The following is a 57,671-nucleotide window of genomic DNA, read 5'->3' as shown; positions in this document are numbered from 1 at the left end:
TCATTGTATTATAAATAATCAACACCTTTGCTGGAATCAAAAAAAGACCGATTTTTGTGTCTCGAAAAAGTCATTAATAAATAAAGCAGATGAAAGTAGCTGTTGTAGGTGCCACAGGATTAGTAGGTACCGTAATGTTAAAAGTATTAGAAGAACGTAATTTTCCTGTATCGGAGTTAATTCCTGTTGCCTCAGAAAGATCCGTAGGTAAGAAACTATCTTATAAAGATCAAGAATATACCGTTGTGGGTCTAGCCACAGCAGTAGAAATGAAACCTGATGTTGCTTTATTTTCTGCTGGAGGAAGTACCTCCTTAGAATGGGCACCCAAATTTGCTGAAGCAGGAATTACCGTAATTGATAATTCTTCTGCCTGGAGAATGGATCCAACCAAAAAATTGGTAGTACCAGAAATTAATGCAAAAGACTTAACTAAAGAAGACAAGATCATTGCTAACCCTAATTGTTCTACGATACAATTGGTGATGGCGTTAGGGCCTTTGCATTCAAAATATAAAATCAAACGTGCCATTATATCTACCTATCAATCTATTACTGGAACAGGTGTAAAAGCTGTACAGCAATTAGAAAATGAATATGCTGGAGAAAAAGGCGAAATGGCATATCCTTATCCAATACATCGAAATGCAATTCCGCATTGTGATGTTTTCCAAGAAAATGGATATACCAAAGAAGAAATGAAGCTCGTGAATGAGACTCAAAAAATTCTTGATGACAGAACTATTGCTGTAACCGCCACTGCGATTCGTATTCCTGTAGTAGGTGGACATAGTGAGAGTGTTAACTTAGAGTTCGAAAATGAATTTCAAGAAAATGACATTCGAAAAATGCTAAATGATACTTCTGGAGTTACGGTTCAGGATAACCCAGATACCAATACCTATCCAATGCCAATCTATGCAGAAGGAAAAAACGATGTATTCGTTGGTAGAATCAGAAGAGACCATTCTAGAGAAAATGCTCTAAATATGTGGATAGTTGCAGATAACCTACGAAAAGGTGCTGCTACCAATGCAGTTCAAATCGGAGAGTATTTAGTAGAAAATCAGTTAATCGGCTAAATAACCAGCTAATTTTTATAAAAACCCTTGTTATCATCTATATAACAAGGGTTTTCTTTTCATTACAATCTAAACTCCTACTGTCTTATAGCGGGTACATAAATGTGTTTTCCAAAAAACAACGCATTTAGAAAAAGGCGATTTGTTCCATACCATGAACCTCTAAAATTTGGATTGTCTGCAAATAAAATCACTCTGCCACTTCCTATACTACTTACGATCAATGAAGCTGAAGGTTTTAAATAATTTTCATAATTATTGGATGATATATATCCATCGATATGGGCGTCTTCTGTATATTTAGCTACTGTTGCATATGGATTTTTACTAGGAGCAATAAAAACCGTATTATTCTTATAAACAGGTACCGAACTATCTCTATATCCAAAACCTAATGGATGTGTGATATCCACATCAACTTCAAAAATAGCTCCTCCCAAACGTTCTCTTCCAATATTTTCACCTGCATCTACATAAGATAAGCGTTCAGTAATTTTTCCTTTTGTACTGTCCTTTGCTTTAGTAATAAGCTTCTCACTTACCACTTTCTTATCTATAACCCATTTCGAAGCATTAGCAATGGTAACCAGTGTATTTCCATATGAAACCCATTCTTTTATCTTTTTCTGCTGAAGAGAATCCAACTGTTGATATCTTCCTGAGACCATTACCAAAGTATTGTAATCTTTTAATGGCACAGAATTAAACATGCCCATTTTCAATTTTGTAATCGGCATATGTACTCTTGTATCTAATAAATGCCATACCTCTCCAGCTTCGTAAGAATTTACACCATCTCCTATTAACAATAAAGCTTTGGGTATATCTAACTTTCTAAAATTACCACTTCCTAAATCAATACCTGAATTACTAAAACCAGTTGTTGTGCTATAGATAGGTACATTAAATTTTTCTTGCGCTTGTTGTATGATACGAAATACCTCTTCTTTACTTTTTTTCTGTTTACTTACAGGCACAAGGACACTTCCATAACCGAAACTTTTAATACCTTCTGAAGTTTTAATAGAAAACGGCTTAAAAGCAGAAGCTACTAGTAATCCTTCAGATTGCATATAATACAATGCCGCTGTAGCATTATAATCATCCCAATCTAGAAGGTATGCATAATCTGATTTTGAAACTTTTGAAACTTTTACAAGCCCTTTGGTTGTAGTTATTTCGTCTCCTCTTCGCAACGATTTAACACCTTTGTATTTCATATTATAAAAATTGGCAAGACTCCAGGCAGAAGCATCATAGAACACACTATCTTTATATTTATTGTAGGTTTCAAACACCGATTGTACCATTCTTTTTTGAGGTTGTTGTACAGGAACAACATATCTATCGCCACTTTTATATACTTTAATTTTATGAAGTAATAATTTATCTATAAAAGCTTTATTTCTGTTCTTATCATAGGCATCACCAAATTCATATCCAACAAAACCATTTTTTGAAGCATTACTTTCGGCAGACTTAAAAAAGTCTTGCTGATATTTCCGTAATACAGCTTTGTTTTCAACAGATGCTTTGATTGTAGCCATACTGGAAACGTATTGATTTCGAATGGTGAAAGGAAATGAAATCGTACCATAATCCGTATTTTGTAAATGACCTCTGGAACTTGCTTGTTCAAATAATAATGCTAATGCACCTTGTAAATCAGGGTATGAAGATCCATAACCTGGATATGTTCCATCAAAAGCTTCTTTGGTAAAATAAAACGATCCTATACGATCCAAAGCCTTAGAAAAATAAGGCGCAAATAGATTATTCAAATCCTCGTAATTTTCTTTAGGCATTATAGGATCTGAGGAACCTATCGGCTTCATAGGTTCGAAAAAATACGTACTGTTAGTTCCCATCTCGTGAAAATCGGTAACAACATTTGGATACCACTCATGATACCAGTTTAATTTCCCTCGACTTTCAGGGTGAATTCCTAAAAACCAATCTCTATTTAGATCAAACCAATAATGATTTGTTCTTCCACGAGGCCAGGTTTCATTATGTTCAGCATCATAAGGATCGCTTACTAAAGGATCTCCTTTAAATTGATTTACCCATTGTGTGTGTCGATCACGACCATCTGGGTTTATGGTTGGATCAATAAATACAATTGAATTCTCTAAGTAGGTTAATATTTCTGGATTATTGGAAGCGATCAATGTATAAGCAGTAAGCATAGCAGCTTCACCTCCTGAAGGTTCATTACCATGAACATTATATCCCAACTGTACGAAAACTGGTACATCATTGTAATTAGTAGGATTCTTATTTGATTCCGTAAAGGCTAAATGCTGCTCTTTGATAGTGCCCAGGTTATTTAAATTGTCAGGCTTAGAAATGGTTAATATGATCAATTTTCTATTCTCATGACTTTTACCATATAACTGAATAGAGGCTCTGTTTGAGAGCTCAGATAATTTGGTAAAATATGCTACAATCTGATCATGGCGGGTATGTTGATCTCCTATTGGGTATCCTAAAAATTCCTCAGGTGACGGAATCTCAGATGAAAAAGGACCATTATCTTTCAAAAAATATTCCTGTCCAGTGACTGGTAATAATAGTAAAAAATAGAAAAAACAAGTGAGTAATAGAAGTTGTGTGAGCTTCATTATTGCAATATTAAAAATTAAGTTAATTAGTTCGTTTTCAGGAAACGTAAGATATTTTTTTAGCTCCGGTTTCCAACAACATTTGTAAGGTTTTTAACATTTATCCTTCTAATACATCAACTTAATCATAAATAAATACAACAATGAATACTAAAATAATTTTAGCCCTAAGAATCGTATTAGGAGCCCTATTAATCGTTTTTGGAAGCAATAAGTTTATAGGGTTTTTACCAGATTTTGAATTTGCTAATCCTGAAGCAGGAATCCTTTTTGGTGCATTAGCGAGTAGCTATATTCTCAAAACAGTGGGCCTTATCGAAGTCATAGTGGGCCTTCTGTTAGTAAGTAAAAAAGCAGTTCCATTTGCATTAGTTCTAATGGCACCAATTTCTGTAAATATTATATTATTTCATGCTACTTTGGATCCAGCAAATATAGGATCTGGCGCATTTGTTTTTCTTGTGAATGCATTTCTAATTTATAAGAATTGGAACGTCTACAAAAGTCTATTCTAATCAACTACTTATGTAATTTTACTGGTATAAAAGTAAAATTTTTCGTTTCTTAGAGGACGGAATTTTCCGACTGCTCTACTACAATGATCAACAGAGTTGCTAAACCCCAAAGCAACGCTTTAAATGTGTAATAACTATATGATCGCTGTTAGAGCAGTTTTTTTATATTTTATTTAGCATTTTTGAGCTATAAGTTTTAATAGTTTTGTCATTTGCCTACCCTACTATTTTAAACACTATGATTACATAGTAATGAATTTATAAATTTAGCTCATCATGAAAAGAACTCTTTTATTAATTTGTTTGATAGCATCCATAGTTGGATGTAAAAACGAAACAAAAGAAGAAACTACCAAAACCACAATTGCATTGAATTATCCAGAAACTAAAAAAGTAGATACAATTGATACCTACTTTGAAACTGAAGTTAAAGACCCTTACAGATGGTTAGAAGACGACCGAAGTAAAGAAACTGAAAACTGGGTTACTGATCAAAATAAAGTCACTTTCGGATATTTGGATAACATTCCTTTTAGAGATCAATTAAAAAAACGCTTATCTAGTCTGTGGAACTATGAAAAAGTAGGAGCTCCATTTAAAGAAGGAGATTATACGTATTTCTTTAAAAATGATGGGTTACAAAATCAATATGTCATTTATAGATTCAAAAATGAAGGTGATGAACCTGAAGTTTTTCTAGATCCAAATAGTTTTAGTGAAGATGGAACCACATCTTTAGGAAGCACTAGTTTTTCTGAAAATGGAAAACTTCTTGCCTATTCCATTTCTGAAGGAGGAAGTGATTGGCGAAAAGTTATTATTAAAAATGTGGAGACCAAAGAAATTGTTGAAGACACCTTGGTAGATATTAAGTTTTCAGGGATGTCCTGGAAAGGGAATGAAGGTTTTTATTACTCTAGTTATGATAAACCTGAAGGAAGTGAATTATCGGCAAAAACGGATCAACACAAAGTATATTACCACAAATTAGGAACTGCTCAAAAAGACGATCAACTAATTTTTGGAGGAACACCTCAAGAAAAGCATCGATATATTGGAGGAAATGTTACTAAAGATAATCGCTATCTTATTATTTCAGCCAGCACATCAACTTCAGGAAATAAACTTTTTATCAAAGATCTTACAAAACCAAACAGCGAATTAGTCACTATTTTAGATAACACAGACAGTGATACCTACGTATTGGAAAATGTGGGATCAAAACTTTATTTAGTTACTAATTTAAATGCTCCGAATAAAAAAATAGTTACAGTAGATGCCTCTAATCCAACTCCAGAGAATTGGAAAGATTTTATTGCAGAAACAGAAAATGTATTGAGCCCTAGCAAAGGTGGTGGGTACTTTTTTGCAGAATATATGGTAGATGCTGTATCCAAAGTATTACAATATGATTATGACGGTAAACTAGTTCGTGACGTTGAATTACCAGGTGTTGGAAGTGTTGGAGGTTTTGGTGCTAAAAAAGAAGACAAAGAATTATATTATTCTTTTACTAATTACAAAACTCCAGGAAGTATTTATAAATACACTATTGCTGATGGTACCTCTGAGCTATATCGTAAACCTAAAATTGATTTCAATCCAGAAGATTACGAGAGCAAACAGGTATTCTATAATTCTAAAGACGGCACTAAAGTTCCTATGATTATTACCTATAAAAAAGGTACAGAACTTACTGGTAAAAATCCTACAATACTATACGGTTATGGTGGTTTTAATATATCGCTAACTCCTTCTTTTAGCATTGCAAATGCAGTATGGATGGAACAAGGAGGTATTTATGCCGTTGCGAATTTAAGAGGTGGTGGTGAATATGGTAAAAAATGGCACGTAGCTGGTACCAAAATGCAAAAACAAAATGTTTTTGATGATTTTATCGCTGCCGCAGAATATCTAATTGAAAAGAAATATACTTCTAGTGATTATCTAGCTATAAGAGGAGGTTCCAATGGTGGATTGCTTGTTGGTGCAACCATGACACAACGTCCAGATTTAATGAAAGTAGCGTTGCCAGCAGTAGGTGTTTTAGACATGCTACGTTATCATACCTTTACAGCTGGTGCTGGTTGGGCATATGATTATGGAACTGCAGAAGACGACAAACAAATGTTTGAATATTTAAAAGGATATTCACCTGTTCATAATGTGAAAGAAGGTGTTTCCTATCCAGCAACGATGGTAACTACAGGAGATCATGATGATCGTGTAGTACCAGCACATTCCTTTAAGTTTGCTGCAGAACTACAATCCAAGCAAACAGGTTCTAATCCAACCTTAATAAGAATTGAAACCAATGCTGGTCATGGAGCAGGAACACCAGTAAAGAAAACTATTGAGCAATATGCCGATATTTTTAGCTTTACGCTTTTTAATATGGGATATGAAGTTTTACCAGAACAAGTAAATGAAGAAGTAAAAGGATAAAATCAATTTATTATCTATCATAAAATTAAAGAATCCGTTTTCTAAAAAGAGGCGGATTTTTTTATTGAAGTTATTTATATTTGAGTTATGCTTACAATTCAAAACGTATCCTTTGCCTACGATACCACACCGGTTTTAAAAAATATCAATTTTACCATTGAGAAAGGACAGCATATTGCACTCATCGGTGCTAGTGGCTGTGGAAAAAGTACTTTGTTAAAAGTTATTTATGGGCTTCTGGATGTTGATGAAGGTACCCTCTTTTGGAACGAGGAGCAGATTTTAGGTCCTGCTTATAACCTAGTTCCTGGACAAGAAAATATGAAATTTCTTTCTCAAGGTTTCGAATTACAGGCCTATAGAACAGTTTCTGAAAATATTGGTCAATATTTATCCAATTTTGAACCTGAATTAAAACGAGGTCGAGTTAATGAGCTCCTCGAGATAGTAGAGATGACCTCTTTTGCTGATACCAAAATTGAAAACTTAAGTGGTGGTCAAAAACAAAGAGTGGCACTTGCCAAAGCACTTGCAAATAGACCCGAAGTATTATTATTAGATGAACCTTTTGGAAATATTGATAACTTCAGACGTAGTTCACTAAGAAGAAATCTTTTTGCGTATTTAAAAAGAAATAAAATCACAAGTATCACTGCTACTCATGACAAAACGGACATACTCTCATTTGCCGAAGAAACAATTGTAATCCATAATGGTGAAATTATTTCGAAAGGAAATACACTAGACATCTATAACAATCCTAAAAGTTATTATATCGCATCACTTTTTGGAGAGGTTAACGAATTACCCATAACAAGTATCTTAGCTGAAGAAAGTAATGAAGGTACTTTGCTTTTCTATCCTCATGAATTACAAATTGTAGAAAACACTACGCTAAAAGCTAGAGTAAAAAAGTCCTATTTTAACGGAAATCACTTTTTGATTGAAGCTGTTCTTGATAATCGAGTTATTTTTATAGAGCATCCATATTTTTTAGAAAATTCTCTCGAAATAGGTATTCATATTTCATCAGAAATTATAACTAAAAGAATCCAAAATCAATAACCTTTTAAGCTGTATATATTACACCAGCTAATTCATCCATTACGGATTCTATTTTTCCCATCTTAGATTCGTCAGCTTACTTTATCTTTAAAATTGGTAGAAATCCTATTTCTGCCAAATAAATTATTGTTACCTTAATATAACCTAAACTTTTAAAACCAATAACTATGAAACGTAAATTATTGACTTTATTAGTATTTGCATTTTTATGCGTTACTAATACAATTGCACAACAAAATGTTCCCGATACAGGTTGTACTGGTCAGGATACTTATGATCAAGGTGTAAGAATTGTTCCTAATGCAAACTCATGGAAGGATAGTTACCAGGCAAATGGGTTTTGTTTTTGTAAATCCTCCTTCGACCACGGTGTAGGGAATTTCAAAATCACTATCAATGGACAAGGGAGAAATATCAAAGACATCTGTGATGAGCTTAAAAAACATCCTTTTTACAGAGATCTAAAAAACGGAGATCCTAGATATAACACTATACAATGTGGTAATGAACCAGGACACGATGATGCCATTACGATACAAGGTAAGAAAATTAAAGATGAGAAAGTATGCCCTGGTCGTGTAGACCAAGGTAGTCCAGGATGCCAATGTAAAGGTCCTAAATTTGATATGGAATGGTTAAGCTCCAGACCTCGATTTGGAGGCAACGGTGATGGAGGAGATAATACTGGTCCAAACGTTTCCTTTACTACTCCTTCAAGTAATGCTTCTTTTACCGCACCTGCCACTTTACAAGTAATTGTAGTAGCTACAGATAACGATGGTGTGAGTAACGTGCGTTTGTATCTGAACAACTCTTTTATAAGACAAGAAAACGTTAGTCCTTATACTTGGAATAATAACAATCAAGACAATGCACTTAAAAATTTATCTGAAGGAACGTATACGTTAAAAGCGGAAGCAACAGATTCTAGAGGTGCAAAAACTACTAAAACGCTAACCTTTACCGTAGGAGATGACAATGGTGGTGAACCTAGTGATGATGTTGTATCCATCTTAGGGCAAACTATAAATAAATATGTTAGCTCTGAAAACGGTACAGCTTCAATGAATTGTAATAGAAATGCTGTAGGAGTACTTGAACAATTCATTATGGAACCAGCAGCTAACGGAACCGTAAGTTTTAAAGGAAATAACGGAAAATACGTAAGTTCAGAAAATGGAGGTAAACCTATGAATTGCAATAGAAATGCTGTCGGATCATGGGAACGATTTACTTTAGAATCCTTAGGTGGAAATGTATTTGCTATTAAAGGAAATAACGGTAAATATGTAAGCCATGAAAATGGTAATAAAGCTATGAATTGTAATAGAAATGCGGTTGGTACTTGGGAACGATTTGTTATTGAAGGAATCAGCGCTGCTAGATTACAAGAAATCACTAAAGCCAATGACGCTGTTTATACGGTAGATGTATATCCGCTTCCAATGCAATCTGATAACATAACCCTTAATATCTCATTATCTAAAAAAGTAAGTACTGCTACGGCAGAAATTATCGACCTTAAAGGGAATCGTATTGCTTCAAAAAATTTAGGCAGTATTCCTTCTGGAACAAAATCGATAGAAATGAATGATCTAAATACATCTGTATTATCTACTGGCCTTTACATTCTAAAGGTACGATTGGATAATACAGTTATAACTAAAAAGATAGCAAGGCAATAGTATTTCCTTGAACTTCTACCCTATAAAGCGGATGCTATTATTGAATAGCATTCGCTTTTTTATTATAAAATGCAGCCAAAATTATTACTCTAAGATATATTTCTCTAGCTTCATTTCCTTACCGTCAAAAACAGCATATGTATAATGTACAATCCAATCTCCAAGATTGGTATATCTTGAATTCTCTTTTAAGTTAATTTCCATTGGAAGATGTCGATGTCCAAAAACAAAATGATCTGTATGCTTTATTTCCAATTTTCTTTTACAATACTGCACTAACCATTCATTATCTTCTCCTAAAAAAACGACGTCATCATCTCCTGAGATGAGTTTATTTTTCACCGAAAGATATTGTGCTAATCGAACGCCCAAATCGGGATGTAACCATCTAAAAAACCATTTTGCTACAGGATTGGTAAACACCTTTTTCATTCGTTTATACCCTTTATCACCAGGACCAAGACCATCTCCGTGACCAATCAAAAAAGTATTTTCATTAAAGGTGAATTCTTGTGGTTTATGAAATACAGGAATGTTTAATTCTTCTTCAAAATAACCATTCATCCATAGATCATGATTGCCTACAAAATAAAACACTGGTATTCCAGCATCCGTAATTTCAGCAAGCTTACCAAAAGTTCTGGTAAATCCTTTAGGCACTACTGTTTTATATTCAAACCAAAAATCAAAAAGATCTCCTAAAAGAAATATAGCAGCCGCATCTTTCTTTACCTCATCCAACCATTGTACAAACTTTTGTTCTCTTGGAAAGCTTTTCTCCTGAGTTGGAGCTCCTAAATGATTATCTGATGCAAAATATATTTTTTTACCTTCCGCTAAATGTATTTTTCTCATTGGATTTGTTGGATACTATGAGGTGAAAAAATATTCTTTATTCGCCATTATCTGATGCATACCACTCTGCATAAGACGTTTCAGTTTCTTGAAGCTTTAAGGAGTATAACTTTATATTTTCAGGAAGTTTCGCTTTTATTTTATCAGCAAAATCAATAATCATATTTTCAGTAGATGGTTGATAATCCACCAAAATAACATGATGTCCTCTTTTTTCTAACTCTTGAGCTAATTCTAAGTGTGGGGTATTTTTATTGAAAATAGTAGCATGATCGAATACATCTTCTATATCCTTCTTTACTATTCTCTTTAGATCTCCAAAATCCATAACCATTCCTAACTTTACATGAGATGTATCTGTAATTGGTTCTCCTATTACAGTTACACTTAACTTGTAACTATGCCCATGTAGGTTTTTACATTTACCATCATACCCATACAACGCATGCCCCGCTTCAAAAGTAAACTTCTTGGTAATTCTTATCTTACTCATTTGTTTTGATCTAACTTTTTTTTGCAAATTTAGTGAAGATTATTTTCTATTCTATTTTAAAATGCAAATAAGACCATTTAGCTAGTAATTGTTTGCAAATGCTCGGTTCCCCAATTTGCCATTTCATTGAGCACTGGAGACAAACTTTTACCATAATCAGATAAACGATACTCTACACGTGGAGGTACTTCTGGGTATACTTTTCTTATAACTATACCATCTGTTTCTAATTCTCGCAATTGTTGTGTTAACATTTTTTGAGTAATAGTTCCCAATCTTTTTTTTAATTGCCCAAAACGGAGTATTTCATTGTTTTGTAATTCCCATAAAATACCCGGTTTCCATTTTCCTCCAATAACACTAAGTGTTGTCATTACTGGGCATTTTATTGGACCTTCACATTCTTTTTTTGATAAAAAATTCATAAATTTTAATTTTTAAATAACTGATAATCAGTTTTAGTATACAAAAAGAAACTACTGCACTTTTATGTACCTACTTGCCTAAAGATACTAATGTATTTACCTTGTTACAAAAAAGATCATCATTATGTCAACTTATTTTATTACCGGTGCTACAGGTACTATCGGAAAAGAAGTAGTAAACTCACTACTTAGTAAAAACGAACATGTAATTGCTGGTACTCGAGATCCCCAAAAATTGCAAGACTTTTATAAGGATTCTGTTACCGGAACTTACTTTGATTACGGAGCTAAAGAATCGTATCAGGAAGTTTTAAATACAGATGGAATTTTCTTATTAGGTCCACCATTAAATCCAGGACTTTATGAATTACTAGAACCTTTTGTAGATTATTTACAGGATAACTATAAAGGACGTCTCATTTATTTATCAGGAAATGGAATGGAAAATCTCGAAGAGTTACCTTTTCATAAAAAAATGGAAGAAAAACTAAAGAACTCTTCCCTAAATTGGAATATAGTTCGTCCTGGATTTTTCATGCAAAATTTCGGCAACTACGATCGAGAGAACATCCAGGATCGTAATATCATTTTTTCTCCTGCTGGCGAAGGAAAATCATCCTTTGTTTCTTCGAAAGATGTGGGAAGTGCTATAGCTGAATTGTTAATAGACCCTAATAGAGTCAAAGAAACTCATGTGCTTACTGGAACCAAGGCATATACCCATTTTGATGTTGCTGCTATGCTAAGTGATATTTTAAGAAGGGAAATTACGTATCCTAATCCTGACGAAAACACTTATAAACAAGTATTAAAAGAATCTGGAGCACCTGATTTTATTGCAGACTATATGATTCCTGTCTATGGAATGATTAAACAAGGAAAAGTTGATAATGTAACAACTGCCATAAAAGATCTTACAGGTAAAGAACCTGAAAGTTTAGAAGAAGTTTTAAAAAGGGATTTTCAATAAACATCAATTTATAAATGTCAGGGACTTTCAACCCTGACATTTATCTTCTCTTCCTTTTGTTGTAGAAGTAAACTACTACTAATATAATTCCTAGAATTAAAAATAGTCCGTTACCTCCTAAAAAATTAAGTATTTCCATATATTATTTTTTAAACTTTTGCAAAGCATTTTTAGTAAACTCAGATAGTACTAACTCTCCAGAAACAGCAGCTCTTTCTATCAAGAGATCACTCCAATGCTCTGTTCCTTTCCATGTTACTTTTTTCATTTGTTGTGTAGCTTGTGGATTATAACTTGCTAATTTTTCTGCAAATAACTGTACTTCTTTATCTAGTTCTCCGATAGTTTCAAAAACTTTGGTGAATAATCCACGTTCTTTAGCCCAGTAGGCATTTTTCCATTGAGACGCATCCCAAGCCAAGGCTTCGAAAGCAGCCAATCCTATTTTTCTAGCTACAGCAGGCTCAATCACAAAAGGACCAATACCTATGGTAAGCTCACTTAATTTAATAGAAGCTGCTTCTGTAGCCATACAATAATCACAAGCTGACGCCAATCCGACTCCTCCGCCAACTGTTTTTCCTTGTACTCTACCAATAATAGGTTGTTTACATCTTCTCATCGCATTAATTACATTGGCAAATCCCGAAAAAAATTGTTTTCCTTGCTCTAAATTGGTAATTGCAAATAATTCATCAAAAGAAGCTCCAGCACAAAAAGCACGTTCTCCTTCTGATTTTAAAATAATCACATGTACAGATGTGTCATTTGATAAAGTATCAAACGCTTTGGTTAATCGTTCTAATAATTCTGAAGGAAACGAATTGCTCGAGGGATGTCCAAACTCAATAGTAGCGATATGATTTTCGGTATGTGTGTACAAACTTCCGTTAGTTCGTGTAGTAGTCATTTGGATTTGATTTTCGATAAAAATAGCTAATATTCGGGATTATCATCACCTAGCTATTACAAAATATCAAACTGACATAATCTCTTTTTACGAATCGATATAGGATGCGTTAGGGATTGCAATGTAAATCCCGCAGCCTGAATGTAGTGAAGTGCGAGGAATTGCAATGAAAAGCCCGACCCGATAGGGTAACGCCCAAGAAAAGTATAACATCTTTTACAGAAAACCCGTAGTTCTACTTATTTATATTCTTTCAATGATATACTACTTTTGATATATGGAAAAAAAATACTTGGTAAAATTTAGATTCGTCGCTTTTCTTATTTTTCTATATGTAATCATTGTAATGGGGATTTTAACTTTTGGATTTAATTAATTGCCAAAGGATAATACTTACGTCTAAACTTAATCAGCAAAGCTAATCCTCTTATGAGCATCCAAACTGTAATGGCAATCCATACGCCATGAAGTTTCCAATCCATATATCTAGCAATTATTAATGTAGGTATAAATCCTAAAAATGTAGATCCTAACAATACGTTTCTTAAGAAACCTGTTTCTCCCATTCCTTTAAATATACCATCACCTACAAAAGCTACTGCATTAATTGGCAAAGCAATAACGACCAAGTAAAAGAAGCTTTTAAAAATGGTGAGTACTTCTGGATCTTTGGTGAAAATCAACCCCAACTGCTCTGGAATTAATAAGGCCGCTCCTCCTAATATACTTGCCACAATAATTCCGTAAAGATTCACTTTTTTAGACATGGCAATCAGATTTTTATAATCTTTGGCTCCTAATAATCTTCCTCCTAATATATTACCTGCTCCACCATATCCATCGATAAAAAAAGCAAAGAATAACCACAACTGTATAGCAATACTATGCGCAGCAATATAATTGGTTCCTATACTGGTAGCTTCTCTAGCTGCCAGAATAATAGTAGTGTTTAGAGCAAAAGAACGAATGAATAAATTAAAGCTCATGATCATAAAACGTTTCATCTCTGGATGCCATAACTTCTCTAATCGTAAGGATACTTCTGTTTTTTTAAGTAATAAAATCAATGATAAAACAGCCATCAACATTTGTGAAAACAGACTTGCCCAAGCAGCTCCTTCTAAAAACATTGGCTCTAAAATCCCTTCAATTCCGTAAACTAGTACAAAATCAAATATGATATTAGCAACCACACCAATAAGTGCGATAATCATAGGCCAAAAGGTGTTTTGTAATCCTCTGAAAATTCCAAAAATTGCAAAAATAAATAAGGTGAGCGGGAATCCCCATACTCTGATTTTATAATAAGAGATACAATAATCGAGCACAACACCTTGCGCCTTGAGTAAGATAAAAATCTCTTTTATAAAAGGAACGGTGGCTAGCAGAATTGCAATGCTAAGTCCAATATTAAAAAGAATTGCCTGTGCTGGCAGCGCTTTGACTTCATCTAATTTTCCTGCTCCCAAATATTGAGATATGATTGCCGATATCACGGCTCTGGTTTGCGCTAATATCCAAATAAGCGCCGATAAAAACGACCCAACGATTCCTACAGCTGCTAAAGATTCCGTGCCATTTACAGGAATATTACCTACAATCGCAGTATCAGTTGCTGACAATACAGGTTCGGCTATTCCTGCAATTATAGCAGGAACGGCAAGTTTATTGATATTTTTAAAACTTATGATACTACTCACAATACCAATTCATAACAGTAAAAAGGATGTTCACTTTGTTTTGGGAAAAAGATATTTCCTAATTTTTGATACCCTCTGGTTTCGTAAAACGTTTGATTTCTTTTATTCTGGCTAAAGGTATCCAAACGAACCGACGCATAGCTTTGTTCTTTTGCTTGACTTTCTGCCCAATTCATCAATTGTTGCGCATATCCTTTACCCCAATAATCTGGATGTACTGCCAATCTATGAATATATAGGTTATTATTATTTTCTGTCAACCATTGAATAGGAATATATTCATCATCCATCAATTCTGTAAGCACAATAATACCTTTGATACGATCTTCTTCTTCTAAGACATATAATTCCTCTAATTTGATATCTTTTTCGAAACGTGATCGAGTAGGATAGTGCTCGTTCCATTGAAAAATTCCTTTGGCAATCATAGCTTTGGCACAAGCTTTTGTAAGCTGGTGAATAGCATCTAAGTCTGAAGGTGTAGCTTTACGAATCATATTTTTTTTACAAGTGCCAAAAATACAAACTATTCTTGGGCGGTATACCGTTTACAATCTATTGCTTATGATTTTATAGAAACTTTAAGAAAAGAAATTATCCAAAGCCAATCATCGACTACTAAAAATGTTTTTTACCGGATCAAAAGTTGTAATTTTGCATCCTGAACACAAATCACGCTTAGTAATGAAAAACATTCTGGTTCCTTTAGGATTATCCGAAAACTCCGTAAGTATTGCACGACTGCAGTATGCTATTGATTTTGCCAAAGAACTGGGAGGAACGGTATATGCTGTACAAGTATTTAAAGAATTACCAAGATCTGGTAGTCTTCCTTCGGTAAATGAAACTTTGAAAGATATTTCGGCGACTACTATTGAAGAAAAATTTGCGCAGGTAGATAAAAAAGGGGTAACCGTTACAGCACTTCCGTTAGAAGGTGATTTATTAGAAGCTATTCCAGAGTTTAATCTGAAACATTCTATTGATTTAATTGTATTAGGTGCAGAGAGTGATGATATTAAAATGCCTTATTTTTTGGGTGAAACTTCTGGGAGTTTGGTAAAGAAAACCGAAATACCCGTATTGATCATTCCTGAAAACTATGCTTTTAAGCCAATTGCTAAAATCTTAATGGCAATTAAATCTGGAGTAATTAAAAAGGAAACTACATTAGCTCCTATAAAAGAAATATTGAATACGTTTAAAGCAGAAATCAAATTACTACAGGTAAAAACGGCTGAGTTTTTGCCAGAGGATTCAGAATTTCATAAAGATTTAGCAGAATTAATTAGTTCGTATAAATCTTCTGAAAACGGTACATTGTTTCAGGGAGTTCTAGAACATCTCAATGAAAACAATCCAGATTTACTTTGTGTATTACGACGTAACAGAGGATTTTTTGGAAAGCTTTGGGAAGATAACAAAGTGTTGAAAAAAGATTTTGAAAGTAGAATTCCGTTATTAGTACTGAAGGGAGCCTACTAAAAAAATACTTTGGGGATGTAGCTCAGCTGGCTAGAGTGCTTGACTGGCAGTCAAGAGGTCGTGGGTTCGAGTCCCATCTTCTCCACTAGTAATAATAAGGCCCCACATCGCTGTGAGGCTTTTTTATTTTTATAGAAACTTAACCAAAGTAATGCTAAGACGTTTAGATAAAAACATATATAATGGAACCTATCAAATTATAATTCTAGTATAATTTTATGTCCATTTCATTAATGTGTTGGTCTCTCCTTTTAATTGAAGTTTAGAAATAATTTTAATTCGGAGCTTTTCTAATGTATACAGTTCATTATCCGAAAAATAATAGCAATCGGTGGTGTTGATATAAAGTTCTGCAAGTATTCCTTTGTGTTCAATCCGACTTTTTTTACCCACAAAATCCTGGAAAATCTGCACTCCTTCTTTCGGTTTTCCAAATCGATTACTAAAATGTAGAATAAGATGTGAATTGTCATCCTTCCATTTAAGTTTCTGAACTTTTTCGGATGTAACAGTTTTTGTCTTGTCTACAACATTTTCATTTTTCTGAGCATAAGTATTGCCAAAGAAAATGATTACTAGAAGAAAAAATATAGGTCTCATAGATGATGTTCGCTAATGTTTACGGTCAAAATTATAGATTTTGATAAAAACAAACTATAGGTAGAATTACTGTATTTTTCTATCTACAAGAAACTCGAAATCTGTATAAAGAAATGTACTAAAATCACAAAACGACCAATACATCGGCCGTTTTGCTGGTTTTGGGGTAGTCAGGATCATCTATCCAACCTTTTAAAATAGTCTTTCATGTCAAAAACTACATATTAATCTATTTGAATGGTAATCACATTTGATATATCAATAAAAGAAAAATGATAAAAAAAGTGATTCCGTATAACAGGCTGATATTGGCTAATGTGTTATAGTTGATGTTTTTCGTTGGTTTCATAAGAATAAATTTTTAAAAGAAAAGGAGCCTTTATCCGACTCCTTTCTTTAGTGATGGTCCTATTAATATCCCCCTTTATTGACCATCACTTTGACTCACTGTAGCAACATTACCTATCCCATTTTGTAGGGTTGTACTGCTATGTGACATTCCAATCTGTGTTACTGTTGCGGCGTTGGCACCCCCTAACTGTGTTATATTTAAGCTATTAAAGCTACCGCTTTGAGACATTGTACTCGTATTACCATCACCTAATTGTGAGACAAAAACAATGTTCTGATCTCCTATTTGAGTAGTAATAGCCGTATTTCCATCTCCAACTTGTATTACATCGCCCATATTGTTACTTCCTTGTTGTAAAGAGGTAGTGGTATTATCATTTCCATTTTGAGCAATAACCATTATATTCATATCACCATTGCGCTGTGTGCTTTCTACTGTATTTACATTTCCTATTTGCTCGATATCACTATTATGTGTATCTCCGTTCTGTGAGGATGTAACAGCATTTTCTTCTCCTTCCTGATACACTACACTGATATGATCTGAACCGTTTTGATTATCGGCAGCAGTATTTAGATTCCCAATTTGGGTAATTGTAGCGCTACTTCTTTGACTATTTTGTTCTGAAGTTGCAGTATTATCATCTCCCGTTTGACTAATGGATGAGGAATTATTATTACCAGTAAAAAGAGGATCTCCTTCTTGGATCGTAGAAGCAGTATTCCTATTTCCTGATTGAATCTGAGTTGCCGTATTATTTCCGCCAAAAAAGTCTACATTCTGTACGACACTCGCATTATTATCATCGCCAGATTGACTTTGCGAAATTTGATTGTTATCTTCTTCCTGGCGAGCAAAAACCGTATTTCCATTACCTATTTGTATTTGATCAATAATTCCATTATCCGAACTAAATGCTATACTCCCCTGAAAAGATGTAGAGGAGTTATTATTACCTTCTTGTCGTAGCGTAGACATGTTGTTATTTCCTACTTGTCTGGCATTTGCAGTATTACCATCTCCTATCTGTGTTTGTGATGCCAGATTTGTATTCCCCCTTTGCTGCAATGTAGCTGTGTTAAGATTCCCTTCCTGATATTGTGTAGCACTATTCTCTTCTCCTGTAGCATTTATATTTTGAGTAATCGTACTACTATTGCTATCTCCTATTTGAGTTTGATACGCTTCATTGTTTAGCTGTTCTTGTTCTACGGATGCGATATTTTCATTACCCGTTTGTACCTGCTCTATAAGACTTTCGGTAGCATTAATTACGGTATCATCTCCTTCGCTACCTTGTAGTGCAGTCGCCTGATTTGCGTTTCCTTCTTGTGCAATTGTAATGATGTTTGCAGATCCCACCTGCTCTACAGTAGTAGTATTTTGTTCTCCAACAGAATTGGTAGTACTGGTGTTTGATTGCCCTAGCATTAAGGTTACATGAAATAAAGCCCCTAAGATTAAAATTGAATTTTTCATTGTGTAAATATTTTGATTAACAGATTTTTAATTATCTGAAACAAAAGTATATACACGGTTTTTTACATGAAATACGAACTAGTGCGTAAATAATACGTACTACTACTTATACAACAAGAATTCTTTTTATTTTATCCTAAAACACAACTCGAAGAAGACCTAAATGGCATGGGTTCAAATTAGAGTTTATATGAAGTAGAAAATGATTTATATCTTTTCCAATACCAAAGTTACTTTATTAAAGTTTGCTGCACTGTTGATCACTTTTCTATAATCTTCGTACAGAGCAACATCAATAATATTTTGATTATAAAACTCTTTGATAGACACAATCAATTGATTGTCCTTTATTTCATAAGATGATGAAAACATAAACAATTCTTTATCTTCTTTACTGTAAGATTCATTCATATTAATCTTATCTAGATTTTTGAATTGATATCCACTAGGTATGTCTACAATTATCTTTCGATCATAACTTCTTTCGAATTCATTTTCTGCGGGAAGTTGTCGAACTTTTTCCTGATACATCTCTTGCTGAGGACCTATAATTTTTCCGACCTTAAATAGGTATTTATTACCTGCTTTATCAACATAATCCTCTGATTTTAGATCTGCTATAATCTGCAAAGGTCTACTTCCGAAGTCTTTAGAAGAAGCATTCAAGGCTTTCTTTTCTAAAATTTCAATGTTAGGATTGATAGATTTAATCACACTTTCTATCATTTCATCTTTATTTTCCTCTTTGGCAATATCCATAAAAGGCTGGATGTATACCGCATAATATCCGTCCATTACGCGATCCATCTTTAGTTCTGTCACTGTAAGATCGTCTGGATCAAAACTCACGTTCATCACCAAATTATAATTAGTCTTATCATAATTTACTGGTTTTATATACTTTACACTACCAACTCCAGATGTAAAACCTCCTATAGTCACTGGTTTTATAAACAATCCATAATTATCGGTGAGATATCCTGGAGGGAATCCTAATCTAGACTCTATTTTGGTAGGAGCCATGTATAACTTAACTTTAGGAAAATAGATAAGACTTTCTTGTAAAAAGTTAAAGGCTTCAAAGCCTTTATCGAACTTCATGTCCCTTCTATCCGTAGTATACACGAGTTGGTGTTTAATGTTTAAGGCTTTAAATAAAGCCAAATATAGTTTTACTATTCCTCTTTCATTAGCAACTTTATTTTCTAGGATACTCGAAACATCTTCCAGATCTTTTCGATTTACCTTTGCTACATATATATTAGCCTTAATATAATTTTCAAGTGCTCTAATTTTTGTAGCTATATCTTCACTATTAGCATCTTCTACAGATTTTAAGAACTTTGTTATTTTTTTATTCAGCTTTTCGTCGGTATCTACAAACAAATTTTTATAAATATTTTGAGAACCAATTCGATAAGAAACAATATCATTAGTAGGATTGTTAGTGTTTTTTTCTAGCTTATACACCAAGAATTTCTTCATAGCTCCGTATGGAGCTTGTTCTTCATTATCTATCGCTTCTAATTTTTCCAGTTGTAGCTTCCAATGATTTTTGTCTGTATTAGTAGTATCCTGAATAACTTCAGGAAGTTCATTGTAACTTTTTGTCTTAAAAGTAAGATTAGAAGGTGCTAAAAGTTCAAAACTCACATTCTCTTTTTCAAAATTTGATTGTAATGTGATCCTTTTACCGGTATATCCAGGATATCTTTTTACCACAAAAAAATACTCAATAAAACCTCCTATTTCTACACCTTCTAATGCATAGTATTTTAGTGTACGTTTTGTTTCTTCGTCTTTAGATGTTAAAATTTTAGAATCATCCAATTCTATGATCTTCCCTGATTTGGTAATCACACGAGCCTTATTTTTTACCAATTCAGAATTCGAACTCGAAGGAAGATATACTTTGTTATATTTTTCTATATTATCATTTGAATTAAGCCAATATAGCTTATGGATTAATGAATATTCTACAAAATCGTCATTATCTAAAAAATAGAATTCATTAACTACTTTATCCTTAAAAGCTACTATATCTTTATCTTCATATTTTTTTAAATCAATATTAGCTATTGGATCGTCATTCCAATCGTAGGTTGTATAGTAAGGATCTTTTTGACTCCATAAATTGGAAGTCAAAAAAATTACAATTGCAAAATATTTTAGTTCTTTCATTTATAACTTTTTAGTTGTCAAATGCACTGGATTTATTTACTTCTTATCTTTTAGGATCACTACTTCTTTAAAATTCTTCTCTATTTTTTTGATCAGCTTATTGAACTCTTTTTGTTGAGAAATATCTAATAAAATAAAGTTCTGATTCATTTCTAGTTCATAAACAATAGCGGAAGCTTTTTTTGTGTATGTTATGGAACATTCGAAAAAATCATTGGAAATAGAAAAGCTTTCTGGGATATAGGATACTGTTTTATCCTCTGGAATTTCAAGCACTGTTACATTTTTAGTGTATGATTTGTATCTATATTCTCTAGCACTTTTTCGATCTTTTTTAAGCTTAAAACGACTAATCTCTTTATTTAAATTGAGATTTATATATGTTTCATCATCTAATGAAGTCATATAATCCTTGATATTGAAGGAGTAGTTTATTGTAAAGTCTTTCTCGTAATCATACTTATTAATTTCTTCAAAACTCTCAATCAAAAACTTATTGCTACCTTTTCTCAGCTCTCTAGTATAAATCGACTTTAAATTTTCTTCTTTTTTTGCTCTTTCAAAAGCATTAAAAAAATCTATTTTAGAATATCCTGATAAATTAAAACTACCTGTTCCTTTTATCGTTTGATCTTCGATCTTTATATAGGTAGAATCCACAAGAGCATTTCTTTTTGCATCTATAACTGGAACTTCTTTGATATCAAACTCATTCTCATTTACAGCTATTAACGCTTCTTTTCCTTGAATAAAAGAAGTAGGTAAATCGATAGGGATATATCTTCCTGTGGCATCTAAATAATATACATCATTACCATCTATATACGTAAGGATCATATGATTATCTACTGCAGGAGTAGGAACTTCTTCATATTTATAAGGAATGCTTCTGGTCCCAATCCAGGTAAGGTTTCCTTTTAATCCTGCTATTTCCAACATTTCTTGTAGTATACTTGAATTATCTTTGCAATCTCCATATTTTTTGTTGAAAACGTCATTTGCTTGTCTAGGAACAAAACCTCCTAAAGCATATTCGAAAGCGATATATTTTATATTCTCTTGAACCCAATAGTAAATTGCTTTTACCTTTTCTAGATCCGTTTTTTTGTCTTTTGTTAATTTCTGTACAATCTGTTGTAATTCTTGATCTGGCTCTGACTCATTAATATCTTTAACCAACGAATAATACCAACCATATAAGTCTGCTATTTCTCCTAAAACTTTAACTTTTTCCCCTTTGGATTCGTATTCGGTAATCATAGGGATAAGATGCGGCAAGGTATTTCTAAAATTTGGAGCGCCAGGATCAATTTCAAATTTATCCATTTGATTAACTTCCCATGTATAGATTTGTTTGCCTCTTTTTTCAGATTTTGAAAAATTAATCGGAAGTTCTCCGATATTAAAATCCTTAAACTTTATAGAAATATTTTTGTCGACTGTAATCGTAAGTTTACTTTTTACGGTAGGATGAAAATCTGCAAAAAAGAATGTTCCAAGAAAACGAGGGTTCTTAATTTTCTCTTTATATTTTAATTTTGACTTGGAGCCAGGTTGTAAATTGGGATAAATAAAATTAATAGATTTAGAATCGTCATAGAAGCTCTGATCCATCTCATCCTTTGTTACAAAATCTTCCACTTCGATAGTATTGTATTTACCATTTTCATACACCATAGAAGCAGCTTCGATCGATTCTACCTCTAAAAAAGTCGAATAGTTTATGGATTGTTTTGATTGATATGTCGCTGCTGCATCCAAATATAGATTTTCTTCCAGCACTTCTTGAGTAATCAGGATCTCTCCGTTTTTAAGACGTATATCTACATTTCTCTCTTCTAATAATTTAACCGAATAATCATCGGGGTATTTCGCTTTGTATTCTTTAAACAAAGGTGAGGTATTTTGGGCTTGTCCTCCAAAAGACAGCAGGAATACCATTATCATAAATCCATTCCTAAGCATATATTTATTTTATTTTGTGGCTACATCGTTATAATATACTTTTTCTTTAGTAAGCTTTCCTGCTTCATTATAATAAAGTGCTTTTCCACTACGTTCATTATTAAGATACGATATATCTTCTTTGATATTCCCATTAGGATGATATTTTTTATAAAATCCGTGTAGCACTCCATATTCATACATCATTTCTTCTTTTACTTTCCCATCTGCAAAATATTTGGTGTATTTCCCATGTGTATCACCAAATTTATTATCACTTATACGTTCTAACTGCCCTGAATAATAATACGCTTTAAATTCATTAACGAGTACTCCGTTTTGAAACTCAGCCTCCATAGAAGGTTTCCCGTTATCGAAATATGCTTTTAATTTTCCAGTATAACCATTTATTGGAATCATAGGTTTTAAGTTACCCTCTTTATCATGATAACTGTAACCAATAATCTTATCATTATGGTAATAACGAATTACCTGTAATTTTCCATCAGGACTATAAAAAACTCTCTCTCCATGCATTTTATCATTCAAATAAGGAATTTTACGAGTTAAAATACCCTCTTCATTATAAGATTCGTATACTCCGTTTAACTTCCCAGATTCATAGTAAAATTTCTCATTAATTGTGCCATTTTCATGGTAAGTAGTCCATTCTCCATCAAATTTACCTTGAAAGTATTGTCCTTTCCTTTTTACTTCTCCGTTATCATAGTACCAAGTCCAAGAACCATGAAGGTTTCCATTGACAAAACCACCATCTATAATCTTTTTATCTTCATTATTATACGCCACATAACTTCCATGTTTTACACCATGTAAATATTTTGTTGTAGCATGTACTTTTCCGTTATATCCTTTCATAGCTATGTCATATGATTCTTTTGTAGGATCGTACAACACTTCTTGTAACAAACTACCACCTGGATGGTATTGTTTTTCTGAAACTATGTCATCATAATTATAGGTGGTGCTAGACACTAATTTTCCTTCTACACCATAGAATTTTTGTGTTCCGTGTTGTTTCCCTTTATGATAAAAGCTCTCTCGTTTAATGCTTCCATCTTGATAATACAAAATCCAATTTCCATGAACTTCATTATCCTTATACCATCCTTGTTCTGCCAGTGTACCATTTTCGTAATACCTGCTATAATATCCATGAATAGAATCATTTTTATAAGGAGTTATTGATTCTTCTTTGCCAGATCGAAAATAACTATAGTAAGGCCCTTGCAGCATATTATCTTCATATGTTGCCTTGTTTGTCATATATCCTTCAGAATAATACTTCCACTCTCCTTTTTTTCCTCCCTTAATATCGTATAACCCTTCTGTAATTAGACTTCCTAATGCATCATATCCTTTATAATAAAATTCTCCTTTTTTCTTTTTTCCTTCTTCGACAATTTCATTGTTTTTATTATAATACTTGAAGGCTATAAATTCATCATTTCTATAGGTAAAATCATACAGTAATTTTCCATCTACATCATATTCGGTGTAAGCCTCATTCAATTCTCCTTTGTCATATATAATCTCATTTTTTAATTTCCCATCAGGATAGTATAATTTCCAGTTCCCATCATAGTATCCGTCAGTAGTAATACCTTCTTCAGATTTTTGTCCATTACGATAGTAGGTTACATAGGAGCCATTATAAATCCCATCTTTATACTGGTACTCTGCTCTAAGTTCTCCTGTACTAAAATATATTTGTTCGATTCCATTCACTTTTCCATCCTGAAAAGGACGTTTTTTAAATAAAGAACCATCTGGATAATATTGCCGAACCATTCCTACTGGTTTTCCTTCTTTATAGTCTACTTCATAATCTTTGGCAATTTTTCCAATTTTATGAAAAGAATGATACTTTCCGTCAAGAACTCCTTTTTTAAACTGTTTATGTTCTATAAGCGCTCCTTTTTCGTTATACTTTTTATAATTTCCTTCTAACTCTCCAGTACTATAGTTACATTCAATTTCCTTATTCCCGTTTTTATAAAAGTAGGTGTAAGGCCCGTCTAATTTTCCATCTTTATAATTCTCTATTTCAGAGATTTTTCCTGATGTATAATACCATTGCCAATCTCCAGTACGCACTCCATCTTCATTAAACTTTCCAATTCCAGAACGTCTTCCTTTATTATCATAGATTTCCCAATTCCCTATTTTTTTACCTTCCTTTGTAATTCCTACTGCTTGTAAATAACTGTAATCTTCATAGGCATACGTAACTTTTTGTTTTTTCCCTTCGAATATTTCTTCATTATCGGCCTCCATAAGTTCCTGCCACTTATCATAGGACACATCTATAAAAGATTTAATATCTTCTACATTCTTATCTATTATTTTTTTGAAATCTTTATTCTGAATACTGTAGGAAACTGTATAAGTAAAAGCATCAAAATGGTTATTCTCAGCAATCCAGTTATAAAAAGGCACATATTTTCGATCCCAAAATCCACCATTCCCCTCATAGTCTTGTAACTGTTCAAAAAGTGCTTGATTCTGCCTGGTTAAACCAATATTAATTTTATTTTCAAGTTTAAAGTTTTTGCTCATTGCTATTCTACTATTCAGCACTAGATCAATATCTTCAAAGGTCTCATCATCCTTAGAAATTATAATTCCTATAGGGTCATACTCGTTTTCCTGAGAAACCAAATTATTTACCAGATTGAGTACGCTAAACGAGCTTTCTCCATCAGGATTCAATATCAAATACATATTAAATGCCATGAGAGCTTGTGTTATTTTACCGTTTCTATAACATAATTTTCCTATCTCTAAATGGCTTTTTTCATAAAAAGGATTAAGAATTACCGATTGTTTATAGTTTTGTAATGCTTTATCCCATTCTTCCATTTTCTGATATATATATCCCAAATTGTGGTACAACACATTGTTTTTAGGATATTTTTGAAGTGCATTGGTATACACTTTTATGGCTTCTTCATACTTTTCTGCTTGAATTTGTGCTAATCCTTTATTTAGATAAAAAGAATATTCTTCGGTATCATCTTCAGCTTGAAGTCCCTGATCACAAATTTTAACTACCTCATCATATTTTTTTAGCTGTAGTAAGTAATAGGATTTGGTTACCAAATTTGAGGTATAAATGGAATCGTTTACACTAATTTTCTCTAATTCTGAAAGAACACCTTCATAATCTTCTTTCTCCTCTAATTCATAAATTCGTTCCAGAATTTGATCATAATCTATAAATGGAACCTGTTCTTGACCATAAAAAATACTTGTGGTTACTATGGTCACTATTAGTAGTATTCTTTTCACACTTCTAAAATTTAGTAGTTACTTGGTTATATTCTTTTTTGTGCCGAAAAAAATGAGCAANGAAATTATGTATAATACCTATATGCTATTTTACTATAATTTCCCTTTTATAATAATAAAAAGTTTCCCTTTCCTAAAACATTCGACACTAAAATATTTTATATATCCCTTTATAATAAGTATCAAAAAAGCCTATAATGTTACCCCTATACTCGTATCATTTTCAAAAGAAAAATAAAGTATTAAAACCTTAATATGATATTATTTAATGTACAAATACTGGTGAAGTGGTAAAAAACTCCCCTAACCTAGGTAACAAATTCCCCTAATTCTGCACTAAAGTAATAGAACCTATAAGTAATACTTGCACTTAATATCGTTATACAATGTAATTATCCTCATTCAAAAACCGTTAATTCCATAATCATCAATCATTTAAAATAATTACAATTGAAACTAGAACAACAACTTTTTCACAAAATAACACACCATTTCGAAGGTATTCAGAAAGCAGAAGTATTATTAAATTTTAACAAAAACCATCTGAGGCAGGAAAATCTAGAAAAAAATATTTCTTCAGATGTCGATCAAAAAACAGAAGCACATTCTTTTGGGTTTACCATTTTACCAAATGGTAATTTCTGTGAGCTTGAAGGCGCTAATGATTGGATTCATATTTATAAAGAAAATAAAAGGGGATGGAATAGATGCAATCCATTTACAACCTATTATTTTAAAACCAAGTATGCTCCACTAGAATTAGTAAAACTCACTAAGAAACACTTGTTAGAAAATGTATATCAAACAGCTCATGAAAATGATATTAGAATGTTTTTAATGGTATATAATATTACTAAAAAAGATGAGATTAGTGGTAAGATGTCATTATTGGAGATTGAATAATTTCTCTAGGTATTAAAAGCTTTGAATGATATACATATACATTGGCATTCCTAGTGTAATATTAAAGGGGAACGTAATTGCCAACGCCATTGGAAGGTACAAGCTAGGATTAGCTTTTGGTGCTGCTATTCTCATTGCTGCAGGTACTGCAATATAGGAGGCACTTGCTGCCAAAATAGCCAATAAAAACCGATCTCCTTCATCAGACAAAAAAGCTCCAGAAATTTTGGCTACTAGCAAGCCATTGATTAATGGAATTATAATTGAAAATAAGAAAGCGAACCACCCTTTCTTGAGCAACGCTCCGATTTTTTGTCCACTTGTGATTCCCATATCTAATAAAAACACTGCTAGGAATCCTTTGAAAATATCTGTTGTAAATGGCTTGATTCCTTCAGCTTGAGCATCACTGGCAATAAATCCAATAATTAAACTACCTAAAATTAAAAGAACACTTCCATTGGTAATCGCATGTTGAACTAATTGAAATAATTCGCTGGCAGATTTTTTACCATTAGAGTATAATCGTAATAACAATACGCCAATAATAATAGAAGGAGCTTCCATAAGTGCCATCACTGCTACCATATGACCTCCAAAANCAATCCCTTCCATTTCTAAGAAACTTACTGCAGTTACAAAAGTAACTGCACTTACAGAACCGTATGCCGCAGCAATAGCACCTGCATTTTCTACAGTAAATTTTAATCTTAAAATAAAGAATGTATATACAGGAACTAAAAGAGCCATGACAATTCCGGCTATAATTGCGTAGGTAATATCAGCGCTATACGAACTGTGAGCTAACTCTTGCCCTCCTTTAAAACCAATAGAGAGCAAGAGATATAATGAAATAAACTTAGAAGAGTTTTGGGGAATTTTAAGATCACTTTTTACTTGTGAAGCAATGATTCCTAATACGAAGAAGAGTAATGCTGGATTGGTTAAATTATCAACCAAAAGATGTAGATTCATCTATAAAAATTAATAGGAGTTAATCAATAATTTCAATGTTTAAAACACCAGTTATTTTCACTCTTTTACCTCCTAACATCGCTTCCTTATAAATTGGTTTGAAATCTTCTTTTTCCTGTAGTAGCTGAGATACTCGACTATCATCAAATTTTGTGTCGCTGTGCATATCACCTTCGCAAATTGATAATCGATGTAGTTTATGAAAATTTACTTTTTCTCTTATTAAACTATTGATCACATCTGATGCTTCTGACGGTGTAAAAACTCCATCTACCAATTGTACCTTGTGTGTAACTTCTGTTGATACCATAATTATGCTGATTTTGATTTAAAATTATTTTTTGACTTTATCGTTACAAATGCTATTAATCCGATTACGAATCCTACTTTTAAAAGCTCCGGAAATAATTCACTTTTTGCGAAATAACTAAGAATTGTTGCCGTGACATAAACCGCAAAGAATACGATTAGTCCAATTATTTTTGAAGTATTAAAAAATTTGGATTTGTTGATTTTGAGCGTAAGAACTGATTTCTCATTGAGCACTTGTATAGTTCTTGAAGACCATTGAATATCCGTTTCCATACTGAATGTTTTTTTGATATGCTTACGATTTTCTGGTTGTAAAAGTACTGAGCTTAATTCATATGTTTTTATTTATATTTATAATAAAAAGCATAAAAATTATTTATAACCTTCTTTTAAAAGCATTGATTTTCACGATACCACACCAGAATTCAAATAATTGACTATCAAATTTTTAACAAGCTTTCATTACTATAATTTCTTATAGCATATATTCTCAAAAAAACTACTAAACACCTTATAAAAAAATCAATAATATCATTTTAATCCGATGAAATTTTAGGCAGAATACTAGGTATATAATTTTGAAAGGATGACAAAAGTCATCTTTTTTGGTGATGAAGTGATCTAATTTTACACTATCCAAATATTAAAATTAAATCGTTATGCAAAAATTATATGTAAAGTTTAGTAAAGATTGGCAAGATCATTTTATGATGTACGCTGCATTATCTATTATAGTTTCTACTTGTTTAGGAGGTATTGCTGTATTTACCATTTTCCAAAACGGAAGTCGAATGTTACAGTTTGCCGAATTATTGATGGTAGTAACCTTATGTACAGGTCTTTTGGCATCTATATTAACCGTACAAAAACCAAAAATTGTATTCCATACTTTACTTGGAAGTTTAATCATATGTTCCCTGATTACGATCATTAATCTTTTATTCTAAAAAGAGATGTCCTTACAAAAATCTATAATTTTGCTGATCTCGGATACAAATGTTACTCTAACAGAATTCTATTGAGATCAGCATTATTTAATAGTATAAAATCTTTATAGACATACACAAATCATGTTGTTTTCTTATGTATATAGTCCTTCCTAATACCATTTATTACCTTTGTACCGTCTTTTAATATGAGTATCTTAATAGTAATTAGAAAAGATGGAAACAGAAGAAAACAGATGTGAAAATTGCATCATTAGGCAACTAAATGCCCTAAAAACCCTAAGTAAAGACGAACTCAAAAAGATTTCTGATAGTAAAGTTACTAAGAGTATAAAAAAGGGAGAAGCTATTTTTGAAGAAGGTGAACGTTTAAATGGTGTTTTCTGTGTACGAAATGGTGTGTCCAAACTTTCTAAAGCGAGTGAGAACGGTAAAGATCAAATTGTAAAATTAGCCACTAAGGGAGAAGTACTCGGGCAACGATCGGTAATTGCCGAGCAACGTGCTAATTTAAGTGCAGTAGCTTTGAATGATATGGAAGTTTGTTATATTCCTAAGAACCATCTTACCGATAATATTAATGATAATGTGGCATTTACAAAAGCGGTATTAGTTAAAATGGCAGAAGATTTAAAATTTGCAGATAACGTTATTGTAAATATGGCTCATAAATCTGTAAAGCAGCGAATTGCGGAAACCCTATTATATTTAAACACTAATTTTGGAACGGATAATGAGGGCTATTTAGCCATGATTCTTACTCGTGAAGATATCGCCAATGTAGTAGGAACTGCAAAAGAAGCTTGTATTAGAATGTTATCTGCTTTAAAAAAAGAAAGCATTATCTCCACAAATGGTAAGCGTATTAAAATTGAAGATAATAAAGCTCTTGAAAAAATAGCAGAAGGCTTATAGTCATCTGATATCATCTAGAAATTCTTCTTTTTGAAAATTCCAAAGAAAATTCGGTTGTAACCTATAGGTCTCTTCTTGTCTGTAAAAATAAGTTTCATTGTCGTTTATGAGTCTTATAAAATTAGCAAAACGAAAAACTATGGGTTCAACCAAAAAACCTCCCCAATAAGGAGGTCTTGGAACTTCTTTACCTTCAAACAAGTTTGTAAATTTCTTTTCTGCGCTTTCAACTACATCTCTAGAAGAAATGACTCGACTTTGTTGTGATGCCCAAGCCGCAATTTGACTTCCTCTTGGACGATGAGAGAAATAAGCATCTGATTCACTCTCTGATATTTTTTTTGCTTTTCCTTCAATACTAATTTGGCGTTTGGATTTCTTCCATCGAAATACCATAGATACATTAGTATTTTGCTGAATATCTTGAGCTTTTTTACTATGATAATTTGTAAAAAAATAAAAACCTCTCCAATCATATTTTTTAAGCAAAACAACTCGACTAGTTGGGAAATTGTCCTTACCTAAAGTTGATAGTGTCATGGCATTCGGTTCTATCTCGTCATATTTTTGATCTGCTTCTATAAACCATCGATGAAAATGCTGCATAGGATTTGGATCCTCCATTGCTACATTTTAACTGTTAGCACAGGTTTCGAAGCATGATTAGCTACATCTTCACTAATACTTCCTTTAAGCCAGTGCGATAATCCCTGACGACCATGAGTAGCGATTGCGATGATATCTGTTTCTCTAAGAGATGTATAATTCATAATACCTTTTTCTACTGAATAGTCAGAATAGCGATGAACCATGTTAATTGCTGAAATCGGATCTCTTCTTTTAACTTCTTTAAAAAACTTTAAAAGGGTTTGATCTATCTCATAACTGCTTTTAAAGCTACTTCCAGGAGTGTTTACATATAAAAACTCAATGCGAGATCCCAACATAGTGGCGGCCTCAATAATACGATGATATGCATTAACAGTTTCTAATTGGAAATCACTAACATATAGTAAACGCTCAGGAGAAAATTGTGGTTCATTATCTTTAATAACCAAAACAGGTGTTTCTGAACTTCTAACTACTTTCTCTGCATTACTACCACTAAAAAATGGTACGGTTCCTTTACCTTGAGATCCCATAACAATTAAAGATGCATTTACTTCAATGGCTAATTGAGAAATACTTTTAAAACTTACATGTTTTTGCAACACAGATTCTATAAGAATACCCTTCAAGAAAGGAACATCTATAAAATCTTCCATTTTTTTACCAATTAACTTACTGTAATATATTGCTTCTTCAAAATCATTAGGTTTTTTGTGTAAACTATCCTCTACTCCAGCCATATGCGTTAATATAATTTTTGCTTTATTTCGTTTAGCAATATTTGCAGCCACCTCTAAAGCTATTGCAGAAGTTTCGGAAAAATCAACAGGAATCAATATGGTTTTCATCGGTCTAAAATTTATTAGTTAATACTTCAAAATTAAATCTTAAGCCTTTGAAAAAAGATGACTTTTGTCATCTCCTATTGTTTGTATTTGGGTGATATTTATCATTTCCAGATTCTCATGTACATAATAAGTTTGTAACTATAAATAAAGAGTTATGAAAGCTACAATGCTCATCAAAAACCTATCTAACAAGGATTACAGCGGTTTTATTAAGAAGAACATACTATTTTCTGAAGGTATCTCTAATATAGTCATTGATCTAGCACATTATAAAATAACTTTTGATTATACATCCCATAACGCCTTAGAAGGGTTAAAATCAAAACTTATTAATCTCGGTTTTCTTTTGAAAGATCAGAACTCTATATTATGCATAGATAAAAAACTGAAATTGGATCAAAAAACTTCGAAATAATAGTTTTAAAAACAAACAGCTATAACCAAACTGTTATAACTGTTTGATTGTTTAGTATTCCTATTAATTAACAATTATTTTCTTAATGATTGGTTTGTGTTGATTATGAACCTTGATAAGATAAACACCTTTACTAAGATTATTGAAACTATATTCTTTTTGTTGAATATCTTGTATACTTCTTATCTCTCTGCCTGAAATATCATATAGCACAATTTTTCTAATAGCATCATATTCCGACAATAGTATATGTACTGACCCCTTACTTGGATTAGGATATATCTGTACTGTTCCTATTTCTTCTTTTACAACATTTTCATCTGTCTGTCGCTGATCACATTCTGAATTAAAACTAATCCAATCTAATTGAATATTTCTGCTAGCATTATGAAAATAAAGATATACTACATGATTTCCTGATACAGATATATCTACAGTTTTATCTACATACGTATTCCAACTTCCTGTACTTTCGGGATATATTTCAGCTATTGTATTACTTTCCTGATTGTTATCCAAGCGTATCTTCATATACCCATTTTCAGTATTCCCTTTGGAATATCTAAAGGTAAATTTACCTCCTGATACATTGACATTATCAAATTTTAACCAATGCGAGTATCCTATATTCGTTATTACACCATTATCATTAGTTAGCTGATAAAAATTTTCTACATGATCCTCTGCTTCTATTTTCTCACAAGAGGTACCTCCAGAATCATCGGATGTTTGAAATTTTATCCAATTTACATTGTACAATCCCCCAGATATTTCTAATCGTAAAACTTGATTCACATTATTATTAGTGATTTGTACATTAGGTATGATCACATCCTGCCAAGATTGCCATCCATTGGTATTTGGAATCTCAGCAGACCCCAAAATGGATGTTCCTAATTTTAGTGCTATTGATTTAGCATTGCTTTGCGTGCTGGCTACTCTTACAACTATATCATAGATTCCTGTATTCACGCTACCAATAGTATACTCTAACCACTCTCCATTAGCGGTCCATCCTACATTAGTACCTCCATTAGTATCACTTGTATTTTGAATATCTACTCCTTCATTTGTTCTCCCTTGCCCTCCATTATTACTAGCGTCAGCATCGTTGTAAGCGATTCCTTGTCCTCCATTATCATAATCCTCTGCTTGTATGATACCAGGAATGCTATTGTTTTTGAAAGGTGTCTGTATTGGATCTAACGGATCACCTTCGGCTATCACAACACTTCCTAAATTTGTTGGACAATCATTATTACCCCAACGCACCCATACACTATAATTGCCTGGAGAAACATCATTAAATGTTGCAGATCCTGCGTTGTCATTTACTTGTAATGGATAGGTTGTGCCGCCATCGTTACTAAATTCTATAGCACTTCTCCCAGAAACATCGGAAAAAGCAAAGGTAATTTTTCCGTCATTTGCTCCTAGCATCGTTTCATTTGTAGTACTAACCGTTGCTGTGGGAAACGGAGTGCCGTTACAATCTGGAATATCAATACCATCAGAAAAAGCTTTAAAATTTCCTGATAAATGCATAAAACTCATCATATATAGTAACCCATCATAATATCGATATTGGCCTGAAGGAATCGGAGTATCAAAAAACTCATCAATGAAAGGCCATACTTTTGCATCTTCTAGTGCTAAAGCACCAACTGCGTTACAAGCTACTAATCCCGGAGAGTGATCATTATTTCTACTAAAAGACCCATCTAATGTCCACAATGAACTATATCCTGGTTTGTCTTTAAAAAAATCAATTTGTTTATCAATCAAAGGTTGTACACTATTTTTATTCTTTTGAAACCATGCAAAGTCAAATCCCATATTCATAATATTTCTCCAAGCATCGAACTCAAAATTACCATGGTTTCCTTGATTTACTGGTGTACCATCAAATTCTGAATAATCAGGCATTAATCCTGTTTGCGGATGCGCTGCTCTGGGTAATAAATAGGTTCTACTTACATTAGCCATCTCTGCCCATAACTGATTGTTATTGTCTGCTTCTAACGCCCATATTTCGTAAAAAGCCGGAAGGTGATACGATGGATCGGTAAAACTGGCTGAGTTACCACAAATCCCAAAAACTATTTGTTGCTCATCTAGATCTACCAAAGCAGTCGGGCAAGATCCTGTACTCGGAGCTGGTTTATTAAGCATGCTGTCTAGAATGTAATTTGCTTCTGCTCGATAATTGATCCCTTCAGTGCTACCCCAAAGCGCATCTGCAAAAAATAAGGCGGTTACAAAATATTCCTCTCCATCTGGAGCAGAGTTCTGGTCAATCATAGAAAAATTAGTTCTGTTTAATTGCCAGGAAAATAAACCTTCTCTTTGAGTACCTACAGGATGCTGACTATATCTTTTAGCAAAACGCCATAGCTTATCAAATTCTGATTTTTTTCCTAATTGTACACAGATCATCATTCCATAAGACATTCCTTCAGAACGAATATCATTGTTCCCTGTATCTAATACATAAGCCATATCATTTCCAACTTCGTAATAAAGTCGTTCATTGTTGCTATCTCCATTGACAAAATATTGATCCCAAATAGCATTCATTTTCTGAGCTACAGCTGCTTCTGTTTTTCCAGATTCTACAAACATATTTCTATAGATTCCAGATTCAAAAGATGGTGATGAGGGAATTACAGGGGCAGCTCTTGAAGGAGGTGGAGATCCTAAAAAAGTGAAAGTGATCTGATCCAAAAAGGTATCATTGGACCCATTGTCTGTGGTTAATTCTAATGCCAATATAACAGAATTAGTACCAGATATGGTTATCTCTTTTGTACTTGTAGAGGTTGAAGTTCCAGAAAAACCAAAGGAACCTACGCTATTTCCCGCAAGCATTAAGTCGATCCTTGCTTCGCTGTCATTGGAAGAAGCTCCCATAATTTCTACACGATATAAACCAGGAACAGCTGAAAGATTTACTGTGCCTTCTGCTTTATCATTATTTCCATAAAAAGCAACACCATTAAATGGTGTATCAATAGCTCCCGCATAAGGGCCTCCAATATTTAGATCCTCAATCTGAATTGTGACTTGCCCTGATACCATCATAGCATAGAGCAATAATAATGTGAATAGATTAGTTGTAATTGTCTTCATAAGAAGTTTGTGTTTTAGATAATTAGTTGATCTAAAACTATTACATTTTCTTTCAAACAATTAACTGGAAATCAAATCCTTATAAAAAGCGTTAAAAAATTAAGGAAACAATAAGTTGGTTTTATGCTAAGACCTTATATATTTTTATTTCAAACCACTGTTAATCAAAGTTTTAACCTGTTTTTTTTTGATGCCAAATTTCATGTTTTTTCACGAAAACGTTTTCGTGAAAATTTACACCACTTTTCCATTTTTTCTTTACCCTATTAGCGAATACTATTTTATCTGCTACAAATTAATATGGATTCTATTCCTATAAAAAACAATAGCATTTACATGAAACAAAACCATGTAAATGCTATTAGAAATATTCAACAAATTTGGGGTTATATATTCTTTTTGTCCACTCGTACCCAATCAACCCACATAAATGTATTTTTAAAGAGTTTGATTCTTGAATTATCAAAAAGTGAATTATCTGATCCTATATGCATATTCAAAATCACGTTATGAGGTCCAAAGTTTTCTAATCTTAAATTTGGATTGACCCAGTTACCATAGTTTGCAACTTGGTTGTTATCTACAAAAACATCAATGTATATATTTCCATTTTGATTCGTCCAGTACATATCATATTTATGCCAGTTGTTATCATTCAAATTAAATTTACGTTCTGCACTGGTCCCCATTTCATTCTGCAGAAAGTTTCTACCATAGAATAAATTGCTAGAATATCTACTCCATCCACCAAATGTAAAACCCTCCATAATATCAATTTCACCATGTTGCGGCCACACACTTTCATCTACTGTCCAAAAAGCAGGCCAGGCACCATAGGTTTCTCTAAATTGCCTTCTATTGTTATTAAAATCTTGTGCTGTAAATTTTATCATAGCAGACACTCTATATTGTTCATTTCTTTTAGGTTTAAAGTTAAAATATGACTTCACATGACCAGATTCGTACCTATTTTGACCAACCTTATAAGATCGTAACCTAAGACAGCTCCTATTTTCAAAATTTTGAATAGAAGAATTCCAGTATTTATAGGCACAGATTCTTGAATTATAATCATTTCTTCCATGAGTGCGTTCCCACTTATTTAGATTTCCTCCCTGATTAAAATTATCGAAAAAAACATTCGTCCATCCACTATTTCTATTAGTTAAAATGTTTGTTTCATCCACATTAGCATTCACAATGATATCATTTTCAAAATCTTCTGAAACCTGATCAATAGATTGGTCCTCTTTATCGCAAGCCATAAAGATAAAAAGACAGATCCACCATAAATTAGTTGTTTTTAGAGTTTTCATAATTAGTAAATTAATATTGAGTTAGTATTTTTAAGTCTTCATTACAAGTTTCTCTAGGATAATTGTAATTATGGACTTTATAATTTTTTAACAATTTAAAAACGTAAAGCCCAAATTGATACAGTAAAAAAAGCATTTACTATAATATTTGTCGCATTTATGTTGTTAGTGGAAAGAAAATCAGCAAAAGCAATTAGTTTTTATCTTTTTGTTGTTGAAACATGATAATATAATACTAGATTAAAAGTTTTTTAATTCACAATTGGTTCTTATTTTCTGCTTTTATCAGCTGAACTAGTACTTTATTATCACATTGAGTAAATATTATTTCGAGAAATTGGATTGAATTATTAATATCCTTCTTTTATACTTATATCGAAATATCATCATATAATAGAAGAAACCCTGTAAAACATTTAATTTACAGGGTTTCTCTAATTTAAAATATACTATATGTGTGTTATTATAGTCCTTCTAAAAATCCTAAATAAGCAGGTTTCTTCTCAAATGATTCATCAAATAAAAGAGGCCATTCTGGTCTTCCATTATTTTCTGGAATTAGCCAGGTATCATCATCTTTTAATCCCCAAACGGTTATCGCATATTTCTTGTTTTGTGGAATTGCATTAAATATCTCAACAACTTCTCGCACTTTTTGTCTTTGTGCCTCAGCTCTTTCATCTGTAAGATCTGTTAAATCGTTGGCTGCATTTAGTTTTACATCCAATTCTGCAAAATGTACTATTACATCCTTTGCTACCAACTCATCCGTAGCTTCTTGTATTTGTTCTCTACTTGGGAAATTATAATCTATATGCATTTGATAACCAACTCCATCAATAAGATCACTTGCCAACAAGTCATCAACCATATCCAATACTTTTCCTCTCTTTATACCATCAAATGTCATGTTATAGTCATTATAAAATAACTTTACATTTGGATCCGCAGCTCTTGCAAAAGCAAAGCATTTTTCTACATAATTATCTCCCATTCGTTGCAAGAATAATGTATTTCTCCATTGCGTACCTGCATCATCATCTATAGCTTCGTTAACAACATCCCAAGAATTAATCTTTCCTTGATACCTTGTAAACACCGCATTAATATATTGTTGGATTAGATCTTCAAATTCCTGATCTGTACCGGTAAAATCCTCCAATGCTTGCGGAATACTTCTATGCCATATTAGTGTATGTCCGTGAACATTTAGATTGTTAGCCTCAGCATAATCAATTAGTCCATCTATTCTACTCCAATCAAAAATGATGTTTCCAGAACCATCAATACCTGTGAAAATGGATTCCATTTTCATATCATTTTCTGCTGTAATACTGCTAAATTCTCTTGTATATACCTCATCATACGCAGCTATATTCGTTCTCGCTTCAGAAACGGCAACACCAACAAAGAAATTACCTTCTGTAGCCGATTTTAATGTGATATCATCTGGAAATTCTTCATTCGTTTCGACACTAATGGTATTTGAATTTTCAGATGTAACTCCATTTACTATCGCTCTTACCCGATAATAGTACTCCGTATTAAGGGATAATCCTGTTACGCTTTGAAATAATTGATTTACAGCTAAACTTTCATATCCTTGTAAAAAAGAACCAAAATTAGGGTCTGTAGAAACATCTAATTCATATCCGCTAGCCAAAAATACATTGCTCCAACTTGCTCTAAAACTTGTAAAATCAATCTCGGAAGCATCTTGTGCAACTGGTGGAACAGCCGAAAAACTAGTGGTATTATCATCACTAGAACAAGACACAAAAGTTGTTATCGCTATGAAAAACAAGGCGTAAAAGACCTTGTTACAAACTTTTTCTATTTTCATTGTAATTATTTTATGGAAGGCATATCCAGAAAAGTAAAGCCAATTAAATTAGATTTAATTCCTCTGGATAAGCGTTATTATATTAATTTATTTTGGGAGGTACCTTAGTCAAGCTCTAGTACCTCTAGCCTAAGATTATCATATCTATAACCTGAAGGTACCGCTCCTGCACCACCTTCCTGACTGATTTGCATTCTTATTGCTACAAGAGTAGCAGGATTGGGGTCACCCATACCTTGGTTTCCAACATCAAATCCAAATCCAAAATCAGACATTCTTAATCTTAAGGTTTGCCATCCTGACCCTGTTAAAGGCACTTTAAAAATCCAAGTATCTGTAGTTGCGTCTTTTAAAATAAACTCTAACACTGTTCCTGGATAATCATCTCCATTGATATCAAGGAGAATAAACGCATTTTCAGAATCCGTCGAGGTGGTAACAGGAGCTACATCTTGATGTCCACTTCCTGTAAATCCTAATGAACCAGTTCCATCCCAAACAATTTCTGCTCCTCCGCTTCCATCTACACCTAAACCGTTGGCAATTTCAAAAATATTATCCCCATAAGAGAACCAATCGCCTCCAGGCTCGTAATTATTATTAATGTTTGGTATTCCATTTCCATCAAAATCACTAAATAAAACCTCTACAATACCACCAACTATAGGTAAATCTTTCGAAACCATCCCTCCTGCAGTTACTACTGTAAATTCGGTAGTTTCTGTTTTTCCTTCAGGAAAAGTAAAAAGAATTTCTTGTGGAGAAACTACTGTAAAATCTCCTACAGATTCTCCATCTATAAGCACATCTTCAACATTAAAAAACCAATTACCAAAGGCTCTCATTTCAATACCAGCTTCTCCTTTTGCTGGCGAAAAAGTATCCGCTACCGTTAAAGTAGGACCTGGTTGTTTGATCGTAAATTCTGTTGAAACAGATTCTCCAAACAAATTGGTAAAAGTAACTGTTTGACTACCAAAACGGCTTCCCTGATCTGCATCAAAAGGAACATTAAAAAACAGTGCCACATTAGAATTTAATGTAGAATTGAAAAAGGTGTTTACTGTGCCATCAAAAATGATTTCTTTCATATCATTAAGACCAGTACCTTCCACTCTTACCAATTCTGCCGGGAATCCTTCATTAATAGCTGGTTCATCTCCAAGTGATACTATATTTACTATTTCTGGATTTCCAAATTGAAGTCCATTTTCATTATCATCATCACAAGATGATGTGAATACCCATAAGCCAATTACTGAGCATAAAACAAGTAATTTCTGGATATATATCTTTTCTTTATTTTTTTTCATCATTACTTATTTATTAGTCATTAATTATATAGTCTACTGCAGGACTGGCTGTATCAATAAATGATAACTCAGCCGACGGTATTGGCAATAAAAAATCATCATTATCAATACCATCTATAAATAATGAAACCACATTAAACGGAACCAATGTATTAACAGTTCCTCTATCCTGATTTCTAATAATATCTTTAGCTGTTTCTCTATCCATTCTCACTAAGTCCAACCAATATTTGCCAGCTTCAAAAGCAAATTCGATCCTTCTTTCATCCATAAGAGCTTCTCTTGTTATCATTCCTTTTTCGGATAATCCAGCTCTTCTTCTTATTTGGTTAAAAGCATCTACTGCAGCAGCATCTCCTGTGGAATCAGCATTACCCATAATTGCTTCTGCATATATCAAAAGTACATCAGCATATCTCATTAATTGCGTACTCATTTCTGTTCTCATAAAAAACACGTTTGGATGTTCATTCAATGACCCTACAACATATTTTCTGTACCTCAATCTAGTAGAAGAATCGTCGCCATTTTCAGGGAAAGTCCATCCACCTTCACTAGTCAGCAACTCAGGATAGAATCTTCCTGGTTCACAAATAATCCATTGTCTACGTAAATCTTCTTCTCCAGCATCTGTAACCTTATCAAAGGAAAGAAACAAATCAATACTTGGCGATACAGAGCCAAAAGACCCATCATTACCAATCACATCGTCACTAGCAATAAGGTATGCTTGATTGGTATTCTGAATACCCCATAATCCATTGATAGAAGTCCAAACCCATCTATATATCCCTTCGCTATTTACACTTGCTGAAGGATCTATAAATTGATCCTGATAATTAGGTTGTAGACTATGTAATCCACTATCAATAACCAACTGTGCATAATCTCTTGCCTTGTCATATTCTTTAAGCGTTAGATACATTTCTGCTAAATATGCCCATGCAGCTGTTTTTCCAACTCTTATCCCTCCAGAAGAACCTGTAGGTAATAACTCTGCTGCTTTTTTCAGGTCATCTTCTATAAATGCGTAAATACTAGAAACTGTATTCAGCGGATATAAAGTAGAAGTATCTGAAGTTACTTCATCAATAACAGGAATTTCTCCCCACAAGCGCACTAAATAGAAATAAGAAAAAGCTCTCACAAATCTGGCTTCACCTTCTACCTGATTTCTTACATCTTCCGAAATCTCTTCATTTAATGGTTGACTAACTACTTTCAACAACTGATTTGCATCGGCAATCCCTTTATAGAAACCTTCCCATCCTTCTAACAACACTCCATTATTTACACCAACTGAGAATAATCTCCAAGGCGCATCTGATTCAAAACCAATAGAATTCCCAGATAACATATCTAACGAATACATAAACTTATCATTGGTTGTAAAAAAGGATTGTCCATACAATGAATTTGCTCCGGCCAATAATTGGTCATCTGTTTGATAAAAATTATCTTCTGTAATTGAATCAACTACATCTATATCTAAAAAATCTTCACTACAAGATGAGATAAGGGCCAATACAAAAGCATACGTAAAAATTCTTTTTATACTTTTCATACTAAACATATTAATTTCTTTTTCATATTAAAATTGTACATTAAGTCCAAGAGTCATCGTTCTTGGAACAGGATATCGACCAAAATCTATACCTTTAAACAGAGCACTCTGGTTAAGTGATCCTACTTCAGGATCATAACCTGAATAGTTCGTAAATGTGTATAAATTTTGAATCGTTGTATACACTCTTATCTGGTCAAAAAACTTAATTTTTTCTCCAAAAGTGTCTTTAGGCAAAGTACATCCTAAAGTAACACTTTGAATTCTTAGATAAGATCCGTCTTCTATAAATCTATCGGATACTCTGTTGTTTCCGTTTTTATCTCCATCAGAGTATCTTGGTAAGCTTCCGTCTGGGTTTGAAGCGCTATATCTATCAATTACTGAAGTAGCTTGATTAGCATTAAAACGATTCACACCTTCGATATAAGTTCTAGTATAGTTATAAATGTCATTTCCATAGGTTCCTTGTAGGAATACCGATAAATCAAACATTCCATATCTGAAATTATTGGTCACACTGAAAGTAAAATCAGGATGAGGATTTCCAATGAAAGTTCTATCATTATCATCAATCACTCCATCTCCATTCAAATCTTTAAATCGCACATCTCCTAACCAAGTACCATTTGCTTCATCTACAGAACTTTCTGCAGGAATAGCAGCAGGATCAGTACCTGTCAAATCTTCAATATCTCTAAATAAGCCATCTGTTACAAAACCAAAAAACATTCCAATAGGCTGGCCAACTTCTGATCTAGTTAAATTAGCAATTATTTCCTCATCTTGTAGCGTCCCTATAATAGCATCATTATCTCCAGATAGTTCAGTGATTTCATTTCTATATAAACTAAATACAATATTGGTATCCCAACTAAACTTTTCTTTGTTGATGTTTTTCGTATTTAGTGTAACATCTATACCATCATTGATCATTTCTCCAAAGTTTTCTACTGGAGCATTGATTCCAATAAACGATAGTGTATTTAAACTACCCAAAAATCCAGGGATCGGTCTAGTTGCTAAGAAATCTTTAGATGTTTTTCTATATACATCTACGTCCAATCTTATATTATTATCTAAGAAACCTAATTCAACTCCTAAATTTGGAGAAATTAAGGATTCCCATGCAACATCAGGATTGTTAAAATTCGCTAAGCTAAATCCACTACCAAGTGCAGTATTTTGATTTCTAAGAAAACTTAGATATAAGAAATTATTAATGTCTTGGTTTCCACTTGTACCGTATCCAGCGCGAATTTTGAAATAACTCCAAGCACTAGAGATTCCTTCCATGAATGGCTCATCACTTACTACCCAAGCAGCAGATACCGATGGGAACAATCCAAAGCGATTATTAGGGCCAAATTTTGACGAACCGTCATATCTCAATGAAGCTGAAAATAAATATTTCGAATTATAATCGTAATTGATTCTACCAAAATAAGATAGGAGAGAAGCTGCTCCTTCAAAAGATTCTGACAATGATGTTTCTGCGTCTCCAGTATTTAAACCTGGAATATCATTACTTGGAAAATTAGATCTTTGTCCTGATAATCCTTGAAATTGTATTTTCTGAGCCTCTGTTCCTAATAGAATATCAAAATTGTGATTTCCTATGCTTGGCGTATATGTCAAATAATTTTTAAACAGATAATATAATCCTTCATTAGCTCCTTTAAAAGCAGAATTTAAGCCATTCGAAAGTGATCCAAAATCAAAAGTTGGGAAAAAACTTTCTGTTTTAGCTGTATTATAATCATATCCTAAATCCGTTCTGAATTTCAGATTATTTGCCAATTTAAGATCTAAATAAATATTTCCATTCATTTTAAATCTTTCCAATGTACTGTTTCGTATTTCTGAAGCTGCTACTGGATTTAATGCTCCCGTATTACCCAAGCCATTTTCTGGTGATCCAAAAGTTCCATCTGGATTTCTAACAGGTACATTTGGAGTTTGTCTTAAAGCATTAATAATGGTTCCATTACGAGAATCATTTAATCCTATTTGCTCTAAAGAACTACTCAAGTTGATGTTATGTCCAAACTTGATCCAGTCATTATACTTATAATCTAAATTTAATCGTAATCCAAATCTTCGTAAGCCAGAATTAATTACAATACCTTCCTGATCAAAATAATTCGCAGAGGCATAGAATTTCGTTTTCTCTTTTCCTCCAGAAATAGATAATTGATGATTGGTAATTGGTGCAGCTCTAAAAATTTCACGTTGCCAGTTCGTTCCATCTCCCAAAATACTTGGATCTTCAAATTGTGGAGCAGGAGGTAAATTAGTAGATGGACTTTGTCTAACTTCATTTGAATAGGCCGCAAATTCTCTAAGATTCATCATATCCAATAATTTAGGCGCAGTTTGGATACCTCCATAAGTTTCGTAACTTATTTTTGCTTTACCTGCTTTACCTCTTTTCGTAGTRATTAAAACCACTCCATTAGAGGATTGCGCACCGTATATCGCCGCGGCAGAAGCATCTTTTAGAACCGTAATAGATTCAATATCATTCGGGTTTAATGCAGAAAGTGGACTCAAAGCTGTTTGACCTCCAGTTCCTCCAAAACGCGAAAAGTTAAAAGAATTGTCCTCAGAATTCTGAACGTTTACTCCGTCAATTATATATAGAGGCTCGTTAGATCCTGTAACCGAAGTTGTACCTCGTATTCTTACAGACACTGCTCCTCCAGGTCTTCCTGTACTACGTGTAACTGTTACTCCAGACACCAATCCCTGAATTCCTTGATCAATATTTGTAACTGTTTGTTTATCTAAAACATCTCCACTAATAGTTGCCACAGCAGAGGTAAGATCTTTTTTTCTACTTTGTCCGTAACCAATAACTACAACTTGTTCTAAATCTGTAGTCTCCTGAAGCATAGTTACGTTAATTTTTTCTTCCGGTTGCACGACAATTTTTTCTATTGTTTGCATACCTACATAAGAAAATACAATAATGTTTCCGATAGTTACTCCTGGTAATTCATAATTACCATCAAAGTCTGTTAAAACACCTTTGTTGGTGTTTTTTATCGAAACATTAACTCCTGGTAGGGGCAAACCAGTTTGATCAGTGATTGTTCCACTGATCACACTTTCTTCTTGCGAAAAAACATGTTGTGTCCCAATTATAAACAATGCAATAATTGCGAGTTTAAGTTTTATCATATATAATTTTTTAAGGTTATACTTACTTTAAGACCAGAACACTCTTAAATTCAGTCAGAATATTCTGATAAATCAATTGAATTTTAAGTTTCTGTTAACTATTAATTTTTAGTGTTTTTGTTAACACTTGTGTTGTACTAGCTCCCTTTTTGCTAGCACTATCTGGCTGTTTTCCTCCTATATGTAATTGAATTTCTCCAAGTTCAATTTGTTCTTTTCCATCAGCAGTTATCTGCGTATATTGTTTTGGCGTTACTGTAAAATTTACCTTTTTGGTTTCGCCCGATTTTATGTTAATTCTTTGAAATCCAATTAGAGAATGTACTGCTCCATTATCTTGATTGGTATGCGATAGATATAATTGAACTACTTCATCTCCATCAACATCTCCTGCGTTTGTAATCTGTACTGTAACCGGAATGTCTTCATTTGCTTTTATAGATTCCGGTATTTCCATACCTTCATACGTAAAATTGGTATACGACAATCCGTGCCCAAATGGGTATAAAGGTTCTCCTTTAAAATACTTATAGGTTCGATTAGTCATATCATACGATTTGAAATCCGGAAGATCTTCTACAGATTTATAAAAAGTAACAGGTAGTCTACCAGCAGGATTGTAATCTCCAAACAGCACATCTGCAATAGCTTTTCCACCAAATTCTCCTGGATACCAAGCTTCAAGAATTGCTGGTACATTTTCATCAGCCCAATTGATAGCAAGAGCACTTCCGTTCATCAATACTAGGACAGTTGGTTTTCCTAAGGCATGTATCTCTTTCATCAGATCAATTTGAGATTTCGGCAAAGAAATTTCAGATCTGTCACCTTTATCAAAACCATCCAAAACTACCGGCATTTCTTCTCCTTCTATATCTGGAGATAATCCAAGGCATAGCACAACAACTTCTGATTTTTTAGCAGCTTCAATTGCTGGTGCTATCAGATCCTCCTCAAGTTTAGACCATAATAATTGTGCCTGAGGATCCGTATGGTAATTATAATAGTCTATTTTTATATCGTATGATTCTCCAGCGACCATTTTCATGTCCAAATACCTCATTTTTGGTTCATGATCATCTTTAAATTCAACTCTTAGTGAGTCGTTTACATACAATTTTCCAGCACTACTTGCTCGTAATCCAATTCTATAATTTCCACTTTCTTCTGGAACAATTTTCCCTGTCCATCTAACCGAAAAGTTATCAGAAGTAGCATTTTCAAATGGTTTTTTAGATACCCAAATAAAATTAATAATGCTATCAATGCGAGTTACCTTAGGTGTTCCTTTCCATTCTTTATTATCAAAATATTCCCCTTTTAATCCAACGTTATCACCATTTTTTAGGACTGAAGATGGAATAGGAAGTAATAAAGGCCAACCTTTTGCAATATGGCTTCCTCTAGCATAATAAACTTTGGCATTTGGTAATTTTTGCTTAATTGCTGCAAGTGGTGTAATATGATTGAGAGGAGTACCATGATAATTTCCTAACAGTACTTGTTTTGCATTTGCATTAGGGCCTATTACTGCAATTGATTTGATATCTTTTTTTAGTGGTAATGTTTTATTTTCATTTTTTAACAAAACCATTGATTCCTTAGCAGTTTCTTCGGATAGCTGATAATGTTTTTCACTACAAACCACCTCATAAGGTATTTTTGACCAAGAAACACTTTCTTCTGCATCAAACATCCCTAGCTTAAATCTAGCTTCCATTAATCTTGCAAGCGCAAGATCTACTTTTGCTTCGTCCACTAATCCTTTGAGTACAGCATCATTTAAATTGGGATCAAAAGCATTTCCACAATTCAAGTCTGTTCCTCTATTTACTGCTAAAGCAGAAGCCTCAGCAGGGGTTTCGACTAATTCATGCTTATTTGGTTCCCAAAAATCATTGATTGCCCAACAATCGGAAACCACATAACCATCAAACCCCCACTCTTTTCGAAGTATATCATTTAATAACAAATTACTCCCACAGCAAGCTTCGTCTCTATATCTATTGTATGCACACATGACGGATTGCACATTTGCTTCTTTAATTGCTGCTTCAAAAGCTGGCAAATAAGTTTCTTTTAGATCTCTATCTGATGTGTGATAATTATCTTCATGCCTAGACTTTTCAGGACCGCTATGCACAGCAAAATGTTTCGCTGTAGCAACTACTTTAAGGTAATTGGGATCATCTCCTTGTAATCCTTTTATAAAATTGACTCCCATTCGGCTGGTCAAATATGGATCTTCTCCATACGTTTCTTGACCTCTTCCCCATCTTGGATCTCTGAAAATATTAATGTTTGGAGTCCAAAAAGTAAGCCCTTGGTAAATTCCTCTTCGGTTTTCTTTGATAAATCGATGATGTTTGGCTCTTGCCTCATCAGAGATTACAGTACCTACATCAAATAATAATGGAGCATTCCAGGTAGCTCCCATTCCAATTGCCTGCGGAAACACAGTTGCTTTTCCTGCTCTTGCTACTCCATGTAAACACTCATTCCACCAATTATAAGCAGGAACCCCCAAACGTTCTATAGCTGGTGCATCATATCGCATCTGTGACACTTTCTCAGAAAGTGTCATATGACTTATTAAATCATTTGCCCGTTCGCTAGCAGATAATTTAGGGTCCCTATACTTATATTCTTTTTCATTCTCTTTTTGTGTACCACAACTAATCGCTACCTGAAGAATGACAGCTACGATCAGTAAACTTTTAACTTTTAAAAGGCTTTGGGATATTTTTCTGGAATTTGTTTTTGTCATTATACTCTATTGAAACTGATTGTCTTTTTACGATATTAAATCAAGAATGAAAACAAATAATCCAAGTACTACTACTATTAAAAATATCTCTGCCAGAATTTTAATATTAGAGTATTTCTTTTTCATACTTGTTTAATGAATTAATAAATTTTTAACAATTTATGTACAGTATCAAAAAAACAGTAGTACATATAAAGCATATACTAAAACATTTGTTGCATTTTGCTTGTATAACCCCTGTTTTACAACATATTAAGTAGATAGCGCCACAATAGTTATAGTTGATTGCTTTAACAAAGCCGTGAATTATAAAGAATTGATATTTCAATTCTTTTTTCTGAAGTTTTGATAAAAAATAGGTTTGTATATTGAAAATAGTTTATCCTACCAACATTTATCCAGAATGAAAAACTTGATAGTTATTTGGCTAATTTTTCGAATTATAATTCCTCTTCATTTGGAGTAACCTCAGTTGGGAGAATTCCAAAATGTGCTTTAAAACATTTTGTAAAATAGGAGGGAGAAGAAAATCCTACTTTATAACAAACTTCGCTAACATTTGTAGAACCGCTTTCTAAAATCTGCTTAGATTTTTGTAGTCTAATATTTCTTAAAAACTGATTTGCTGTTTGTCCTGTTAGTGTTTTTACCTTTCTATAAAATTGACTTCTGCTGAGGTGTAATTCGGAAGACAGTGATTCGACACTTAAATTAGGGTCACTTAAATTTTCGTAGATATGGTTTAATACTTTTTGAATAAATTCTTTATCCAGTGAAGTGTTATTCTCATTGATTTCGGCATCGCTAATATCTCCAAAGTATTTCTTAAAAAGAATCTGTCTTATCGTTAACATTTGTGTTAGATAAGACTTTAACACCCTCATATCAAAAGGTTTATTAAGATATACATCTGCTCCCGACTCTATCCCTTTCAATTTATCATCTTCCATGGTTTTAGCAGTTAGCATTAATATTGGGATATGACTGGTTTTTATATCTTTTTTAATCCTTGAACAAAATTCAAAACCATCCATCTCTGGCATAATAACATCCGTGATAATAATATCTGGAGCTTCTTTTTTTGCTACTTCTAATCCTTCGTTTCCATTCTTTGCTTCAAAAACCTTGTAGTTATTACTCAACTCACCTTTTAAGTAGTTTCTTAATTCTGTATTATCCTCTACAATTAATAATCTTTTTGATTTTTGTTCTTCTTCAATTTGCTCTTCTAAATTTTGATTATGAACACTATTTATAAATTTAGTCTTTGATAATATTTCAGAATCTTCCTGATTTAAAATAATTTCATTTTCATTAAAATGCTCTTTTCCTAAAGGTAAGACTACAGAAAAAGTAGTTCCTTGATTTACCTCGCTATCCACTTTTATTTTACCCTTATGTAGTTCAACAAAACTTCTAACTACCTCAAGTCCAATACCAGTACCTCCATAATACCATTTGTTTAAATTATCTACCTGATAAAATCGTTCAAATATTTTGTCTACCTGTTCTTTTTTTAATCCTGGACCTGTGTCTGAAATACTTATCTCAAAGGCTTCACTAGAAGTGTTATCATCAGCATTCCCTAAAAGTAATTGTTTGGATTTTTTGATTCCAACTGTAATTTCTCCACCTTCTGGAGTCACCTTAAAGGCATTCGACAATAGATTAAAAACAATTTTTTCTAGCATTCCCACATCTACCCATGCCATAAGCTCATTCACTTCTTTTTGAACATCTAGCGTTATTTCTTTTTGGGAAGCTTCCATCACAAAATAACTTACTATATCTCTGATGAACGAAACAATATTTACTTTTCTAGCCTTGACATTTAATTTATTAACCTCTAATTTTCTATAATCCATTAATTCATTTATTAATCGATATAATCGATCTGTATTTTTATGGATTACCAGGTGTTTTTCTGTTACTTCTTTTGGGAGGTTTAATTTCTCATTTTTTAGAATGTCCTCAATTGGATTGATTATTAAAGTTAGAGGAGTTCGGAATTCATGAGATATATTGGTAAAAAACTGTAGCTTTTTATTATTTAATTCTTCTTCTTTAGCTCTTTTTTCTCTTTCATATTTTATCAATTGTTTTTCTTTAATTCTGTTTTGTGTTAATTTGTTCAGAATATATATACCGAGTAAAAACAATAGGATATACGTTAATATTGCAATATTGGTTTTCCACCAAGGCGGTAAAATTTTTATATGTAGTTGTAGTGGCTTTTCATCCCATTTACCATCATTATTAGCTACTTTTAAGTTAAAAGTATAATCACCTGGATCTAAGTTTGTATATGTTGCACTTCTCATATTTCCAACATAATTCCAAGAATCGTCTGCTAATCCCTCTAAATAATATGCATAGGTATTTTTCTCTGGACGTGTATAGTTAATCCCTGTATATTCGATTGTAAAAACTGATTGTTCATTACTTAGTGAAATACTATCAGTCTCAGAGATTACTTTATTCAATGGTGATCCAGAGTCGTTAGGATATACTTTTTTATTAAATAATTTAAAATCTGTAAGATGTAACTCTGTTGAACTATTATTTGTTTCTATGCGATCAGGATTAAAATAATCGATACCATCATAATTACCTAAATAAATAGTTCCTTCTTTATCCAGAAATGCAGCATTAAAATTAAAGTCATTAGATAACAATCCATCATTAATATTATAATCAATAATTTTACCATTCTTAAGGTCTAATTTATGAATCCCTGTATTCCCAGTTGTCCAAATATTATTATTCTGATCTTCAATAATTGCAGAAACGTTTTCATCTTCTAATCCATATAGTTCATCATACCAAGTAAAACTATATTTTTTTGGATCGTATCTGCATAAGCCACCACCTCTAGTCCCAAACCAAACCGAACCATCAGAACTTTCGTATATAGATAGTATATGATTAATATTGGTCAGATTTTGGTTTGCATTCTTCATATTTCCTCCTAAAAATCGAACAGAAAAGCTACCATCATTCTTCTTGTTAGCTATATATAATCCATTAGTCGCTCCAATCCAGAGGTTATTTTTGGAATCGACTAAAACTTTGCGAATATCACAGGTATGAATTCCATAAGTTTTAAATTCTTCTGAGTTGTGATGCATGAAAGTTGAAGTAGTCGGGTTATATGACATCAAACCTCCAAAAAAAGAACCTATCCAGATAATACCATCTTTATCTTCTGCAAAGCTTATAATACTGTTAGATGCAAGACCACCATTTGTATTTTCTCTGGTATAATTAATAAATCTGGTTGTCCCTTTATTAAGCAAAAACAAACCTCCACTCCAGCTTCCAGCCCAGACATTTTCTTTACTATCTATAAAAATGGTCTGAATATCGTATGATGTGAGATTAGAAAAATCATCGGTATTGATTTTATTAATATGAATAAATTTTTGTGTTTTAGGGTTGTATACATCTATTCCTCCTCCATCTGTACCAATCCAGAACAAACCCGAAGTATCCTGAACTATTCCTGTTACTGATCCTGATTCTAAAGAATTAGGATTACTAGTAAGGCTTTCGATATTTTTGAACTTATCATACAACCTATCATATACAGCAATACCTTTATTATAATATCCCAACCATATCCTTTCATTTCTATCTAAATACAACGACCATATAGAATTTGATCGAATACTGTTTTCATTGTTTTTATCAAAAAGATAATTTTTTATAATAACACCTTTATCAGTAATATGAAATAATCCATCATTTTCAGTTCCAATAAGAATAGAACCGTCTGAATCAGTAATCATCGACAAAATTTTCTTTTGTGAAAAAAGAAAATTCTGAATCATGAACTTGTTAGAATTAACTTTATGGATATTATAGACTCCGTTTGATATAGATCCTAACCAAATATCATCATTAACAAATAAGAGTTTTTGCAGAGGAGTTTCTACAGATTCTACTCCTTTTTGTCCCTTAAAAGTAGCAAGACCTAACGTGTTTGTTATAGGGTCATATTTCCTAAGACCAAAATTGGTTGCGGCATATACATCACCTTTCTTATTTACTTTTAGATCATTTATATCAAGGAGACTTTGTTTATCTAAGCCTACATTAGTAATACGTTCTACAATTTTTGTTTCTGGATCTAATTTGAGTAAACCCGTTTCGAAAGTTCCAACAAAAAGATTGCCTTCAGAATCCTCAACGATACTACTAATGGCAATGCTTGCCTGTTGCAGTTCTTTTAATTGTGGTAGTATTTTTATTGCTATAAAATGATCTAATTCGCGATCATAAAGATCTAAGCCATTTTCGGATCCGACCCAAAGTCTGTTCTTTTTATCTACATATGAACAATAAATAAAACTACCTCTTAATGATGTGGTATCTTTAACGTTATGCTTGTAAGATACATAATCGATACCATCATATCTTTTAATTCCAGCTCCAGCAGTTCCAATCCAAATAAAACCATTATGATCTTGATTAATTACTGGAACGGCTATCTTAGAAACACCGTCTTTTACACTTACAAAATTAAAATGTTCAGATTTTTCTTGTGCTGTAAGACTGTTTACGAAACAAAAAAACAAAAGTAAACCTACTAAGATCCAATTGATATGTGCAAAATAATAAGTACCATCTTCTTTGTCAAAATCCATTGACGGCCTTATTTGCACTTCTGAATATCCTAAATAATACTCTTTATTCATTTATAATCGAAAACAACTTGAATTCTATTTTGTGCTGATACAATTCAAAAAAGTTATACTTAAAAATATAATATTTTTCACTTTTTTAAAAAAATGCTTATTAAAAGCTGTTTTCTGCGGTTAGATCAACAATGCCTACTATCATCCTGTAAAATAAGTTAATATAGAAACAACCACCACCACTAATAATACTGATAATACAATATCAATGGCTGTATAACTGTTTTTAGTTTCATCCTTTTGTTCAGAGGATAATGTTCCGAATGCCAAACCTCTAATAGTTGCATAGTCAGGAGCTGTAGTTACCAAACTTGTAGCAATACATACGATAACTGAAAAAATAAACATAAAAATTGCCATATGTGCAAAGTTGATCGTCGCAAACTCATAGGCAAAACCTGATAAGTTATCTTTTACGATTTCTGCTGTTATTCTAAGTGCAGCAACCAATAGCCCTGAAAATAATGTTACTATCGCTGCCTTAGAATTTACTCTTTTCCAAACAATTCCTAAAATAAACACAGCAGTAATAGGAGGAGCAATATAAGATTGAACACTTTGCAAATATTTATATAATACTCCACCTCCAATTTTATCCATTATAGGTATCCATATAATTCCCAAAATAACTACTAATGCGGTAGCTACTCTTCCTATATTTAATAATTTCTTTTCAGGAGTTTCGGGCTTTAATTTCTTATAAATATCTATCGTAAATATGGTAGAACAAGAGTTAAATACTGATGCTAATGAGCTCATCAGTGCCGCCATCAAACCACCAGCAACTAAACCTTTTAAACCTGTAGGCAATAGTGTTTTTACTAATACTGGAAACACCTCATCGGCTTTATCATAAGATAAAACTCCTTGTTTTGCCAAAGCAAAAGCTATTATTCCTGGTATTAAAAAAATAAAAATTGGTAATATTTTTAGATAAGCTCCGAATATGGCACCTCGTCTACCTATTTTTATATTATTGGCTGCTAATGTTCGTTGTACAATATATTGATCGGTACACCAATACCAAATTCCCACTATTGTTCCTCCGAACAATAATCCTGTCCAAGGAAATTCAGGATCAGACATAGGTCTCCACATATTAAAGTGATCAGATCCTGCAGTTGTCTTTAGGTTTTCCCATCCTCCTACTTCTTGCAAACCTAAATATGTTATAATTATTGAACCGGCAATTAATACTACAGTTTGTAATGTTTCTGTATAAATTACTGCTTTCATACCTCCTACGATAGTGTAAGCTCCAGTAAAAACGACAATACCAATTGCTCCATACCAAAAAGGAATCCCTAATAATTCCGAAACTACAATACCACCTGCATAAATGGTTACCGAAACTTTGGTTATTACGTATCCAGCTAACGAAAAAACAGATAAGAACCAACGGGATTTACTATCAAATCTTTTTTCCAAAAACTCAGGCATTGTAAAAACCTTACTACGCATATAAAAAGGAAGAAATAACCATCCTAACAATAACACAATCCAGGCATGTAATTCGTAGTGAGCCATAGGCATTCCGGATTCTGCTCCAGTTCCTGCTAATCCTACTACATGTTCTGATCCAATATTAGAAGCAAAAATTGATGCTCCAATTACAAACCAGCCAACATTACGTCCTGCCAAGAAATAATCGGCAGTATCTTTATTTCTTTGTAATATCACCCATACGGCAACTCCAATAAGCGCTAAAAAATATACGCCTAATACTACCCAATCCAATTGCTCTAAAACTGATTCCATAAATTGTTTTTGGTTATTTATATAATTGTGTTGATTACTAAGTTTATACTTTATTATCAAATAAAAATGATATAGTTCCTCTTTACTATATGAGAACTTTTTCAATTCATTAAACTATTTTTAATTTTAAAAAGAATAGTTTAACAATTCATCTGATTTTTACTTAAAATTTTATTAAAGTCAAAACTATCTTTTGACATAGCAAACGAGTGGAAGATTTGAAGCGAATGTTGTAAATTATGATGCATTCTAGGCGAATACGCCAGTTTAAAAAACGATTTCAGAGCAGTTATTCTAAAGTAAGTTTCAGGAATCAATAAACATTACATTTTTTATGAACGTTTTGATCTTTTTACACTAGTATCAACAAACAAAATTTCTCGTTTTTAGACATTAATTTTTGTTTCTACAGATACGAAAACCCTGATCAGGACCTATTCCATTTGCTTCAAAGTAATCTCTATCATTATTTTTAAAATAAACTTCGAGTCCAATCCATCCACCACCTCTTTGCGAGCGATAAAGTCCTCGCGGTATCCTATCATCTTCATACCAATCATCACACCATTCTCTAACATTTCCTGTCATATCATGTATGCCTAGTTCATTTGGTTTTTTAGTACCAATTTTATGTGTTTTGCATTGATTATTTTCAATTATAGAATAATTCCATTGCTGATCTAGAATCGTATCTCCACTATTTCTCCAATACCAAGCTATTTCGTCAATATCGTTACTCCCACTATATATATAGTTTTTAGTAAGTTGTCCTCCACTTGCCACATATTCCCATTCAATCTCACTAGGTAAACGATAACCATTGGCCTTGGGGTTTCTTTTGACTAACCATTTTATACTATCGAATTTAGAAGTGTTAAACGAATCTGTAGAATCTTTATATATTTTATAATAAGGTGTTAAACCATTTTGTGTGCTTTTTTTGATACAAAACTCAATACAATCATACCAGCTAACCATTTCTACCGGTAAACTATCTCCAATAAATTTAGAAGGATTTTTATTCATAACCTCCATCCATTCCTTTTGTGTAATCTCATGGATTCCCATATAAAAATCCTTTACTTCAAAGTTATTACCATATAGGTTGGATTTTTTATTTTGAAAAGATCCTCCTTTTATGAATACTAACGAATCATCAATATTTACTTTGGACTCTTTTTGAATACATGAATGGAATATTACAAGTATCCCAATAAAAAAATAATAGAAACCCTTTTGCATTTTTATTTTCAAATTTGACAGGTAGTGTCTTTGTTATCGATGTGGCGATTAGCACTAAAAACAAAAAACATAAGATCTCTATGATTAATAAAGACCCTATGTTTACAAATCTAAGTTTGATGTTGGTTACCAGACTGTAGCATTGATTTTTCCCCATCCACCCGTATAGGACTCAATACCAAATACTTGATAATCAAAATTCCTTAGATTGCCCCATTGAGGCTTATGACCACCATATTGATTCCAATGATTAAGATGAGCCTGCATGTTTACCTTTTGATTAGAACCAGTAGGAGCGTTACTATGTTCACTGATATATTGATAGAAAGTTTTAGTACCTAAGATTGATGGGGCATTCGATCTTAATTGTTTTTTAAATTTGTAACTCTTCCCGTTAGCCGTATAATTTCGGTTTTGGTTTTGACCTGTAATACTCCCTTTTTCTACTACATAATATTCTATAAGAGGTGTTTGTGTCCATCCGTAAACCCCAACAAAATTATAAGACCCTTGAAGCAATCCAATATTATAATTTATGGTTCTGCCACTTCCGGTACGCCATCCTTTTCCTCCGACGATATCCTGGTTATCCTTGTATTCTATCTCAAAATTACCACTGTATTGATTAGCATATGGAAATCTCAATCTACCCCAACCGCCTTCTTTATAAATGGTCCAAAAATAACCTTTATTATACCCGTCTGTTCTATTGTCACTAATGTAACCGTTGCTGTCTATAAATTTTTGTTCAAATTCTGCTGTTTCAGAAAAATTATCTTCATTTAAATCATCAGAACAACCCGAGAATAAAAACAAGCAAAATAAGGAGGAAATACATAAAAAAGTTTTCATAATTAAATACGTTTAAGTTAAAATAATCCACATCCAATTATTCATGTAGGGTGATTATGAATATTAATGAATTTGTGTTAAAAATTTAGTTAATACTCAAAATTATAACTCTATATCAAAACAATTATTAATCCGTATCGATTAATAGCAAATTCTACGAAAACTTTTCGTAAACATTTAACACTATGTAATTCAGTAAGTTACATTATTACAATTTGGAATTATTGATTCATCCGACTTGTAAGAATAATCCTTTTACTTGTATTTTCTATGAAAAAATAAAATACCTACAAGTATTTAACACTTTAAGGAGTGACTTCTAAAATATTTGAAGCAATCTCTGCCAATTTTGTTGCAATTAGAATTTGACTTCATTGTTGATTGAATTATTAGGATTACTTTACAAAAGGGATCGTTTACATCAATTTTTGACNATCATCCATTCGAGTAGATTTCCAAATTTTGATGTGTCGAAAAATATAAGCACTTAATCGCTATATCCTCAAAAAAAGTATTCATAATTGGTATGAGAAAAAAGAGAATTACATTAAAAGATATTGCAAAAGAATTCAATGTATCAATAGCAACAGTTTCTAAAGCACTTAATGATAGTTATGAAATAAGTACGAGAACAAAATCTATGATTCAGGAATATGCAAAAGAACTACAGTATAAATCCAGCAATAGTTTATATGGTAATGATAAACCTAAAAACACAAAAACAATAGGGGTTATCATTCCAAACATGCTTAATCATTTCTTCACCAAAGTTTTTGTAGGTATCGAAAAAATTGCAACTGAAAAAGGGTACAACCTGATCACTTGTATTTCTAATGAATCTTTGGAAAAAGAAGTTACCGCCATGGAGCTTTTAAAAAATTCAAACTTAGATGGATTTATTCTATCCATAGCACAAGAAACTCAAGTTAAACTAGATTTTTCGCATTTTAAAAATGCTATCAACCAAGGGATTCCAATTGTAATGATTGATAGAGTTACCGATGAAATTGAGTGTGACAAAGTTATTGTTAACGATGAGGAAGGCGCTTTTAATGCCGTAAATTATTTTATTAAAACCGGTTGCCGAAATATCGCCATTGTTTCTAATATTCATCTACTTAGTGTTGGTAAACTTAGACTTAGTGGTTACAAAAGAGCACTTTTAGAGGCAGATATACCTATTGATGATGCTTTTATTCTCAAAGTTGATGAGTTTAATGATATTGACACGCTTTTAAAAATACTTCTTGACTCCAGAAAAGTAGATGCTATATTGTGCTTAGAAGAAGATTCTGCTATTAGCACTCTGAAAATGGTATTATATAAAGGGTATAAGGTTCCTGAAGATATTTCAATTATTGGATTTACCAATGGTGTGCTGCCGCGCCATGTTACCCCTTCAATTACCACTGTAAGTCAACATAGCACATATCTTGGTGAAGCTGCCGCAAAAATATTAATTGATAAAATAGAAAACGAGCATATCGAAACCTCACATACAACCAAAGTAATTAAAACCAATCTTATAGAACGACAATCTACCAGAACGATTTAAGGTCAAGTATTTTGAGTCTAAAAGATATCTATAAAGCTAAAAACTTAAAAACGGTTTTGTTTTCATAATGCTCTCCAGTCTTTAAAAAGGAAGAAGGGAAATGATTTTGGTTTGGTGCATCAGGATAATTTTGACATTCAAAACAAATAGCTGGAAAACGATCATATACTACTTGATTTTTGAAGTTCCAATCTGGGAAATTTTCTGGAGTATAAATAACAACTGCCGGTTGATTTGTTTGTACTTCCATTTTTAATCCGCTTTCTGGTGAGCTTATGGTAATTTTCGGTTCTAAATTATCAATTCCCTTATTAGTAGAACCAAAAATGAAAGTATCATCAATAACACCATTACTTTCTAGGCCTTTAAGACTCTCTGGTTTTAAAAAGTCATATTTAGTTCCGGT

At 32.7% G+C, this 57,671-nt stretch carries 41 protein-coding genes and 1 tRNA gene (1 of these 42 only partly in view); 13 read left to right on the top strand and 29 right to left on the bottom strand.

Annotated features, from left to right (window positions below):
* The first annotated feature begins 89 nt into the window (after positions 1-89).
* The gene (locus tag GBO31_RS26130; RefSeq protein WP_219011582.1) at positions 90-1,082 is read left to right on the top strand and encodes an aspartate-semialdehyde dehydrogenase; all 993 of its coding nucleotides are present in this window, start codon (positions 90-92) and stop codon (positions 1,080-1,082) included.
* 77 nt (positions 1,083-1,159) lie between these two features.
* Here the strand turns inward: GBO31_RS26130 and GBO31_RS26125 are convergent, their stop codons facing one another.
* Positions 1,160-3,706, bottom strand: a complete 2,547-nt coding sequence (locus tag GBO31_RS26125) for a M14 metallopeptidase family protein (RefSeq protein ID WP_219011581.1) — start codon at positions 3,704-3,706, stop codon at positions 1,160-1,162.
* A gap of 143 nt (positions 3,707-3,849) precedes the next feature.
* Here GBO31_RS26125 and GBO31_RS26120 point away from each other — a divergent pair, with 143 nt between their 5' ends.
* The 4 genes from GBO31_RS26120 to GBO31_RS26105 all read left to right on the top strand — a co-directional run bounded on the left by GBO31_RS26120 (position 3,850) and on the right by GBO31_RS26105 (position 9,416).
* Positions 3,850-4,221, top strand: a complete 372-nt coding sequence (locus GBO31_RS26120) for a DoxX family protein (protein WP_219011580.1) — start codon at positions 3,850-3,852, stop codon at positions 4,219-4,221.
* Positions 4,222-4,497: 276 nt separating this feature from the next.
* Positions 4,498-6,666: a prolyl oligopeptidase family serine peptidase gene (locus tag GBO31_RS26115; protein ID WP_219011579.1), complete on the top strand. Its 2,169-nt coding sequence runs from the start codon at positions 4,498-4,500 to the stop codon at positions 6,664-6,666.
* A gap of 87 nt (positions 6,667-6,753) precedes the next feature.
* Complete coding sequence (locus tag GBO31_RS26110) at positions 6,754-7,731, top strand: ABC transporter ATP-binding protein (RefSeq protein WP_219011578.1); 978 nt, start codon at positions 6,754-6,756, stop codon at positions 7,729-7,731.
* Positions 7,732-7,898: 167 nt separating this feature from the next.
* Positions 7,899-9,416: an Ig-like domain-containing protein gene (locus GBO31_RS26105; RefSeq protein ID WP_219011577.1), complete on the top strand. Its 1,518-nt coding sequence runs from the start codon at positions 7,899-7,901 to the stop codon at positions 9,414-9,416.
* A gap of 84 nt (positions 9,417-9,500) precedes the next feature.
* Here GBO31_RS26105 and GBO31_RS26100 read toward each other — a convergent pair whose 3' ends face one another.
* The 3 genes from GBO31_RS26100 to GBO31_RS26090 form a co-directional block, all read right to left on the bottom strand.
* Positions 9,501-10,271 carry a UDP-2,3-diacylglucosamine diphosphatase gene (locus GBO31_RS26100; protein ID WP_246615996.1) on the bottom strand — a complete coding sequence of 257 codons (771 nt, stop codon included), beginning with the start codon at positions 10,269-10,271 and terminating at the stop codon, positions 9,501-9,503.
* Between the two features lie 37 nt (positions 10,272-10,308).
* Positions 10,309-10,764, bottom strand: coding sequence for a 6-pyruvoyl trahydropterin synthase family protein (locus GBO31_RS26095; RefSeq protein WP_219011576.1), 456 nt, complete (start codon positions 10,762-10,764; stop codon positions 10,309-10,311).
* A 77-nt stretch (positions 10,765-10,841) separates the two neighbouring features.
* On the bottom strand, positions 10,842-11,189 hold the full coding sequence (locus GBO31_RS26090; protein ID WP_281422494.1) for a winged helix-turn-helix transcriptional regulator: 348 nt from the start codon (positions 11,187-11,189) through the stop codon (positions 10,842-10,844).
* Positions 11,190-11,313: 124 nt separating this feature from the next.
* Here GBO31_RS26090 and GBO31_RS26085 point away from each other — a divergent pair, with 124 nt between their 5' ends.
* Entirely contained in the window at positions 11,314-12,159 is an 846-nt protein-coding gene (locus GBO31_RS26085) for an NAD(P)H-binding protein (protein WP_219011575.1), read from the top strand.
* Between the two features lie 142 nt (positions 12,160-12,301).
* On the opposite strand, the gene GBO31_RS26080 is transcribed toward GBO31_RS26085, so the two are convergent.
* From GBO31_RS26080 to GBO31_RS26070, 3 genes are all read right to left on the bottom strand, one after another.
* Positions 12,302-13,069 (bottom strand): enoyl-CoA hydratase/isomerase family protein, encoded by a 768-nt coding sequence (locus GBO31_RS26080; RefSeq protein ID WP_219011574.1) that lies wholly within the window; start codon positions 13,067-13,069, stop codon positions 12,302-12,304.
* A gap of 368 nt (positions 13,070-13,437) precedes the next feature.
* Positions 13,438-14,769: an MATE family efflux transporter gene (locus GBO31_RS26075; protein WP_219011573.1), complete on the bottom strand. Its 1,332-nt coding sequence runs from the start codon at positions 14,767-14,769 to the stop codon at positions 13,438-13,440.
* Positions 14,766-15,266, bottom strand: a complete 501-nt coding sequence (locus GBO31_RS26070; protein WP_219011572.1) for a GNAT family N-acetyltransferase — start codon at positions 15,264-15,266, stop codon at positions 14,766-14,768. Before GBO31_RS26070 ends, GBO31_RS26075 begins: the two co-directional genes overlap by 4 nt.
* A 187-nt stretch (positions 15,267-15,453) precedes the next feature.
* On the opposite strand from GBO31_RS26070, the gene GBO31_RS26065 reads away from it, so the two are divergent.
* Positions 15,454-16,254 carry a universal stress protein gene (locus tag GBO31_RS26065; RefSeq protein WP_219011571.1) on the top strand — a complete coding sequence of 267 codons (801 nt, stop codon included), beginning with the start codon at positions 15,454-15,456 and terminating at the stop codon, positions 16,252-16,254.
* Between the two features lie 11 nt (positions 16,255-16,265).
* Positions 16,266-16,339, top strand: a tRNA-Ala gene (locus GBO31_RS26060).
* A 131-nt stretch (positions 16,340-16,470) separates the two neighbouring features.
* On the opposite strand, the gene GBO31_RS26055 is transcribed toward GBO31_RS26060, so the two are convergent.
* From GBO31_RS26055 to GBO31_RS26035, 5 genes are all read right to left on the bottom strand, one after another.
* Entirely contained in the window at positions 16,471-16,854 is a 384-nt protein-coding gene (locus tag GBO31_RS26055; RefSeq protein ID WP_219011570.1) for a hypothetical protein, read from the bottom strand.
* 424 nt (positions 16,855-17,278) lie between these two features.
* Positions 17,279-18,685, bottom strand: coding sequence for a hypothetical protein (locus GBO31_RS26050; protein WP_219011569.1), 1,407 nt, complete (start codon positions 18,683-18,685; stop codon positions 17,279-17,281).
* 207 nt (positions 18,686-18,892) lie between these two features.
* The gene (locus tag GBO31_RS26045; protein WP_219011568.1) at positions 18,893-20,866 is read right to left on the bottom strand and encodes a DUF3857 domain-containing protein; all 1,974 of its coding nucleotides are present in this window, start codon (positions 20,864-20,866) and stop codon (positions 18,893-18,895) included.
* A 36-nt stretch (positions 20,867-20,902) separates the two neighbouring features.
* The gene (locus tag GBO31_RS26040) at positions 20,903-22,831 is read right to left on the bottom strand and encodes a DUF3857 domain-containing protein (RefSeq protein WP_219011567.1); all 1,929 of its coding nucleotides are present in this window, start codon (positions 22,829-22,831) and stop codon (positions 20,903-20,905) included.
* A 9-nt stretch (positions 22,832-22,840) separates the two neighbouring features.
* Positions 22,841-26,122 carry a tetratricopeptide repeat protein gene (locus tag GBO31_RS26035; RefSeq protein WP_219011566.1) on the bottom strand — a complete coding sequence of 1,094 codons (3,282 nt, stop codon included), beginning with the start codon at positions 26,120-26,122 and terminating at the stop codon, positions 22,841-22,843.
* A 450-nt stretch (positions 26,123-26,572) separates the two neighbouring features.
* Between GBO31_RS26035 and GBO31_RS26030 the strand changes: the two genes are divergently transcribed.
* On the top strand, positions 26,573-27,025 hold the full coding sequence (locus GBO31_RS26030; RefSeq protein ID WP_219011565.1) for a hypothetical protein: 453 nt from the start codon (positions 26,573-26,575) through the stop codon (positions 27,023-27,025).
* Positions 27,026-27,037: 12 nt separating this feature from the next.
* On the opposite strand, the gene GBO31_RS26025 is transcribed toward GBO31_RS26030, so the two are convergent.
* The 3 genes from GBO31_RS26025 to GBO31_RS26015 are packed head-to-tail and all read right to left on the bottom strand — an operon-like array spanning position 27,038 to position 28,585.
* Positions 27,038-28,000, bottom strand: coding sequence for a sodium-dependent bicarbonate transport family permease (locus GBO31_RS26025; protein WP_219011564.1), 963 nt, complete (start codon positions 27,998-28,000; stop codon positions 27,038-27,040).
* A gap of 19 nt (positions 28,001-28,019) precedes the next feature.
* Entirely contained in the window at positions 28,020-28,310 is a 291-nt protein-coding gene (locus GBO31_RS26020) for a hypothetical protein (protein ID WP_219011563.1), read from the bottom strand.
* A gap of 2 nt (positions 28,311-28,312) precedes the next feature.
* The gene (locus GBO31_RS26015) at positions 28,313-28,585 is read right to left on the bottom strand and encodes a hypothetical protein (RefSeq protein WP_219011562.1); all 273 of its coding nucleotides are present in this window, start codon (positions 28,583-28,585) and stop codon (positions 28,313-28,315) included.
* A 386-nt stretch (positions 28,586-28,971) separates the two neighbouring features.
* Here GBO31_RS26015 and GBO31_RS26010 point away from each other — a divergent pair, with 386 nt between their 5' ends.
* Together GBO31_RS26010 and GBO31_RS26005 are read left to right on the top strand one after the other, a co-directional pair.
* A complete protein-coding gene (locus GBO31_RS26010) occupies positions 28,972-29,259 on the top strand; it encodes a hypothetical protein (RefSeq protein WP_219011561.1) in 288 nt (95 codons plus the stop codon).
* A gap of 216 nt (positions 29,260-29,475) precedes the next feature.
* Positions 29,476-30,174 (top strand): Crp/Fnr family transcriptional regulator, encoded by a 699-nt coding sequence (locus GBO31_RS26005; protein ID WP_219011560.1) that lies wholly within the window; start codon positions 29,476-29,478, stop codon positions 30,172-30,174.
* On the opposite strand, the gene pdxH is transcribed toward GBO31_RS26005, so the two are convergent.
* Positions 30,175-30,798, bottom strand: a complete 624-nt coding sequence (pdxH, locus tag GBO31_RS26000) for a pyridoxamine 5'-phosphate oxidase (RefSeq protein ID WP_219011559.1) — start codon at positions 30,796-30,798, stop codon at positions 30,175-30,177.
* A gap of 2 nt (positions 30,799-30,800) precedes the next feature.
* The gene (locus tag GBO31_RS25995) at positions 30,801-31,631 is read right to left on the bottom strand and encodes a universal stress protein (RefSeq protein ID WP_219011558.1); all 831 of its coding nucleotides are present in this window, start codon (positions 31,629-31,631) and stop codon (positions 30,801-30,803) included.
* Positions 31,632-31,785: 154 nt separating this feature from the next.
* Between GBO31_RS25995 and GBO31_RS25990 the strand changes: the two genes are divergently transcribed.
* Positions 31,786-32,046 carry a hypothetical protein gene (locus GBO31_RS25990; RefSeq protein ID WP_219011557.1) on the top strand — a complete coding sequence of 87 codons (261 nt, stop codon included), beginning with the start codon at positions 31,786-31,788 and terminating at the stop codon, positions 32,044-32,046.
* 63 nt (positions 32,047-32,109) lie between these two features.
* Here the strand turns inward: GBO31_RS25990 and GBO31_RS25985 are convergent, their stop codons facing one another.
* The 11 genes from GBO31_RS25985 to GBO31_RS25935 form a co-directional block, all read right to left on the bottom strand.
* The gene (locus GBO31_RS25985) at positions 32,110-35,175 is read right to left on the bottom strand and encodes a glycosyl hydrolase family 8 (RefSeq protein WP_219011556.1); all 3,066 of its coding nucleotides are present in this window, start codon (positions 35,173-35,175) and stop codon (positions 32,110-32,112) included.
* Between the two features lie 386 nt (positions 35,176-35,561).
* Complete coding sequence (locus GBO31_RS25980) at positions 35,562-36,491, bottom strand: glycoside hydrolase family 16 protein (protein WP_219011555.1); 930 nt, start codon at positions 36,489-36,491, stop codon at positions 35,562-35,564.
* A 463-nt stretch (positions 36,492-36,954) separates the two neighbouring features.
* A complete protein-coding gene (locus GBO31_RS25975) occupies positions 36,955-38,334 on the bottom strand; it encodes an endo-1,4-beta-xylanase (protein WP_219011554.1) in 1,380 nt (459 codons plus the stop codon).
* A 104-nt stretch (positions 38,335-38,438) separates the two neighbouring features.
* Positions 38,439-39,650 (bottom strand): hypothetical protein, encoded by a 1,212-nt coding sequence (locus GBO31_RS25970; RefSeq protein WP_219011553.1) that lies wholly within the window; start codon positions 39,648-39,650, stop codon positions 38,439-38,441.
* Positions 39,651-39,660: 10 nt separating this feature from the next.
* Positions 39,661-41,211 carry a RagB/SusD family nutrient uptake outer membrane protein gene (locus tag GBO31_RS25965; protein ID WP_219011552.1) on the bottom strand — a complete coding sequence of 517 codons (1,551 nt, stop codon included), beginning with the start codon at positions 41,209-41,211 and terminating at the stop codon, positions 39,661-39,663.
* A gap of 27 nt (positions 41,212-41,238) precedes the next feature.
* Positions 41,239-44,394: a SusC/RagA family TonB-linked outer membrane protein gene (locus GBO31_RS25960; RefSeq protein ID WP_219011551.1), complete on the bottom strand. Its 3,156-nt coding sequence runs from the start codon at positions 44,392-44,394 to the stop codon at positions 41,239-41,241.
* Between the two features lie 94 nt (positions 44,395-44,488).
* A complete protein-coding gene (locus GBO31_RS25955) occupies positions 44,489-47,161 on the bottom strand; it encodes a glycoside hydrolase family 3 protein (RefSeq protein WP_219011550.1) in 2,673 nt (890 codons plus the stop codon).
* 440 nt (positions 47,162-47,601) lie between these two features.
* On the bottom strand, positions 47,602-51,858 hold the full coding sequence (locus tag GBO31_RS25950) for a hybrid sensor histidine kinase/response regulator transcription factor (RefSeq protein ID WP_246615995.1): 4,257 nt from the start codon (positions 51,856-51,858) through the stop codon (positions 47,602-47,604).
* 141 nt (positions 51,859-51,999) lie between these two features.
* Entirely contained in the window at positions 52,000-53,616 is a 1,617-nt protein-coding gene (locus GBO31_RS25945; protein WP_219011549.1) for a sodium:solute symporter, read from the bottom strand.
* 393 nt (positions 53,617-54,009) lie between these two features.
* A complete protein-coding gene (locus tag GBO31_RS25940) occupies positions 54,010-54,858 on the bottom strand; it encodes a formylglycine-generating enzyme family protein (RefSeq protein ID WP_219011548.1) in 849 nt (282 codons plus the stop codon).
* A 126-nt stretch (positions 54,859-54,984) separates the two neighbouring features.
* Positions 54,985-55,710, bottom strand: a complete 726-nt coding sequence (locus tag GBO31_RS25935) for a glycoside hydrolase family 11 protein (RefSeq protein ID WP_219011547.1) — start codon at positions 55,708-55,710, stop codon at positions 54,985-54,987.
* A gap of 526 nt (positions 55,711-56,236) precedes the next feature.
* Between GBO31_RS25935 and GBO31_RS25930 the strand changes: the two genes are divergently transcribed.
* Positions 56,237-57,265: a LacI family DNA-binding transcriptional regulator gene (locus tag GBO31_RS25930; RefSeq protein WP_219011546.1), complete on the top strand. Its 1,029-nt coding sequence runs from the start codon at positions 56,237-56,239 to the stop codon at positions 57,263-57,265.
* A 28-nt stretch (positions 57,266-57,293) separates the two neighbouring features.
* Here GBO31_RS25930 and GBO31_RS25925 read toward each other — a convergent pair whose 3' ends face one another.
* On the bottom strand, positions 57,294-57,671 hold the end of the coding sequence (locus GBO31_RS25925) for an aldose epimerase family protein (RefSeq protein WP_219011545.1). Its footprint extends 651 nt past the window's final position; 378 of the gene's 1,029 nt are visible here — the last part of the coding sequence; the start codon falls outside the window, past its right edge; it ends in the stop codon at positions 57,294-57,296.

It is taken from the genome of Aquimarina litoralis, assembly GCF_019295435.1.
GTDB lineage: Bacteria > Bacteroidota > Bacteroidia > Flavobacteriales > Flavobacteriaceae > Aquimarina > Aquimarina litoralis_A.
Note: the sequence above shows the minus strand (reverse complement) of the source record. Positions and strands in the feature narration are given on the sequence as shown.

Excerpts from the sequence above, each read along its gene's own strand:
- GBO31_RS26110 (WP_219011578.1), top strand. The coding sequence starts at position 6,754 with ATGCTTACAATTCAAAACGTATCCTTTGCCTACGATACCACACCGGTT.
- GBO31_RS26100 (WP_246615996.1), bottom strand. The coding sequence starts at position 10,271 with ATGAGAAAAATACATTTAGCGGAAGGTAAAAAAATATATTTTGCATCA.
- GBO31_RS25980 (WP_219011555.1), bottom strand. The coding sequence starts at position 36,491 with ATGAAAACTCTAAAAACAACTAATTTATGGTGGATCTGTCTTTTTATC.
- GBO31_RS25965 (WP_219011552.1), bottom strand. The coding sequence starts at position 41,211 with ATGAAAAGTATAAAAAGAATTTTTACGTATGCTTTTGTATTGGCCCTT.
- GBO31_RS26010 (WP_219011561.1), top strand. The coding sequence starts at position 28,972 with ATGCAAAAATTATATGTAAAGTTTAGTAAAGATTGGCAAGATCATTTT.
- GBO31_RS25985 (WP_219011556.1), bottom strand. The coding sequence starts at position 35,175 with ATGAAGACAATTACAACTAATCTATTCACATTATTATTGCTCTATGCT.
- GBO31_RS26020 (WP_219011563.1), bottom strand. The coding sequence starts at position 28,310 with ATGGTATCAACAGAAGTTACACACAAGGTACAATTGGTAGATGGAGTT.
- GBO31_RS26015 (WP_219011562.1), bottom strand. The coding sequence starts at position 28,585 with ATGGAAACGGATATTCAATGGTCTTCAAGAACTATACAAGTGCTCAAT.
- GBO31_RS25975 (WP_219011554.1), bottom strand. The coding sequence starts at position 38,334 with ATGAAAATAGAAAAAGTTTGTAACAAGGTCTTTTACGCCTTGTTTTTC.
- GBO31_RS25970 (WP_219011553.1), bottom strand. The coding sequence starts at position 39,650 with ATGATGAAAAAAAATAAAGAAAAGATATATATCCAGAAATTACTTGTT.
- GBO31_RS26050 (WP_219011569.1), bottom strand. The coding sequence starts at position 18,685 with ATGAAAAATTCAATTTTAATCTTAGGGGCTTTATTTCATGTAACCTTA.
- GBO31_RS26045 (WP_219011568.1), bottom strand. The coding sequence starts at position 20,866 with ATGAAAGAACTAAAATATTTTGCAATTGTAATTTTTTTGACTTCCAAT.
- GBO31_RS26065 (WP_219011571.1), top strand. The coding sequence starts at position 15,454 with ATGAAAAACATTCTGGTTCCTTTAGGATTATCCGAAAACTCCGTAAGT.
- GBO31_RS26055 (WP_219011570.1), bottom strand. The coding sequence starts at position 16,854 with ATGAGACCTATATTTTTTCTTCTAGTAATCATTTTCTTTGGCAATACT.
- GBO31_RS26095 (WP_219011576.1), bottom strand. The coding sequence starts at position 10,764 with ATGAGTAAGATAAGAATTACCAAGAAGTTTACTTTTGAAGCGGGGCAT.
- GBO31_RS25940 (WP_219011548.1), bottom strand. The coding sequence starts at position 54,858 with ATGCAAAAGGGTTTCTATTATTTTTTTATTGGGATACTTGTAATATTC.
- GBO31_RS26105 (WP_219011577.1), top strand. The coding sequence starts at position 7,899 with ATGAAACGTAAATTATTGACTTTATTAGTATTTGCATTTTTATGCGTT.
- GBO31_RS25990 (WP_219011557.1), top strand. The coding sequence starts at position 31,786 with ATGAAAGCTACAATGCTCATCAAAAACCTATCTAACAAGGATTACAGC.
- GBO31_RS25945 (WP_219011549.1), bottom strand. The coding sequence starts at position 53,616 with ATGGAATCAGTTTTAGAGCAATTGGATTGGGTAGTATTAGGCGTATAT.
- GBO31_RS26040 (WP_219011567.1), bottom strand. The coding sequence starts at position 22,831 with ATGCTTAGGAATGGATTTATGATAATGGTATTCCTGCTGTCTTTTGGA.
- pdxH (WP_219011559.1), bottom strand. The coding sequence starts at position 30,798 with ATGGAGGATCCAAATCCTATGCAGCATTTTCATCGATGGTTTATAGAA.
- GBO31_RS26005 (WP_219011560.1), top strand. The coding sequence starts at position 29,476 with ATGGAAACAGAAGAAAACAGATGTGAAAATTGCATCATTAGGCAACTA.
- GBO31_RS26120 (WP_219011580.1), top strand. The coding sequence starts at position 3,850 with ATGAATACTAAAATAATTTTAGCCCTAAGAATCGTATTAGGAGCCCTA.
- GBO31_RS26115 (WP_219011579.1), top strand. The coding sequence starts at position 4,498 with ATGAAAAGAACTCTTTTATTAATTTGTTTGATAGCATCCATAGTTGGA.
- GBO31_RS26130 (WP_219011582.1), top strand. The coding sequence starts at position 90 with ATGAAAGTAGCTGTTGTAGGTGCCACAGGATTAGTAGGTACCGTAATG.
- GBO31_RS25930 (WP_219011546.1), top strand. The coding sequence starts at position 56,237 with ATGAGAAAAAAGAGAATTACATTAAAAGATATTGCAAAAGAATTCAAT.
- GBO31_RS25955 (WP_219011550.1), bottom strand. The coding sequence starts at position 47,161 with ATGACAAAAACAAATTCCAGAAAAATATCCCAAAGCCTTTTAAAAGTT.
- GBO31_RS25950 (WP_246615995.1), bottom strand. The coding sequence starts at position 51,858 with ATGAATAAAGAGTATTATTTAGGATATTCAGAAGTGCAAATAAGGCCG.
- GBO31_RS26080 (WP_219011574.1), bottom strand. The coding sequence starts at position 13,069 with ATGACTACTACACGAACTAACGGAAGTTTGTACACACATACCGAAAAT.
- GBO31_RS25995 (WP_219011558.1), bottom strand. The coding sequence starts at position 31,631 with ATGAAAACCATATTGATTCCTGTTGATTTTTCCGAAACTTCTGCAATA.
- GBO31_RS26085 (WP_219011575.1), top strand. The coding sequence starts at position 11,314 with ATGTCAACTTATTTTATTACCGGTGCTACAGGTACTATCGGAAAAGAA.
- GBO31_RS26070 (WP_219011572.1), bottom strand. The coding sequence starts at position 15,266 with ATGATTCGTAAAGCTACACCTTCAGACTTAGATGCTATTCACCAGCTT.
- GBO31_RS25935 (WP_219011547.1), bottom strand. The coding sequence starts at position 55,710 with ATGAAAACTTTTTTATGTATTTCCTCCTTATTTTGCTTGTTTTTATTC.
- GBO31_RS26125 (WP_219011581.1), bottom strand. The coding sequence starts at position 3,706 with ATGAAGCTCACACAACTTCTATTACTCACTTGTTTTTTCTATTTTTTA.
- GBO31_RS26090 (WP_281422494.1), bottom strand. The coding sequence starts at position 11,189 with ATGAATTTTTTATCAAAAAAAGAATGTGAAGGTCCAATAAAATGCCCA.